General features: G+C 64.7%; 51 protein-coding genes and 1 pseudogene (2 of these 52 cut by a window edge). 29 read left to right on the forward strand and 23 right to left on the reverse strand.

Features of this window, described 5'->3' with window-relative positions; translation table 11 throughout:
• From ABT392_RS11130 to ABT392_RS11145, 4 genes and pseudogenes are all read right to left on the reverse strand, one after another.
• A protein-coding gene (locus ABT392_RS11130; protein ID WP_395386833.1) for a FecR family protein crosses the window boundary here: on the reverse strand, positions 1-699 show its 5' portion. The gene continues 24 nt to the left of window position 1, outside the view; 699 of the gene's 723 nt are visible here — the first part of the coding sequence; its start codon is at positions 697-699; its stop codon lies beyond the left edge, outside the window.
• 162 nt (positions 700-861) lie between these two features.
• A pseudogene (locus ABT392_RS11135) lies at positions 862-1,026 on the reverse strand (DUF4880 domain-containing protein); the annotation flags it as partial.
• A gap of 11 nt (positions 1,027-1,037) precedes the next feature.
• Positions 1,038-1,514, reverse strand: a complete 477-nt coding sequence (locus ABT392_RS11140; RefSeq protein WP_395385759.1) for an RNA polymerase sigma factor — start codon at positions 1,512-1,514, stop codon at positions 1,038-1,040.
• Between the two features lie 18 nt (positions 1,515-1,532).
• A complete protein-coding gene (locus tag ABT392_RS11145) occupies positions 1,533-2,318 on the reverse strand; it encodes a transposase (RefSeq protein WP_395385758.1) in 786 nt (261 codons plus the stop codon).
• A gap of 110 nt (positions 2,319-2,428) precedes the next feature.
• On the opposite strand from ABT392_RS11145, the gene ABT392_RS11150 reads away from it, so the two are divergent.
• The 22 genes from ABT392_RS11150 (at position 2,429) to ABT392_RS11255 (ending at position 29,512) form a co-directional block, all read left to right on the forward strand.
• Positions 2,429-2,686: a helix-turn-helix domain-containing protein gene (locus tag ABT392_RS11150; protein WP_395385757.1), complete on the forward strand. Its 258-nt coding sequence runs from the start codon at positions 2,429-2,431 to the stop codon at positions 2,684-2,686.
• Between the two features lie 1,039 nt (positions 2,687-3,725).
• The gene (locus tag ABT392_RS11155) at positions 3,726-5,117 is read left to right on the forward strand and encodes an SNIPE associated domain-containing protein (protein ID WP_395385756.1); all 1,392 of its coding nucleotides are present in this window, start codon (positions 3,726-3,728) and stop codon (positions 5,115-5,117) included.
• Between the two features lie 270 nt (positions 5,118-5,387).
• Entirely contained in the window at positions 5,388-5,828 is a 441-nt protein-coding gene (locus ABT392_RS11160; protein WP_395385755.1) for a hypothetical protein, read from the forward strand.
• Between the two features lie 71 nt (positions 5,829-5,899).
• The gene (locus ABT392_RS11165; protein WP_334275911.1) at positions 5,900-8,248 is read left to right on the forward strand and encodes an AAA family ATPase; all 2,349 of its coding nucleotides are present in this window, start codon (positions 5,900-5,902) and stop codon (positions 8,246-8,248) included.
• Positions 8,249-8,312: 64 nt separating this feature from the next.
• On the forward strand, positions 8,313-10,802 hold the full coding sequence (locus ABT392_RS11170; protein ID WP_334275912.1) for a DUF4238 domain-containing protein: 2,490 nt from the start codon (positions 8,313-8,315) through the stop codon (positions 10,800-10,802).
• A 480-nt stretch (positions 10,803-11,282) separates the two neighbouring features.
• On the forward strand, positions 11,283-11,855 hold the full coding sequence (locus ABT392_RS11175; RefSeq protein ID WP_334275913.1) for a hypothetical protein: 573 nt from the start codon (positions 11,283-11,285) through the stop codon (positions 11,853-11,855).
• 10 nt (positions 11,856-11,865) lie between these two features.
• Complete coding sequence (locus tag ABT392_RS11180) at positions 11,866-12,375, forward strand: lytic transglycosylase domain-containing protein (protein ID WP_334275914.1); 510 nt, start codon at positions 11,866-11,868, stop codon at positions 12,373-12,375.
• Positions 12,372-12,662, forward strand: a complete 291-nt coding sequence (locus ABT392_RS11185; protein WP_334275915.1) for a TrbC/VirB2 family protein — start codon at positions 12,372-12,374, stop codon at positions 12,660-12,662. Before ABT392_RS11180 ends, ABT392_RS11185 begins: the two co-directional genes overlap by 4 nt.
• 18 nt (positions 12,663-12,680) lie before the next feature.
• Positions 12,681-13,013: a VirB3 family type IV secretion system protein gene (locus ABT392_RS11190; RefSeq protein ID WP_334275916.1), complete on the forward strand. Its 333-nt coding sequence runs from the start codon at positions 12,681-12,683 to the stop codon at positions 13,011-13,013.
• Positions 12,997-15,486 carry a VirB4 family type IV secretion/conjugal transfer ATPase gene (locus tag ABT392_RS11195; RefSeq protein WP_334275917.1) on the forward strand — a complete coding sequence of 830 codons (2,490 nt, stop codon included), beginning with the start codon at positions 12,997-12,999 and terminating at the stop codon, positions 15,484-15,486. The genes ABT392_RS11190 and ABT392_RS11195 overlap by 17 nt, the downstream gene beginning before the upstream one ends.
• Positions 15,483-15,890, forward strand: a complete 408-nt coding sequence (locus tag ABT392_RS11200; protein ID WP_334275918.1) for a hypothetical protein — start codon at positions 15,483-15,485, stop codon at positions 15,888-15,890. The genes ABT392_RS11195 and ABT392_RS11200 overlap by 4 nt, the downstream gene beginning before the upstream one ends.
• Before the next feature lie 9 nt (positions 15,891-15,899).
• Positions 15,900-16,964 carry a TrbL/VirB6 family protein gene (locus tag ABT392_RS11205; protein ID WP_334275919.1) on the forward strand — a complete coding sequence of 355 codons (1,065 nt, stop codon included), beginning with the start codon at positions 15,900-15,902 and terminating at the stop codon, positions 16,962-16,964.
• A 25-nt stretch (positions 16,965-16,989) separates the two neighbouring features.
• Positions 16,990-17,694 (forward strand): TrbJ/VirB5 family protein, encoded by a 705-nt coding sequence (locus tag ABT392_RS11210; RefSeq protein WP_334275920.1) that lies wholly within the window; start codon positions 16,990-16,992, stop codon positions 17,692-17,694.
• A gap of 45 nt (positions 17,695-17,739) precedes the next feature.
• Positions 17,740-18,522 (forward strand): VirB8 family type IV secretion system protein, encoded by a 783-nt coding sequence (locus ABT392_RS11215; RefSeq protein ID WP_334275921.1) that lies wholly within the window; start codon positions 17,740-17,742, stop codon positions 18,520-18,522.
• Positions 18,519-19,481 carry a TrbG/VirB9 family P-type conjugative transfer protein gene (locus ABT392_RS11220; protein WP_334275922.1) on the forward strand — a complete coding sequence of 321 codons (963 nt, stop codon included), beginning with the start codon at positions 18,519-18,521 and terminating at the stop codon, positions 19,479-19,481. Before ABT392_RS11215 ends, ABT392_RS11220 begins: the two co-directional genes overlap by 4 nt.
• Entirely contained in the window at positions 19,478-20,899 is a 1,422-nt protein-coding gene (virB10, locus tag ABT392_RS11225; protein ID WP_334275923.1) for a type IV secretion system protein VirB10, read from the forward strand. The genes ABT392_RS11220 and virB10 overlap by 4 nt, the downstream gene beginning before the upstream one ends.
• Positions 20,900-20,903: 4 nt before the next feature.
• Positions 20,904-21,989, forward strand: coding sequence for a P-type DNA transfer ATPase VirB11 (virB11, locus tag ABT392_RS11230; RefSeq protein ID WP_334275924.1), 1,086 nt, complete (start codon positions 20,904-20,906; stop codon positions 21,987-21,989).
• On the forward strand, positions 21,986-24,013 hold the full coding sequence (locus tag ABT392_RS11235; protein WP_334275925.1) for a type IV secretory system conjugative DNA transfer family protein: 2,028 nt from the start codon (positions 21,986-21,988) through the stop codon (positions 24,011-24,013). Before virB11 ends, ABT392_RS11235 begins: the two co-directional genes overlap by 4 nt.
• A 12-nt stretch (positions 24,014-24,025) precedes the next feature.
• The gene (locus ABT392_RS11240; RefSeq protein WP_334275926.1) at positions 24,026-24,697 is read left to right on the forward strand and encodes an OmpA family protein; all 672 of its coding nucleotides are present in this window, start codon (positions 24,026-24,028) and stop codon (positions 24,695-24,697) included.
• Between the two features lie 23 nt (positions 24,698-24,720).
• On the forward strand, positions 24,721-25,872 hold the full coding sequence (locus tag ABT392_RS11245) for an LPD7 domain-containing protein (RefSeq protein ID WP_334275927.1): 1,152 nt from the start codon (positions 24,721-24,723) through the stop codon (positions 25,870-25,872).
• Positions 25,873-25,880: 8 nt separating this feature from the next.
• Entirely contained in the window at positions 25,881-27,038 is a 1,158-nt protein-coding gene (locus tag ABT392_RS11250; protein WP_334275928.1) for a DUF1173 family protein, read from the forward strand.
• Positions 27,039-27,595: 557 nt separating this feature from the next.
• Positions 27,596-29,512 carry an Lcl domain-containing protein gene (locus tag ABT392_RS11255; RefSeq protein WP_334275929.1) on the forward strand — a complete coding sequence of 639 codons (1,917 nt, stop codon included), beginning with the start codon at positions 27,596-27,598 and terminating at the stop codon, positions 29,510-29,512.
• 610 nt (positions 29,513-30,122) lie between these two features.
• Here the strand turns inward: ABT392_RS11255 and ABT392_RS11260 are convergent.
• From ABT392_RS11260 to ABT392_RS11270, 3 genes are all read right to left on the reverse strand, one after another.
• Positions 30,123-30,422 carry a hypothetical protein gene (locus ABT392_RS11260; RefSeq protein ID WP_334275930.1) on the reverse strand — a complete coding sequence of 100 codons (300 nt, stop codon included), beginning with the start codon at positions 30,420-30,422 and terminating at the stop codon, positions 30,123-30,125.
• 347 nt (positions 30,423-30,769) lie between these two features.
• Entirely contained in the window at positions 30,770-31,744 is a 975-nt protein-coding gene (locus ABT392_RS11265) for a relaxase/mobilization nuclease domain-containing protein (protein ID WP_334275931.1), read from the reverse strand.
• Positions 31,729-32,331: a hypothetical protein gene (locus ABT392_RS11270; protein WP_334275932.1), complete on the reverse strand. Its 603-nt coding sequence runs from the start codon at positions 32,329-32,331 to the stop codon at positions 31,729-31,731. Before ABT392_RS11270 ends, ABT392_RS11265 begins: the two co-directional genes overlap by 16 nt.
• Here ABT392_RS11270 and ABT392_RS11275 point away from each other — a divergent pair.
• From ABT392_RS11275 to ABT392_RS11290, 4 genes are all read left to right on the forward strand, one after another.
• Complete coding sequence (locus tag ABT392_RS11275; RefSeq protein ID WP_334275933.1) at positions 32,330-32,488, forward strand: hypothetical protein; 159 nt, start codon at positions 32,330-32,332, stop codon at positions 32,486-32,488. The two genes, ABT392_RS11270 and ABT392_RS11275, sit on opposite strands and share 2 nt — an antisense overlap.
• Before the next feature lie 162 nt (positions 32,489-32,650).
• Positions 32,651-33,052, forward strand: a complete 402-nt coding sequence (locus ABT392_RS11280) for a hypothetical protein (RefSeq protein WP_334275934.1) — start codon at positions 32,651-32,653, stop codon at positions 33,050-33,052.
• On the forward strand, positions 33,053-33,796 hold the full coding sequence (gene stbB / locus ABT392_RS11285; protein WP_464970977.1) for a StbB family protein: 744 nt from the start codon (positions 33,053-33,055) through the stop codon (positions 33,794-33,796).
• A gap of 11 nt (positions 33,797-33,807) precedes the next feature.
• On the forward strand, positions 33,808-34,266 hold the full coding sequence (locus ABT392_RS11290; RefSeq protein WP_464970978.1) for a hypothetical protein: 459 nt from the start codon (positions 33,808-33,810) through the stop codon (positions 34,264-34,266).
• A gap of 312 nt (positions 34,267-34,578) precedes the next feature.
• Here the strand turns inward: ABT392_RS11290 and ABT392_RS11295 are convergent, their stop codons facing one another.
• The 8 genes from ABT392_RS11295 to merR form a co-directional block, all read right to left on the reverse strand.
• Positions 34,579-35,445, reverse strand: coding sequence for a DUF932 domain-containing protein (locus tag ABT392_RS11295; RefSeq protein WP_334275937.1), 867 nt, complete (start codon positions 35,443-35,445; stop codon positions 34,579-34,581).
• Positions 35,446-35,547: 102 nt separating this feature from the next.
• Positions 35,548-36,021 carry a single-stranded DNA-binding protein gene (locus ABT392_RS11300; protein ID WP_334275938.1) on the reverse strand — a complete coding sequence of 158 codons (474 nt, stop codon included), beginning with the start codon at positions 36,019-36,021 and terminating at the stop codon, positions 35,548-35,550.
• A 677-nt stretch (positions 36,022-36,698) separates the two neighbouring features.
• Positions 36,699-38,786: a ParB/RepB/Spo0J family partition protein gene (locus ABT392_RS11305; protein ID WP_334275939.1), complete on the reverse strand. Its 2,088-nt coding sequence runs from the start codon at positions 38,784-38,786 to the stop codon at positions 36,699-36,701.
• Positions 38,787-39,631: 845 nt separating this feature from the next.
• The gene (locus tag ABT392_RS11310) at positions 39,632-42,781 is read right to left on the reverse strand and encodes an efflux RND transporter permease subunit (RefSeq protein ID WP_334275940.1); all 3,150 of its coding nucleotides are present in this window, start codon (positions 42,779-42,781) and stop codon (positions 39,632-39,634) included.
• Positions 42,778-44,289, reverse strand: coding sequence for an efflux RND transporter periplasmic adaptor subunit (locus ABT392_RS11315; RefSeq protein ID WP_334275941.1), 1,512 nt, complete (start codon positions 44,287-44,289; stop codon positions 42,778-42,780). The genes ABT392_RS11310 and ABT392_RS11315 overlap by 4 nt, the downstream gene beginning before the upstream one ends.
• A gap of 3 nt (positions 44,290-44,292) precedes the next feature.
• The gene (locus tag ABT392_RS11320) at positions 44,293-45,543 is read right to left on the reverse strand and encodes a TolC family protein (protein ID WP_395385751.1); all 1,251 of its coding nucleotides are present in this window, start codon (positions 45,541-45,543) and stop codon (positions 44,293-44,295) included.
• Between the two features lie 68 nt (positions 45,544-45,611).
• Positions 45,612-46,019 carry a hypothetical protein gene (locus ABT392_RS11325; protein WP_334275943.1) on the reverse strand — a complete coding sequence of 136 codons (408 nt, stop codon included), beginning with the start codon at positions 46,017-46,019 and terminating at the stop codon, positions 45,612-45,614.
• Between the two features lie 44 nt (positions 46,020-46,063).
• On the reverse strand, positions 46,064-46,459 hold the full coding sequence (gene merR / locus ABT392_RS11330; protein WP_334275944.1) for an Hg(II)-responsive transcriptional regulator: 396 nt from the start codon (positions 46,457-46,459) through the stop codon (positions 46,064-46,066).
• A 75-nt stretch (positions 46,460-46,534) separates the two neighbouring features.
• Between merR and ABT392_RS11335 the strand changes: the two genes are divergently transcribed.
• Genes ABT392_RS11335 through ABT392_RS11345 form a run of 3 tightly spaced genes read left to right on the forward strand, consistent with a single transcriptional unit; the run spans position 46,535 to position 47,397 of the window.
• Positions 46,535-46,882 (forward strand): mercuric transporter MerT family protein, encoded by a 348-nt coding sequence (locus ABT392_RS11335; protein WP_334275945.1) that lies wholly within the window; start codon positions 46,535-46,537, stop codon positions 46,880-46,882.
• 12 nt (positions 46,883-46,894) lie between these two features.
• Positions 46,895-47,173, forward strand: a complete 279-nt coding sequence (gene merP, locus ABT392_RS11340) for a mercury resistance system periplasmic binding protein MerP (protein ID WP_334275947.1) — start codon at positions 46,895-46,897, stop codon at positions 47,171-47,173.
• Complete coding sequence (locus ABT392_RS11345) at positions 47,170-47,397, forward strand: GDCCVxC domain-containing (seleno)protein (RefSeq protein WP_334275948.1); 228 nt, start codon at positions 47,170-47,172, stop codon at positions 47,395-47,397. The genes merP and ABT392_RS11345 overlap by 4 nt, the downstream gene beginning before the upstream one ends.
• 162 nt (positions 47,398-47,559) lie before the next feature.
• Here the strand turns inward: ABT392_RS11345 and ABT392_RS11350 are convergent, their stop codons facing one another.
• The 8 genes from ABT392_RS11350 to ABT392_RS11385 all read right to left on the reverse strand — a co-directional run.
• On the reverse strand, positions 47,560-47,691 hold the full coding sequence (locus tag ABT392_RS11350) for a hypothetical protein (protein WP_334275949.1): 132 nt from the start codon (positions 47,689-47,691) through the stop codon (positions 47,560-47,562).
• A gap of 15 nt (positions 47,692-47,706) precedes the next feature.
• Entirely contained in the window at positions 47,707-48,771 is a 1,065-nt protein-coding gene (locus ABT392_RS11355; RefSeq protein WP_334275950.1) for a DMT family transporter, read from the reverse strand.
• Between the two features lie 19 nt (positions 48,772-48,790).
• Complete coding sequence (locus tag ABT392_RS11360) at positions 48,791-49,408, reverse strand: class I SAM-dependent methyltransferase (RefSeq protein ID WP_334275951.1); 618 nt, start codon at positions 49,406-49,408, stop codon at positions 48,791-48,793.
• Entirely contained in the window at positions 49,405-52,542 is a 3,138-nt protein-coding gene (locus tag ABT392_RS11365; RefSeq protein ID WP_334275952.1) for an efflux RND transporter permease subunit, read from the reverse strand. The genes ABT392_RS11360 and ABT392_RS11365 overlap by 4 nt, the downstream gene beginning before the upstream one ends.
• Positions 52,543-52,555: 13 nt before the next feature.
• Positions 52,556-54,124, reverse strand: a complete 1,569-nt coding sequence (locus ABT392_RS11370) for an efflux RND transporter periplasmic adaptor subunit (protein ID WP_334275953.1) — start codon at positions 54,122-54,124, stop codon at positions 52,556-52,558.
• Between the two features lie 6 nt (positions 54,125-54,130).
• Entirely contained in the window at positions 54,131-55,441 is a 1,311-nt protein-coding gene (locus ABT392_RS11375; RefSeq protein WP_334275954.1) for a TolC family protein, read from the reverse strand.
• Positions 55,442-55,540: 99 nt separating this feature from the next.
• Entirely contained in the window at positions 55,541-55,909 is a 369-nt protein-coding gene (locus tag ABT392_RS11380; RefSeq protein WP_334275955.1) for a cobalt-zinc-cadmium resistance protein, read from the reverse strand.
• A gap of 34 nt (positions 55,910-55,943) precedes the next feature.
• Positions 55,944-57,180, reverse strand: the 3' portion of a protein-coding gene (locus tag ABT392_RS11385) for a heavy metal translocating P-type ATPase (protein ID WP_395385749.1). It continues 1,028 nt past the right edge of the window; only the last 1,237 of its 2,265 coding nucleotides appear in the window; its start codon lies off the right edge, out of view — the gene reads right to left on this strand; the stop codon is at positions 55,944-55,946.

The raw sequence follows: 57,180 nt of genomic DNA on the forward strand, positions 1-57,180 counted from the left end.
ATCCGAGCGCTCGCGCACGGTCAAACCATGCAGGGTAGCCACAGCTCGCGCGAAGCTCGCGTTGTCGCCAGTCTTGAACACCCCGCTGATCCGCAGGCCGCCAAGCACGGCCGCATCTGCCAGCCTGATCGGCGTTGTGCTGTAGCGATTCATCTCACCCACTGCCTCAGCCAGGGATGCGTCGTCGAAGATCGCCTCGCCGCGCTTCCAGGCCAGCACCTGATCCACGCGGGGTCGGTCGACCTGCGGCTTAAGCACGGTGCCCGCCTGAGCACGAGGCCGGCCAGCGATTCGCACGCGCTGGCCCGGCAACATCTCCATGGTCGGCACAAGGTCTGGGGGAGGTATGCCGTCAGCCGCACCGCGCACCAACACCCTGCCCTCCACAAGCGTGACGTCCACCGCGTTTCGGCTGCCCGCGAAGGCTGGCGTGTAGCGCACCACGAAGGCTGTGCCCGTGGCCGTCACCTCGGAACCTGCGGCACGAACAACGAATGGCCGGCCCGCGTCCTTCGCCACCTCGAACAGCGCCTCGCCAACTTCTACCTCCACCGTGCGTAGCGAAACTCCAAGCACTGCCCTGACCCGCGTCGATGTGTTCAGGGACATCCGCGTCCCGTCCTGCAGCATCACGACGCGCTGCTCGCCGACACCGGTGTCATAGGTGTCCCCGCCCTGCCAAGGTTTGAGCACCAGCACGCTGAGCAGGGCCGCAGCCGTCAGCGCCGCCGCGAACGGCCATGGTCTGAGGCGCCCGGTCCTCGCCGCGCCCCTAGGCCCGTTGGTTACTGCAGCACGAGCAACTACCGCCCGGTCCGCGCCCGCCGCCTCCATCCAAAGGTCCGTCCCGCGCTCAAACGCCAGCCGATGCGCGGCCGAGCGCGCCTGCCACGCCCGACACGCGCGCTCCATGCGATGTGATCGGTTTGGCCCGTGCAGCCGAGCTATCCACACTGCAGCCTCGGCCGCAATCTCCCGCGTCACCAGGGGCTCAGGGCCTTCATTCGCCCTGCCCCGGTCTTCCATCGAAACCACGGCTACCAGCCTTCCATCCAGGTGATGAGCTGCAGCGTGGCCTTGGCGATGTGCTTCTCCACCGTGCTGATACTCAAGCCGTGTTGATCGGCAATCTCGCGGTAGGTCAGCCCGTCCAGGCGGTGGGCCATGAACATGTCGCGCGGCTTCTCGCCAAGGCGGGCCAGGCATTGTTCGAGCCGCACCATGCGTTCACGGCTGAGCACGATTGACTCGACAGGCGGTGAGTCGTCGACCAGGACGACTTCCTCCAGCACCACCTGCTCGCCGTGGACCACGCGCGACCGGTGCGCGTCGATGGACAGATTGATCGCTGTCTTCATCAAGAACGCCTCCGGCTCCAACACCACTTGCTCACGCTCGTAGCTGGCCAGCCGTGCCCAGGCTTCCTGGATGTAGTCGTCGGTGTCCTGGGTCGCACCACGACGCTTCAGCGCCGAACGAATGCGGGAGAAGATGGGAGGCAGATTCTTCTTCATGACGAGCACCCTCCCCGGTCATTGGCTCGGCGGGGCAAGGCCGGCCGCATCAGGACCGACCAAGTGCAACGCGGGCCGAGTCGCCTTCGGCAGCTTGGAGAACTTGAGCCGCAGTTCGTCCCGCGAAATCGTCTGCGCCACAAACGAAACCGCAGCGGCCAGATCAACGAAGGGACCATGACGCCTCACAGCACGGCTCAAGCTGAGACCCAGTTGCTCCAGATACTCGTCGCCCGCACGCACCACGGCACGGCGATGGGGGCGAAGCGCATAGAACGCCCTGAACTGCTCCAGCCACACAAGCCAGTCGGGCGACAACGCCGCCCTGCCCGCCCCAGAATCCGCCAGCAGGCGCTCCAACGAAAGCCGCGCCGGACGAACACCCGAGGCATCGCGGACTACGCGCCGAGCTTCGGCGCGGAGCACACCAACGCCGGAGGCGGCAGGCACAGAAACCTGACCCAGGCCCCACCGAAGCGGCGACAGCACCTTCACCCCTGGACACAAGACTCGAGCATCACGGTCCGCCGCACATACCAGCGAGATCCTATCGACACCTCGGCCGTCGAGATCCTCCCAGACGCTCCGCCAGAACGCCGGGCCGACCGCCGCCCCAGGCCAAGCACCGAGCGATTCCCAGTCGCCGTCTGCTCGCACGCCTAACGCCCAGGTCGCCGTCAGGTCGCTCGGAGTTCCATTGGCCGCAAGCACTTGGACGCGCAGCTCTTCGACATGCGCACTGAAGTAGTGCCAGCACAGCGCCACAGGCACCCTTGAATCCGCCTTGGTCAAGGTTCTGGTCATTGCGAACTCCCGCAGAAGACAGGCATAGCAACAGAGAAATTCCAACTATGGTTGGCGGACAAAATAGTACCAAACCAGCCCAATTTCTCCAACCATAGTTGGAGGAATTCTTGGATCTTGCAATCGCATTTGGAAGTGTTCTGCGCAGCTTGCGCAAGAAGGCCGGCCTGACGCAGGAGCAACTTGGCTTCGAATCCGAGTTGGAGCGCAACTTCATCAGCATGCTTGAGCGCGGCGAGCGACAGCCAACACTGACCACGCTCGTAAAGTTGGCGAAGCCGCTCGGCACCAAAGCATCACGGATCGTTGCTCTCGTCGAACTGGCAGTCGGCTTGTCCAGCGACGTCGGGAGACCGAGAGACCGCTAGCTAGTCCGATGCGCAATTCGCTATAAGCGATCGCATAGACCGCTCTGCCCTATTGCCGGTCAAGGCTGACCCCAGTCTTTCGCGTGGACGCTGAGTGGCAGCAACCACTGAAACCGGTCTCTGAGCGCCGCAGACCCTGACCGGCCGCTTCAGTTTAGGTTTGTCCGACATCTGCCCGTCGCGCAGCGCATGGCCACGCATCACGCCGGCCTGAGGGCAGGTGTTGGACAAACCTCGGGGGAGGAAACCGCGGCGCGTGTGGTGGCGGTTGTCGAAGGCTCGGTCGCTATGGGGATTCGGCGTTGCGAGTCCGCTGGTGCGGTGCCATCGGAGCCCAGTCGATCGCAGGGAACGACGCTGCACTGGCGGCAACGCACGGCCCACGGGCATCGGCACGCGGTGAGCTGCAGTACGCAGCCGTCGCTGAAGGCTGGCCGCACGTCGACGGCACGAGTCCACCCCGCGCCGCCTTGCGATGAGCAAGGCTCGCTGCTTGCTGAGACGTGAACTCGGTGCCCGTGCTCATGAGGGTGGCCGTCATCGGCTGTATGGCCTGAGCGTCGTCATCGACTCGATCAACAGTTCTACCAGACCCGATTCATTCCACCCAAGACGTGCTCTCGAAGATGCATTTGACAGGTCAGACCAGCAGCTGGCGAAATCGATAAACCGCTTGGGGCGGCGATCGTGCCCAACCCCGTCGCGCGAATGGAGCCCGGCTGAGCGGTTCGTATCTGGGTCCGCACCGGCAGGTGCAACAAGACCGGTTGTAGATGTGCAGTCTGTTCTCTGTCGCCCTTGCAGCTTCAGCCGACCGTCAGCCGTGGACAGATCAGAAAGGCAGTCGTCCAGAAATGCAATTCAAGTCTTGACCTGAGACGGAGTCCTTGTAGAGCGGTTTAGTCCTCAGCCTTGGAACCGGCCGCGCGAACGCGGCGAAAGCATCGTCTATGGAGCTGAAGCCGGTTCCGTGGACCCAGACCTCAACTTTGCGCCCTGGATATAGTTCGTCGCAATCGGATCAAAGAGTGGAGGACTGATGGCACTGAGCGACTTCTGGAACGGGTCGAGGCACCGGGCCCAAGCCGAACGACTAGAGCGCGATCTGAAGGCTTCGCAGTCGTCTGCCGACGAGCTTCGGAGGCGCTGCGAGGTACTGGAGGGCCAGCTGCGGCAAAGCGGTCTCCTGAGCCTGGTAGAGATCAAAGACCGAATCGAAGATGAGGAAGGCCGGCTCGCTCAGACCAAGGCACAGGTGGCGGTGGCCCAGGCCGATGTGGACGCCGCCTTTCGAAATTTGAAGGACATCCAGACGGGAATCCTGGTTGCAGAGGACACGGTGGAGCTCGAATCGTTCGCGCTGTACGAGCCCAAGTACCAGTTCACCAACAGTGCCGACTACAAGGAGCGGCTGGATGCAATCCGTGAGGAGCAGAAGGAGTCGGCCCGGCGACTGAGCAAGGAAGTCGACAGCTGGGACCACGAGGGCGTCACGCTGAAGAAGGCGGAGTGGAAGCAGTTGCGCAAGGACGTCCTGAAGCTCTCGCTGCGCGCCTTCAACAGCGAGTGCGAGAACTGCATCGAGAACGTCAAGTTCAACAACGTCGACCGAATGGAGGAACGCATTCGCCGTTCCTTCGACGCCTGCAACAAATTGCTGAAGCGGACGGAGTGCTGGTGGAAGGACGTGATCCTTGAGCGCAAGTTAGCGGAGCTACACCTGGCGCACGAGTTCCAAGTGAAGCGGGCCGGAGAGAAGGAGATGGCGCGCCAGGCTCGCGAGGATCAGCGCGAGCAGGAAAAGCTGGAGCGTGAAATCCGCGAAGCGCGTGCCAAGATCGACAAGGAGCGTCGGCACTTCGCCAGTGCGATGCAGAAACTGCAAATCCGATTGGCAAGCGCCCAGGACGAGCAAGAGCGAGAGGACCTGCAGGCACGCCTCACCGAACTGGAGCAGCAGAAAGGGGCGCTTGACGAAGAGGAGCGCCTCCTGGACTACCGCGAGCAGAACGCTCGGGCCGGCTACGTGTACGTGATATCGAACATCGGCGCGTTCGGCGAAGGGGTCTACAAGATCGGGATGACACGACGCTTGGAGCCGATGGACCGAGTCGACGAACTCGGCGATGCCTCAGTTCCATTCCGGTTCGACGTGCACGCCCTAGTGTTCTCCGACAATGCACCGGCGCTCGAGGCCAAGCTGCACGCGCACTTTGCGGTAGGGCGGATGAACAAAGTCAATGGGCGCAAAGAGTTCTTCCACGCCGACCTCAAGGAGATCGAAGCGGTGATCCGGGCGAACTACGACGCGGTGGTCGAGGTGGTGCACGCGGCGCCGGCGGAGCAATACCGCGAGAGCCTTCGGATGGGGATGCCTGCAGAGTCCATCCAGGCGGCGGAGCTGGCCGCGGTAGCAGGCGCCCTAGATTGAGCATTTTTTGTTCTGCGACCGACTCGGCGATATTACGCAAGTACACCGCATCCAGGCCGCACGGGGCTCTGCTACGCCATGAGACGTGCGCTAGTTCATGGCAAGCATCCTTTCCAGACAATGAACGATGTTGCAGGCAAGGTTGGCATGCTTGAAGTGTCGTTTCGGACTTGCTAGCGACACCGTTCATTGGTCTGCGCCCTGAGTAGGGAGCGCACGAGTACCGAAGAAGAAGACAGCAAGGACTAGCGGGAAATCAGGGGGTAACGGATGTTTGACTGGGTTTCAGCCCTTGGGGCAAAGGACTGGGTTGCAATCTACGGCGCGGCGCTGTCTAGCGCGCTGGGCTTTGTGAAGGTCTTTGAGCTGTGGCGTGATCGGTTCCGCATGGAGGTCAGCCACTCCTTTACAAGCAATCCCGAGGAAGGAAACTGCGTCCTGGTTCGCAACATTTCCGGTAGCCCATTGCTGCTCACCTATTGGGAGCTGTACTACGTAACGGGCTATTGGCCTTTGCGTTCGTTTGAGGTGATTGCGAGTCCGGACTACGACCACTCGGACTCAAAGGTAGAGGCGCATTCCACGACGACCCTGCGATTCACTGGTGCGGACTACTTCGGTTGGAGCGCGAAAGCACTCGATGGCCGACGAATCTTCATCAAGGTTTTTATCGCTGGCCGACGGGATCGCTTGTTCAAGGTCTACGCATGAGCGCCAAAAGGCGTTTTTTCAATGACGCATGAAAGGCGCCCCGGCACGAGACAGAGAACCAGGGAGATCGGATGAGGATTGCACGCCTTGCGAAGGCCCACGGCTATCGCATCTTTCGGGATTTCAGTTGGCCCGCGACGGGCCTTCACGACTTCAGCCGCTACAACGTCATCTACGGATGGAACGGTGCGGGGAAGACCTCGCTGTCCACCATCTTCCGGCACCTCCAGCTCAAGCAGCCACTTTCCGAGGGCCAGGTGCAAGTGCTCGTCGACCAGGCGATCGTCAACGGCGCTGACTTCGGCACCGCGCCCCTGCCCGCGTTGCGCGTCTTCAATCGGGATACGGTCGACCGCAGCGTCTTCGAGTCCGCCGGCCAGCAACTGCCTCCCGTGTTCTTCCTCGGCGAGGACAGCGTCGAGAAGCAAAAGCAGATCGAACAGCTCACGATCCAGCTGAACACGGCGCTGGAACAGGCGGTCAAGCATCGCAGGGACGAGGCCACCGCCAGCACTGCTTTCGAGTCGCTCTGCTCCGAAGAAGCCAAGGGCATCAAGAGCCTGCTGACGGTCGCCGGTGGTGGACCGTACAACAACTACAACGCTGCCAACTTCAAGGCGGACGTCGCGAGCCTCGCCCAGGCCAACCCCGAGCCTGCCAAGCTGTCGGAAGTCGACCGGAAGAAGCACCTCGACGCGAGGAACGCCGCCATCATGGACACCGTCAATGAGCCATCGGAGGGTTTTCCCGATCTTGTTGATATGACCAACAAGACGCGAGCGGCGCTTGAGCGCTCCGTCGTGTCAAAGGTGGTGGATCGGCTGGCAGCCAACCCGAGCCTTGCCACCTGGGTGGCCTCCGGCCTGACCCTACACACCGGGGAGAACGCGACCGACACCTGCGAGTTCTGCGGCGGCCCGTTGAAGCCCGAGCGCGTCCAGCAGCTTGAAGATCACTTCAACGACGAGTTCAAGCGATTCCAGTCAGAGCTTGGCCAGTTGATCGCCGAGGTCCAGAAGGCCCAAGCGTTTCAGAAATCGCTGGAGATCCCGCCCAAGGAGGCGCTTTACGCCAACCTGCGCACCGCCTACGGCGAGGCGCTCAAGTCCCTCAACAGCCAGGCTAGCATGATGACGTCGGCGCTGGATGTCCTGCTTCGAGCCCTGCACGCCAAGCGGGATGAGCCGTTCAAGAGCATGGAGCTGATGCCGTTCATCAGCAGCCACAAGCCTGATGACGCACCGGCCAGCGGGTGGGAAACGCTCTTCCGCGGCCTGTACACCGGCATGGCGGTCGTCGGCGCGGCGCTCGGGCAAACCGCGTTCGCGAAACTCAGCGAGCTGATCACCGAGCACAACCTCCAGACCGCGAACTTCGAGACCATCGTCGCCGACGCGAGAAAGTCGCTGGCCCGCGATGAGCTGCTCCGCGCCCTGCCCGACTGGAGGACGAGATCCGCCGCAGTCTCCACCGCGACTGCCGATCAGAAGACTGCGACGGATACCGCCAACGACCTCAAAAGGCAGATCGCCGCGCTGGAGCAACAGGTGCGCCAGCACCGGCGGCCCGCCGAGGAGCTGAACAAGGAACTGGCCTCGTACCTCGGGCGCGACGAGCTGCGCTTCGATGTGGAGCAGAACGGCTACAAGATCATGCGCGGCGACCAGCCCGCGCTGCACCTGAGCGACGGCGAGCGTACGTCCATCGCGTTCCTGTATTTCCTGAAGTCCCTGAAGGGCACCGACTTCGATCTGGAGAACGGCGTCGTTGTCATCGATGACCCCGTCTCCAGCCTCGATGCGAACTCCCTCTTCAGCGCGTTCGGCTACATGAAGGCCCGGACGGCTGCGGCGGGCCAGCTGTTCGTCCTGACCCACAACTTCACGTTGTTCCGTCAGGTCCGGCTCTGGTTCGACAAGCTGCCGCAGCAGAACAAGAAGGATGCCGCGCTCCACCCCGCGAGGTTCTACATGTTGTCCACGGAGGTGAAGGACGGCACGCGCGGCGCGAAGCTCTCCGAGCTGGATCCCCTGCTCAAGGGCTACGAGTCCGAGTACCACTACCTCTTCAAGCGTCTGCAGGATGAGTCCAAGAAGCCCAGTGCGCCGACGCTGGAGGCGTACTACGCGCTGCCCAACATGGCCCGACGCCTGCTTGAGGCGTTCCTCGCCTTCCGGGTTCCTCACCAGACCGGCGACCTCTACAAGCAGCTCGACGCCATCGACCACGACAACGCCGCCAAGACGCGCATCCTGCGGTTCCTGCACGCCTTCTCGCACTTGGACCAGATCGCGGATCCGGAGCACAACCCGTCGATGCTGGCCGAGACGCCGTCGGTGCTCAGGGATCTGTTTGCCCTGATCGAGCACAGTGACGCGGCTCACTTCAAGAGCATGAACGACCTCGTTGCAAGCGTATGAGGCGCGCACGGTGGTCGGACGCACCCAAGGGACAATCAGGATTCCGAACGACCCAAGTGAGCGGATGACCGACCAGCAGACCCGGAACAACCACTACGTCCCGCAGTGGTACCAACGAGGCTTCCTCGCCCCGGGCCAGTCTCGTCTCTTCCACCTCAACCTCGATCCGGACCGCAAGACGCTGCTTGATGGCCGCCAGGTCCCGCGCAAGGCGCTCCACGAATGGGGCCCTGTGAATTGCTTCGTGGAGTACGACCTGTACACCACGCACTTCGGCTCGATCGTTAGCGACGACATCGAGAAGCACCTGTTCGGCGCCATCGATGACCAGGGTGCCAAGGCGGTGCTCGCTTTCGTGAAGGGCGATCACGCCGATGTCCATGACTTGTTCGAGGACTTCTTCGAGCACATGGCCGCGCAGAAGCTACGCACGCCCAAGGGGCTGGACTGGATCCGATCGTGCTACGGCAAGCTGGACCAGATCGACCTGATGGTGGAAATGCAGGCCCTGCGGACCATGCACTGCACGATGTGGGCCGAGGGCGTTCGGGAGGTCGTGTCGGCGGCTGACTCGGACGTGAAGTTCATCGTGACGGACCACCCGGTGACGGTCTACAACCCGCAGATCGATCCCACGAAGCAGGACTGCGCCTATCCGTTGGACCCGATGGTGGCGTCGCTTGGCACGCAGACCGTGTTCGTGCTGGACGCCAACACCTGCCTGATCTTTACGCACCTCGAATATGCCAAGGCGCCCGACCGGCAAGACCTGACGCGCCTTCGCACGAACGCCCGGCACCAGGGCATGGGCTTGGTGCGCACGGACGCGTTCATCCGCGACCGTCGCCTGACCCGCGACGAGGTGATCGCGATCAACCACCTGCTCAAGTTGCGCGCGAAGCGCTGCATCGCGGCGGCTCACAAGGACTGGCTCTACCCTGAGCGGCACTACCGCGGCACATGGGCCGAGATCGCCCAGGTGCTGCTGCCGAAGTCCGACCTCTGGCAGTTCGGGGGCGAGATCTTTGTCGGCTACAAGGATGGCAGCTCCGGGTACTGGGACGAACACGGCCGCACGTCCAAGGCCCACGAATTCCTGACCCGCAAGTCGCCGTGCAAGAGCATCGCGGCCAACGACTACTGCGGCTGCGGCAGTGCGTACGCCTTCAAGGACTGCTGCCAGCGCCTGCCCCTCGCCGAGCGCCCGCCGTGGGAGGTCTACGGCCTGCGCGAGCGCAACCTGATGTTCTGCAATGTCGTCACTGGCATCCTCGGCTTGCAGGACGGTGCGACCTGGGATGACGTGCGCCGCACCCTGAGCGACGACCAAGTCCAGCGCATCAACGGCGCCTTCTCGTCCCTCTGGCCTGACGACACCGACCTCGCCACGCTGCTGCCGCGTCCCCATCCCAAAAAGCTGCGCTCGGTCTTCCTCGGTCTGGCCGATCCACGCACGGTAGAAGCGGCGGTGCTGGGCTGGCTGCCATATGTCAATGAGATCGTGCTCGTGAACCCGTTCTTCGTGGCGCGGAACTTGAAGCCCGAGTTCAGCCCAATCGACTCGCCCGCCGGCCACAAGATGCAGACGCTCAAAAACGTCATGCTGCTGTTAAAGCTGGAGCCGTACATCCGTGCCGGCCTCGTCCATTTCGTGCCGGATCCCGGCGAGGTCTGCGCCCCTCTCGGCCAGCACGTAAGGCAGGTGTTGACCCGCCGCACCGCTGGGTGGAAACCGCCCAAGGGCGGCCTTCACCAACGGCTCAAGCTCGCCGAGGACGAGGGTCGCCGGATGATCCGGATGCTGCCGCAAGACTCCCTGCGCCGCCACATTGCCAACCAGGCCCCCGACGCAGGCGACGCGATGGTGGATCAGATGGTCGCGTACTTCCGGCGCCAGGCCGAGGCCGACCCATACCTACTTCTGCAGCCGCTGCCCGTGAGAGAAGCCGGTGCGCAGCACCAGATCTACAAAGGGCTGAACCTGGAGTCCGCGCTCTACCTGGCCACTTTGACCGGATCGGTGATCCACGTGGATACAGACGCTCACTGGGAACAGCTGCTGATGGACGCACAGCCCGCAGGCGCGGCGTCACAGCACGGCTGGGCGCGCGTTCGACAGGCCCTGGCCGCGATCACCTTCCCGGTGGACCTGAATCCGGTCCGCGTGGCTGAGCGGTTGAACGAGGGCGAGCTACCGCCCATCAATGCGCTGCTGCGACGCCTGGCTGATTCGGTCGCGTCCCCGGAAAAAGGCGCCAAACCCCAAGCCCTGGCCACGCAGCTGCGGCAGGCCCGCGGCAAGGCTGAGCGCAAGGATCCCGCTATCGACGACAACAACCTGCTCACCGCGCGGTTGGAGTTGCATGTGCCGCCGGAGGGCTTCTTCCGCCACGAGGTGCAGCGGCTGCTGGTGATGTTCGCGGGCGCGACCCGGCCCCGTTCTGTGCCGTATGCGCTGCGCCTCGTGTTCGATGAAGCCGACGACGCAGATGCTCCGGAGCCGGCCAGTGGCTCTGGCGGAATCCCCGCCCCGCACGCAGCGTTGCGCCGATAAAGTCGAGACCGCAGCCCGCATTGAATTGTGTGTGTACTGTCATTTCTACGGCGCGCATCAGCGCGAGCTAATCTCTGAGCGGCAGGTTATAGGCGTCCAGTCCAAGCAACCCGAGGGCTGAAATGGGTCGGCACCGTGAGTTCGCATGACGACGAAGCAGGCGTTCAAGCCGTACGGCCGATCAGTCGCTGGCCATGGTCCGCTGTACGTCGAACTTCGGCCATCCATCCCAATGCGGATCGCCGCATCGGATGTCGGCCTATCGATACCTAGCGTGGGCAGGCTTGGCGGTCGTGACTGGCTCTTGACGCTGCGCAACAGCCGCTCGCGACCAGCACAGCTTGTGGAAACCGTCCCCGCTGATTCTTCGTCAAAAGCCATCACACGAGCTAGCCGTTTTGGCACCTAGAGTTTCCATACAGGACGCAGCAACGCGCCCTGATGCGAAACCCCTCGGTCCCAACTACTGCCAGCTCCGCCATGACTACCTGCCTGACCTCCGCACCACTCAGCCCATCCAGAAGGGATGCCGCTGCGACGCCCATCCGCCGGATCCGCGGCGGCGCTGCCACGCTGACGACCTTCGCCGTGCTGCTGGGCACGAGCACGCCCGCAGCAGCGGTCGACGGGTGCCAGGTCTTGCTCTGCCTTGCCGCCCCGAGCTGGCGCTCCATTCCCCAATGCGTGCCCACGATCACTCAGCTGCTGCGGGACCTGGCTCGGGGTAAGACCTTCCCCAACTGCGCGATGGTCGGGAGCGACAACACCGCTAGCCACGCCTGGGCCAGTGCGCCCGGCTTCTGCCCGCCTCAGTACACACGGCTCCCCGCTGGCTCCAAGGGCCCGCGCTACTACTGCGACTACGCCGGCGCCGTGTCCGTCACGGTCAACGGCACACCCTTCGCTCGCACCTGGTGGAGCATGGACGGCAGCACGGTGACCGAGTTCAGTCCGGCCGCCAAGGCTCAACTCGGCAGTTGGGACACGCGGTTCGACGACGACTACGCCGCCTGGCTCGCCAACCAGCCGCCGCCGGCTGGCACTGCCAACTGAGGGCGTGAGCATGGATGCCTCCGCCTTCGTCGCTTTGGCTTTGGCCTGCGCCCCGCAGCTGCATGCCGACACGGCACGCGCGCTGGTCAGCGTCGAGAGCGCCTTCAACCCATGGGCGATCGGCGTGGTCGGCGGCCAGCTGGCGCGCCAGCCCCGCAACCGCCCTGAAGCCTTGGCCACGGCCCAGGCCCTGCACGCCACCGGATGGAATTTCAGCGTAGGGCTTGGCCAGATCAACCTGGGCAACTTCGAGCGCCTGGGCTTGACGGTGGACACGGCCTTTGAGCCCTGCACCAACCTGAGCGCCATGCAGGCGGTGCTGACCGAATGCATGGCCCGGGTCCCAGCGCCCCAAAACCTGCCGAGTACGGAGCAGACCGCGCTGCGACAGGCGCTGTCCTGCTACTACAGCGGCGACTTCGTCACCGGCTTCAAACACGGCTATGTGCGCAAAGTCGCCGCTGCGGCTGGCGACCTGGCCCGCCCATCCACCACTGCGCAACCAAAGGAAAAGCCATGAAGATCATCACGACGATTCGCCGGGCCGCGAGCGCATTGCTGCCGTTGCTACTGGGGACACTGACTCAGGCCGCCCTCGCCCAGGGATTCGAGAAGATCAACACCACGGTCATGAACGTCAACGCCATCCTGGTGGTGGTGTCGATCGCGGTGGTCACCATCGCCATCATCTGGGCGGGGTTCAAGATGATCTTTCAGGCGGCGCGCCTGGTCGATGTGGCGAACATCCTGATCGGCGGCACGCTGATTGGCGGCGCCGGTGCGTTTGCAGCGTTCATCGTGAGCTGACCCAGGGCGGTGACTGCGATGCAACGCGAAACCATCTACAAGGGCGCGACGCGGCCGGCCATGACGCTGGGCGTCCCGCTCACTCCCCTGGTGGTGCTGCTGGGCGCCGGCATGCTGTTAATCCTGTGGGGCGGCATCCTGATCAGTTGGTGGGTCGCCCTGTGCGTCGTCGCAGCCGTTGGCCCCACATGGCTCTGGATGCGACTCGTGAGCACCAAGGACGATCAGCGCTTCAGGCAAGTTTTCGTCGCGCTGAAGCTGCGCTTGCATGACCGCAACCACCGGTTCTGGGGCGCGCGCAGCTACTCACCCAGCCACTACAGAGGAGCCCGCGATGTTTGGCACAACTAGCACTCCCGAGGCGGCGCGCCGCTTGCCATGGCGCCGCAAGGCCCAGCCGCGGCACTGGGAGCGAGCACGTGCGGAGAACCCCCTCGCCGCTTTCGTCCCCTTCTCGTCGATGCTCAGTCCGCACGACGTCATCACGCGCGGCGGAGACTTTCTGCGGGTCTGGCGCCTGGAGGGCATCGCCTTCGAATGTGCCGACGAGCACCAGATCGCGGAGCGACATGAGGCGCTTTGCAGCCTGCTGCGCAACCTGGCCGGAGGCCAATGGGCAGTCTGGACCCATCGCCTGCACCGCCATGTCACCGATCAGCTGCATGAGCCGCCGGAGTCAGGCTTTGCTCGCGACCTGTCCCGAGCCTACCAGGCAAGAATCAGCACGCATCCGATGATGAGCAATGAGCTCTACCTGACGCTGGTCTATCGACCGGCCGCTGCCTCCCGCCTCAGCCGCACGCTGCGGGCCAGGCCGCGTTCGCGGGTTGCCATTGCCGAGGCCCAGGCCGACGCGATGCGCGTGATGGAAGAGCGGTCTGCGCTGGTGGCGCGCGTGCTCCGGGGCTTCGGTCCTCGGCTGCTGGGCGCCCGGCATCGGGGCGGACGCAGCTACTCCGAGGTCGCAGAGTTCTTCGGCTATCTGGTCAACGGTCGTTCGAGTCCTGTGCCGATGGCGGCCGGTCCGCTGTACCGAACCTTGCCCACGGTGCGTCTGTCCTTCGGCGGAGACAAGCTCGAACTGCGGCATGGCGACACGCGGCGCTACGCCGCCCTGGTCGACATCAAGGAGTACGCGGATGCGGTCGAGCCCGGCATCCTGAACGCCCTGCTCTATGAAAACAGCGAGTTCATCGAGACGCAGAGCTTCTCCATCCTGCCTCGCCGCGACGCCATGCGGGCACTGGAACTGCAGCGCGACCAATTGATCGCCAGCGAGGACGTGGTGGCGAGTCAGATCGCCGAGATGGACACGGCGCTGAACGACCTCGGAGATGGCCAGTTCTGCATGGGCGAGTATCACTACAGCCTGGTCGTCTTCGGCCAGGACCTGGCCGACGCCGGCCGGCGTGCCGCGCAGGCCATTGGCGCCGTCGGCGAAGCGTCGAGTCTGCAGATGTCGCCTGTGGACCTGGTGGCGGATGCCGCCTGGTTTGCCCAGATGCCCGGCAATTGGCAATGGCGGCCACGGGATGCCAAGCTGTCATCGCGCGCCTTTGCGGCGCTGGCCAGCGCGCACAATTTCGCCAGCGGCAAGCGCGATGGCAATCCCTGGGGCGAGGCGCTGGCCTTGCTGCGCACGCCCTCCGGTCAACCGTTCTACCTGAATCTGCACAGCAGCCCGGAAGGCGAAGACTCGGCCGACAAGAAGCTGCCGGGCAACACGCTGATCATCGGCTCGACCGGCGTGGGCAAGACCACGCTGGAGATGTTCCTGCTGACGCTCACACAAAAATGGTCCCCCGCGCCACGTCTGGTGCTCTTCGATCTGGACCGTGGCTGTGAGATCGCCATCCGCGCGCTGGGAGGCCGCTACTTCACGCTGGAAGCAGGCAAACCCACGGGCTGCAACCCTCTGCAGCGCGAACCCACGCCGGCGCGAATCCAGTTCTGGGAGCAGCTGGTACGCACCTGCATCGGTACCGTCGCCCTGCCCTTGCTCCCCGCCGACGAACGCGCCATCGCGGATGCCGTCCGGGCCGTGGCGATGATGCCGGCACCGTTGCGCCGGTTCTCGACCGTACGGCAGAACCTACCCAAGTCTGGCGAGAACAGCCTGTTCGAGCGCTTGGGCCGCTGGTGCCAGGGTGGCGCGCTGGGTTGGGTTTTCGACGAAGCCGACGACCGGCTGCTCGACCTGCAGGCCGCGGCAGTCATCGGTTTCGACACTACCGAGTTCCTTGGCCTGCCCGAGGTCCGCACGCCGGTGATGATGTACCTGCTGCAGGTGATGGAAGAACTCGTCAATGGTGAGCGGCTCATCTACGTGATCTCCGAGTTCTGGAAGGCGCTCGACCACGAGGTCTTCAGCGACTTCGCCAAGCAAAAGCAGAAGACGATCCGCAAGCAGAACGGCCTGGGCATCTTTGACACGCAAAGCCCGTCCGACGTGCTGCGCCACCCCATCGGCCGCACGATGATCGAGCAGAGTGTGACCAAGATCTTCCTGGCCAATCCCGAGGCTGTTCGAGAGGAGTATGTCGAAGGCTTCGGGCTCACCCAGGCCGAGTTCGACATCGTGCGGGGCCTCAGCGCGCAAGGCGGCCGGAGATTCCTGGTGAAGCAGGGGCACACCAGCGCAATCTGCGAATTGGACCTGACCGGCCTGGATGACTTCATCGCCGTGCTGTCGGGCACCACCGACAACGTAGCCATGCTCGATACGGTGCGTGAACGCCATGGCAACGATCCGTTTCAGTGGCTTCCCGTTTTCCTGCGGGAGGTTCAGGATCGAAGGCTTCGCAATATCGGGAGAGCAGCATGAACGCAGTTCAGCATCTCGCAGCGTTGAGTGCGCTGGCACTGGCAGCCACAGGCGCTTGCGCGCAATTCGTGACGGGCAATGAGGCGGTCAGCCGGCATGCCGACGGCACGACCAGGGTCGAGACGCCGCCGTTGCCCAAGGCCACTCTTGGCAAGCCGTGCCCTGCCACCAGCCCCGCATGCACCGCTGGCGGCTGGCTGATGATTGAGACGAATGGAGGGCTTCAGGAGTGCACCGAGCTCTATGCACGGCCGGGCACCTGCCGTGCCTCGTCGTTCGGCGCTGAGAAGCGGCCGAGACTTTGGGTCGTGAAGTCCAAGGGGCAGTGGCTGCAGTGCGAACGGCCAAGCCTAGATGGCAAGTGCGTCACCACAAAGACGCTGCCCAACACCATCGTTCAGTGAGAAATCATCATGTTCGCCTGGGTCGGCTCGCAGTTCGACGGTGTGTTGAACACCTACGTGGTCGGCGTGATTGCGGCGCTGATGACTTCGATCACGCCGGTCGCCTTGTCAGCTATGACGATCTGGGTCGCGCTGTTCGGCTGGGCTGTTCTGCGCAACGAGGTGTCGGACAACGTTCCGGCTTTCGTCTGGAAGGTTTTCAAGATCGGCATGGTGCTCGCGTTCGCCCTCCAGTCGGGTGTCTACATCAAACAAGTGGCAGAAACGGCAAACGCGCTGGCGACCGGTGTCGCCGCGACCTTCCTTCCGTCAACCGCGAATCCCGCAACGACCACAACGCCCTACGCAATTCTTGACGCATTCAATGAACGAGCCAGCCAGCTCGTCGTCGACCTTCTAAAAGACGCTGGCATCACGCGGCTGGACCTGGTGTTCGCAGCCGTCGTCACAGCGCTCGGCAACGTCATCTTCCTCTGTCTGGCGCTGTTCGTCGTGACGCTGGCGAAAGTGTTCCTCACATTCAGCTTGGCGGTCGGCCCGCTCTTCATCCTATGTCTAGCCTGGCGCCCGACTGCTCGCTTCTTCGACAGTTGGTTGTCCATGGTCCTCAATGCTGTGGTACTCGCCTGGTTCGCGTTTTTCTCGTTGGGGCTCAGCGCTGCCATGGGAGAAAGGCTTGTGCAAGTCATTCAAGATCAAGGCGGCTTCCTCGGCCCTAGTTTCAACGTCGTCGCTGAATCACTGAAGTACAGCATCGTGATGATCCTGCTGGCGATCCTTTGCTTCCAGGCGCCGAGCCTCGCTGCGGCGCTGACCGGCGGGGCTGCCGTACAGCAAGGCGTCCAGATGATCCAGAACGTCATGATGGTCTCGGGCCTGCGCTCAGCGTCGTTCGCAAGAGGGGCGGCCGGCGGTGCTCAGGGAGGCGTTGTTCGGGCCGGCACCGGGGCGCCGTACGCGATGGGTCAAGCCGTCGGCGCGGCAGCCTCTAGTACAAGGGCTGCGGCTAGCCGCGGATACGGTGCGGCACGGGCTGCCGCCTACAAGCTCGCCGCGACGCGCGGCCGGACGTAACTCCATCCAGCACAGGAGCACTGCCATGCGCAAACGACTTCATCTGGCCGCCGCCGTCTGCATTCTCGCGGGCACCTTCGGCCCCCACCGAGCGCAGGCGCAAGGCATCCCAGTGATAGACGTCGCCAACCTGATCCAGACTGTCCAGCAGGTGATGAACGACATCACCGCGATCAACAACCAGGTGCAACAGATCGTCCAGTTGGAGGACCAGCTCCGCAGCATCAGCGGCATTCGCAACCTCGGAGAGGTGTTCAACAATCCGACGTTGCGGAACTATGTGCCGGCCGAGGCCTATACCCTGTTCAACGCGGTCAACGCCTCCGGCTACGCGGGTCTCAACATCACCGCGAAAGCATTGCGTGATCGGCACATGGTCTACAACTGCCTCGACCGCAGCGGCGACGATCAAACCCGATGTCAGGCGGCGCTGGCACAGCCATACCAGCAGAAGGGCATGCTGCAGGACGCCATGAAGTCCGCAGCGGGCCGGCTCAACCAGATCCAGTCCTTGATGCGCCAGATCAACGCCACGGTCGATCAGAAGGCCGTTCTGGAAATCCAGGCACGCATCGGCGCAGAGAACGCGCTGCTGAACCACGAGATGTCCCAAATTCAGATGCTGCAGGGCATGTCGGACAGTGAGGAACGCATCGCGCGGTCGCGTGATCGAGAGCGTCAGTACCAGATGCTGACCCGTACAGGGAAGGTCGCCGACTACCTGCCCTGAACCCAGCCCCAACCGCGCGACCGCGCGGCCCTATGAGGAACAGCCATGAGTGCACTCCTGATGCCAGGACGAGCCGCTGCATTGCCCGGTCCCATTGATCAAGACAACACTGATCGCAGTGACACCGAAGCGACGACGTCGATCAGCGCCAACGCCGCCTGGGAGATTGACCGGGCGCTGATGCTCGAATACTCAGAGCGCCGCGCTTGGTGGGTCGCTGGCGCCAGCATGCTCATCGGGCTGACCGGGATCGCCGCAGTCTTTGTTCAAGGTCCGCTGCGGCAGGTGGTCGAGATCCCGATTGTGGTGGATCGACTCACGGGCGAGACCACCATCCAGCAGCGGCTCAGCGTCGAGACCGTGCCCCCGCTGGAGGCTCTCGACAAACACAATCTGGCCGCCTTCGTCCGCGCACGGGAGGGCTACAGCTGGATGTTCCTGCAGCGCGACTTCGACCAGGTCGCTCGCATGGCCGTGCCAGCCGTGTTTGCAGACTACAACCGCCAGTTCGAGGGCGACAGCGCCCTGCAGAAAAAGGTCGGTGCGACCGAAGACTGGCGCATCGGCATCGTCAGCATCCGGCTGTCCGCATCGGGGCGCAGTGGTAACAGGGGCGAGGCCACGGTCACCTACGACAAGGTGGCGCGGGTCGCGGACCGCAATCTGCCCGAGGTGACCACACGCCATATCGCCAGTGTCGTGTTCCAGTACCAACCTCGCGTCTTTGCCAAGGAGCGGGATCGACTTGAGAACCCCTTCGGCTTCGTCGTTCTGGCGTATCGATCCGACCCCGAGATCGCCACCGCCACCGTAGGGGGCCGGCCATGAAGACTGAATTGCATCTTGCGACGGCCTGCAGCCTGCTGGTCGTCTGCGCAGGAGCGATGGCCCAGCGAGCCACGGCCCATGGAACCGATGCTCACCTTCGCGAAGTCCACTACGACCCCCATGCCGTGGTCGCGGTGCCGGTCAAGCGTGGCGTCGTGACCCTGGTGGTGCTCGATGCGGACGAGGCCATCAGCGAGGTGGGCGCCGGTCTCGGCGGCGACTGCGCCAAATTGGAGTCAGCCTGGTGCATTGCGGCCCAGCCTGGGGGGCGGACGCTGTTCATCAAGCCCAAGCGCATCGCTGCCTCACCCAACAATCTCGCGGTCGTCACCAACCGGCGCATTCACAACTTCCGGCTCGTTGTCCTCGCCGACGAAGATCCCCGGCCGTCGCTCCACCGACTCGTCGTCAAAGCCCCACCCCTCGCGGCGCCAGCCCTTGCCCCTCTGGCAAGAGCCCAGGCAATGCAGTCCGCACCAGCGCTGAACGCCTCACTGGCGCCGCTGCCTCCACGCCCGTCGGCGGAGCAGCTGGTGTCGGAGCGGCTGCAAGCGAAGCCAGTCGTGCTCAACACTCAGTACGCCTTGGCCGAAGGCGCCTACTCGCAGGACATCGTGCCGACCCTGGTCTTCGATGACGGCCGTTTCACCTACCTGCGCTTCCTCGGAAACCGTGAAATACCAGCAGTGTTCCACGTCCTGCCGGACGGCAGCGAGACGCTTGTCAATGCGCGCATTGAAGACGATCTGCTGGTGGTTGACCGGGTGAGCCGCCGACTCGTGCTGCGCGCCGGCGCGGCTGTCGTGGGGCTTTGGAACGAGGCTTTCGACCTCGACGGCGTGCCACCCGAAGAGGCAACGACCGTCCCTGGCCTTCGGCGCACGCTGAGGGCGACTGAGCAACCAGGACGGCCCGCACAAGCAGTCCTTCGATCTGATCGCCCGGGAGGTGCCCCATGACCGCAGAACCACCGCGCATCGAGGGCGCCGCTGGCACCGCTGAGCCTCCGGGCGCGGGTGATGGCTCGTTCTCCCCCTTGCCTGGCGAAATGGGCCTGCCCGATGTTGCGGCACAGCAGCGGCAGCCCGTCTCCAAGAAGGGGGTGGTGGCAGTCGTACTGCTCGTCAGCAGCTTGGTGGTCGCCTCAGCCCTCGCGATTCAGCGCTTCACAGTCAGGACCACGACGACCCATGCAGAGGACGGCAAGATGCTCCGCGACAAGCCGGCTGCGGCGACCGGCGAGCCACGCAGGCTTGAGCTTGGGACGATCGCAACAGCGGCAGCCCCAAGGTCGTCCACACCAGGGCCAAGAGTCCCTGCGTTGGTGCCAACCGAAGAGGAGTTGGCGGAGCCAATCGGCGTTCGCCGGACGGGATCAAGTCCATCGAGCGCCACAGGCATCAAACCGCTGCAGCCCGAAGACGCGCCGGTGCTCCTGGTCAGCACCCGACCCGGCCAGGGTCCGGTCACGGGCCCTGGGCTTCGTGCCGCCGAGACGCACGGGCCTGTCGATGCCAGCGACGCCGACACCGGCTCCCATGACCCGTTGAATGCGACGTCACGCAATCTGCAGACCTACCAGCGACAACTCCAGGGCCTGCTGGAGAACCTGAACCGAACGGCCGACCTGGCCCGCAGCGCCAGCGCCTTGCCGGCGATGGCCCCGACGGGCATGCCCGCGCCAAACGCGTACGGCAGCCCCTCACACGCCGGATTGCTCGGCGGCCAGCTCCTCGGATCCTCTACGCCGAAGGTCGCAGCATCCATGATTGGCAACCGCAGCCTCACCTTGCCAAAGGGAACCGCCTTCACCTGCGCCCTCAAGACACGGATCGTCACGGCAAGCTTAGGCATGGTCGGCTGCTTGGTCCAGCGCAATGTGTACGGCGATGACGGGCGCGTGCTGCTGATCGAGCGCGGCTCGCATCTGGATGGCGAGTACCGCGTCACCACGGCTCGTCCCGGCATGGTGCGCATCCCCGTGCTGTGGACGCGCGTACGCACCCCGCTGGGAGTGACCGTCGACCTCGACTCGCCAGCGACCGGGCAACTCGGCGAATCCGGGATCGATGGCCATGTCGACAACCGCTGGAGCGAGCGGATCGGCGCTGCGATGCTGCTCTCGCTCATCGACGACTCGGTGAAGCTCGTCATTCAACACCAGTCCAACGACCGCCAGGGCGACACCATCGTGCTGCCCTCCACCACGGCCAACGGCAGCAAGCTGGCCGAGAAGGTGCTGGACAGCACCATCAACATTCCACCGCTGATCTATCAGAACCAGGGCGGCATCGTCGGCATCTACGTCGTGCGCGATGTCGATTTCTCGAGCGTGTACGCGCTGGTGCCCACCGCCGGGGGGCCGGCTCGGCCCTGACGCCATGTCCATTCACCTGCCTGACCGCGCCGATGGCGAGACCGCATGGCACGGGGAAGCCACCTCGGTCGTCGAGTTCCTGAGGCCCATGCGCGAGCAATTGGATGCGCCGAACGTGCAGGAGGTCTGCATGAACCGCCCCGGCGAACTGCTCGTGGAGAGTGCGGAAGGCTGGCGGGCGGTAGCCGCGCCGGACATGACGGCAGAACGGTGTCTTTCACTGGCGACTGCCGTCGCGACGTTCTGCGACCAACAGATCAACCAGGAACGGCCGCTGTTGTCGGCCACGCTGCCATCTGGAGAACGCGTGCAGTTCGCCATTCCACCGGCTGTGCCCCGTGGCATGGTGTCCATCACCTTGCGCAAGCCCGCCACGCTGATCAAGGACCTGCGCGCATTCGAGCAGGAGGGCTTGTTCGAGCGCACAGCCTGCGCGGCGACAGTCGGCGATGATGTTCCGTCCTTTGAAGCCAAGCTGCTTCAGCTCCAGGAGGCGCGCCACTACGCCGACTTCCTGCGGCTGGCCGTGCGCCAGCGCCAAACGATTGTCGTCAGCGGACGGACCGGTTCGGGCAAGACGACCTTCATGAAAGGCCTGATCGAGGAGGTCCCCAGGCATGAGCGCCTGATCACGATCCAGGACGCGGCCGAGCTCACCTTGCCCCATCACCCAAACGTTGTTCACCTGTTCTACAGCAAGGACGGCCAAGGCACGGCGCGCGTCACGGCCAAGTCGCTATTGGAGGCCTGCCTGCGCATGAAGCCTGATCGGATCTTCCTCGCGGAAGTCCGTGGCGAAGAGTGCTTTCAATTCATTCGACTGGCCGCCTCGGGCCACCCCGGCAGCATCACCAGCGTCCATGCCGGCAGCTGCGCACTGGCCGTCGAACAGATGGCGTTGATGATCCGCGAGTCAGGCGCTGGCGGTGCCATGACCATGGACGAGATCAAGCGGCTGCTTCACTTGGTCATCGACATCATCGTGCAGTTCGACCGGGACGAGCGGGGACGCTTCATCTCCGAGATCTACTACGAACCCCGCGCACGCCGCCTGGCGCAGTACGGCGGCAGACCGGACGCATCGCCATGAGCGGCCCAGGTGCCCTGCCGTCTGCGGCCTGGTCGACCGGCAGAAAACTTGCAGCCGGGATCTTCGCGCTCGCCGGGTATGCGGTGCTGACCTGTGCGGCGACCTACCTGTCGGGCGCGCTGTTCCTGCTGCTGAACAAGGCGAACCCTGCGCAGGCGAGGCTCACCAGCATTGCCCAGTACTGGCGGCTTTACGCCGACGATCCGCCGCTGCGCAAGAAGCTCTGGGCCGCCATCGGCGTGTCGGCAGGCGGCCTGCTCGTCGTCCTGCCAGTGGCGCTCGTCGCGGCAAGCCAGCGACGGCGAGCGCTTCATGGCAGCGCCCGATTTGCCACGGCGACCGAGATTCGGCTCGCAGGCCTGAACGACACGGGTAGGCCGGGCATCCTCGTCGGGCGGCATCGTGGCAAGTTCCTCTCCCTGCAGGGGCAGCTGTCGGTGATGCTGTCTGCACCGACACGCAGCGGCAAGGGCGTGGGCGTCGTCATACCGAATCTGCTGAACTGGCCCGACTCGGTTGTCGTGCTCGACATCAAGGGCGAGAACTACGAGGTCACAGCCGGCTATCGCCACGCCTGCGGACAGACGGTCTATGCGTTCTCGCCGTTCGACGATGGGGCCCGAAGCCATCGCTGGAATCCCTTGACAGCCGTGCGCTCAAGCGAGTTGCACCGGGTCGGCGACTTGCTGAACATCGGGCAAGTGTTCTTTCCGAACGACGGCAGCGGCAGCTCGTCCGAAGCCTTCTTCAACGACCAGGCTCGCAACCTGTTTCTGGGCCTGGGCCTGCTGCTGCTGGAATCCCCAGAACTGCCTCGCAGCATCGGCGAGATGTTGCGGCAATCATCGGGCAAGGGGCAAGCGCTGCGAGGGCACCTGGCGGGGGTGATTGCAAAACGCCATGAACAGCGGAAGCCGCTGTCGGACGAATGCACCGATGCCCTTCAGCGCCTGCTGTCCAACTCCGACAACACCATGTCGAGCATCGTGGCCACCTTCGTGGCACCGCTGACCATCTTTGCGGACGCCATCGTCGACGCCGCCACCAGTGCCGACGACTTCAGCTTGGCAGACCCACGCCGCACGCGAATGTCGATCTACGTGCGCATTCCTCCGCATCGGCTCGCCAGCGCGCGGCCTCTGCTGAATCTCTTCTTCTCGCAGTTGGTGAGTCTCAACACGCAGCAGCTGCCAGAGCACGACCCGACGTTGCGCTACCAATGTCTGCTGGTGAACGACGAGTTCACGGCCATGGGGCGCGTGTCCGTGATCACGAACTCGGCCGCCTTTCTCGCGGGCTACAACCTGCGCCTGCTGACGGTGGTCCAAGCGATGTCCCAGCTCGATGCGTTGTACGGCGACAAAGAGGCACGGACCTTCGCAACGAACCACGGGCTGCAGATTCTGTTCGCGCCACGTGAGCAGCGTGATGCGAACGAATACAGCGCCATGCTCGGCAATTTCACCGAGCAGGCCACCTCGCGTGGCCGCAGCCGGTCCACCAGCGGACAGGGCCACACGACCATCAGCCGCAACGACAGCGAGCAGCGGCGCGCCTTGCTGTTGCCGCAGGAGTTCAAGGAACTCGGCAGCGAACGCCTGGTGGTGATCATGGAGGGCTGCAAGCCCATCCTCGGCGAAAAGATCCGCTACTACTGCGATGAGGCGTTCAGGAAGCGGCTGCTGCCGGCGCCGGTTGTGGCTCCGATGGATATGGATCGCCACCTCGCCCATGTCCAGCAGCGCTGGCGTTTTGTTGACGATGAGTTGGCGCCTGGCGAGGGCATTGATATCAGTGCGCTGGCCTACGACATGTCGCAGTTGCCAGACAACTTCGACCTGCCGCCCGAGCAGTTGGCGGCCGCCCTGATCGAGTTCTTCAACCCATCAGCGCCCGCGGCCTTTGCCGCAGGAGGCACGGTCGAGCCCATGGCCGACGGCGACGGTGTCCTGATGACAAGCCGCGCGCCCCACGCGGACGCAACTGCCACTGCAGACCGAAGCACAGATCTCACCCACTCCTGACTGGAGAAAACCATGCGACCAGCGATCCTGCTCACGCCCTTGGTGCCCTGGCTTGCGCTCTTGGCCTCCTGCAGTGCACCGCCAAAACCGCCATCGGTCGATGAATCGCGAAAGCGCCCCGCAAACACGGCAATGGCCGTTGAGCTGCAGGTCTGCAAGAACGATCTTCAGAACACCCGGCTGCGAGCCATCGAATCCGGGCGCGCCGCCGAGACCAGCGCAGTCACCCAGGCAAACATCGCCGCGCTTCAGCAGGCCCTGACCGGCCTGCAGGCGCAGGCTCTGATGCCCGCAGCGGCCGTGCGGCCCAACAGCATTTTCACCGTTCGCTTTGACTACGGCAGCACCCGGTTCAACATCCCAACGGACGTGGCGCTGGACCTGACTAGAGAGGCGAAGGCCGCGCCGCTGATCCTGTTGCGTGGCCGCACCGATGGGATCGGTGATGCGCCCATAGAGAGCCACATCGCGCGGGCCCGCGCCAGAGCGGTGAGCGACTACCTGTTGGCTGCCGGCGTGAACCCGTCGCAAATCAGGGCAACCTATCAAGGCACTGGCGACCACGCTGCCGACAACCAAACTGCCCGTGGTCGCGCGCTCAACCGGCGCGTCGAAATCGAAATCTACCGCGCCATTCCCTTGGCAATGAATGCTGTGGCACAGAACGGCAGATCGACGGACTGAGCAGCCGCATGAGAGGCGACATCATGGACGAAGACCATTCCTTGCACCATCGCTCCGCGCCGATTCGCGGCGGCAGCGTCGAGCCAGCCAACCGCGCTGCCATTGCCAAGGAGCGCTTCCAGACACCGCACCCAGAGCGCGGTGAGCACTTCGAGTTTCGCGATCCGTTCTTTGACGTCACCTACCGTGCGAAGACGTTCGACGAGATGACCGCCAAGGCGGAACAGATGGGAGCGAGCCGCTTCACCGCCATCGATGCGAAAGGTGCGCGCACGCAGATCCAGAAGGTCAACGGCGACTGGCAGCGCGGCGAACCGCTGCCCGCCCTGACCCAGCGGCCTTCGGAACCGATGACCACGCGGGACGATGTGCCAGACGCCTCCGCGAACCCGATGACCGGCTCCGCCGCCGCCCAGCGCAGTCCGCTGGACAAGGCGATGGCCATGGCCACAGCCAAGGTCGTAGCGAGGATCGACGCGAAAGCCGAGCGCGCCGCCATGGTCGCTCGCATTGAAAGCTCACTGTCGGAACGTTACGTGATCAAACGCGCACCGGTGATGGTCGGCGATATGAAGATTGGGAGCACGGAGTACCGTTTCCGCGGTGACAGTTCCCGGGTCGCGTTCACCGAATCGACCTTCCGGCTGGCTACCGACACGAACAGCCCATCAGTGGCTCGCTCGATGGTGGACCTGGCGCAGGCTCGTGACTGGAAGGGCCTGCGAGTTTCCGGCGCCGAGGACTTTCGGCGCATGGTCTGGCTGGAGTCGACGCTGCGCGGCGTGAAAGCTGTCGGCTACGAGCCAAACCTCGCCGATATGGAGGTGCTCAAGCGCGAGCGCGAGGCCAGGCAGACCAACCGCATAGAGCCGGCGCGCGATGCCGGCACTGCCAACGCCACGACTGCAAATGAGAAGTCGTCGGTCCGAGGCGGTGGCCGCAAGGCCATGATCGCCGCCATCGACGCGGTGCTGATCGCGAAGAAAGTGCCGGAGGCCAAGCGCCAGGCGGTTCTGACTGCCGCGTCGGAGCAGCTGACGCAACGGTCCCGCAGCACCGCGCTGCCGAAGATCAAGGTCTACGACCGCACCGCCCAACGGCAATTGCCGATCACCCCGCCCGCACCTGACTTGAACCGCGCGCAAGACAGAGCAGCCCTGTCCCGCAGCCGCTGAGCGCCACCATGAATGCCAGCACCCTGGAATGCGGCCAGCGCGTGTCCACCTTGGACATCGAAGGCATGCCGCTCGCACCTTCCTCACCAGGTTTCGCAGAAGCGATCGCGCAGGCCTACAGCAGGCGGCGAAGGCCCCGATGCCTCTGTTGTCCTGATGGCATTGAGATGTATGTCGCCCGGCTCGGTGGTGGCTACATCGTCAAACGGATGCCCGAGACGGGATGCCGACATGCACCGGATTGCGCCTCCTTCGAGCCGCCGACCGAGCTCTCCGGCCTACGGCACCTGATGGGCAGCGCGATCAAAGAGGATCCGAACACCGGCATCACGACGTTGAGGCTCGGCTTCTCACTGTCCAAGCGCCCGGGACGAGCCGCCCCGTCCAAGCCCAACTCATTAGCCAGCACTGCTTCGAGCACAGTCACCAAGCTCTCGCTGCGCGGGCTGCTGCATTACCTCTGGGACCAGGCAGAGCTGACACGCTGGCACCCTGGCTTCGAAGGTCGGCGATCCTGGGGCACCGTGCGCCGGCAGTTGCGGCAGGCCGCCGAACAGGTGGTCACCTGCGGTGAATCGCTTACGACCAGGCTCTATGTGCCGGAGCCATTTCATGTAAACCAGCGCGACGCGATCATCGAGCGTCGAAGGGACATCTGGACCTGTTTCGGCGGGCCAAGCGGTGGTCATCAGCGGCTGCTCTTGCTGATCGCCGAGGTCAAGGAGATCGTTCCGGCCAGACAAGGCCACAAGGCCGTCATCAAGCATGTGCCAGAAGTCGGACTCGCCATGGACGATTCGCTCTACCGCCAGCTGGCACAGCGCTTCGAACAGGAACTGGAGCTCTGGAGTGCATCAGACAGCATCCGCATGCTCATGATCGCGACGCTGACAATCAGTGCCGCCGGCCTGCCACATATCGCTGAACTGAGCCTGATGACTGCCACAGCGCAATGGCTGCCGGTTGAGACGATGGCTGAGCAGCGGCTCGTTGAAGCATCGGTGCGGAACCAGCGCGCATTCTTGAAGCTGCTCCGCTACGACCTTCGTTCGGATGCAAGGCTTGCGAGTCTCGCTTTGACGGACCGAGGAACACCAGCCCCTTTGATTTTCGCTGCCGACTGCGGGTGGATAGTGCCAGGCGAGGCAGGCCTCGCCAGGACATGAACGGCTACTTCCACCCATTGGCGCCATCCCCAGCCTTCAATTCGGTGCTCCGAAGCTGCCGGTCAGAGCGAAACGACACACGCGAAGGCAATCCCTCGGCGGAGGGCGCATATCAATCGGCGGCCGTTAGGGCGACATAAGCCCAGCGCCTGACCTGAGACCGTACGGCCTCACAGCCTCGGGACCCTATCCCGCAAGCGAGAACGTCGAGCAGTTCGGCCAGGCACACGCTCTCGACAGGGCTTCGCATCCATTTCAACATCCCAACTTCTCTAGCGCCTGTTCGACGATTACCCGGAGCACTGACCGAACTGCGGCTGCGCGCGAAGATCATCGCTACGTTGCCGAAGCAGCAGATGACCGAAAAGATCCTCACGAACCCAATTCTGCAAACCACTCCGACTTGTTTTGCATCACCGCCAAGCCCAGCCTTTGACTGTCCACGCTGTCGGATGTGTTTACTACGATCCAAGCGCCTGTACTGCTCTGGAAAACTCTCTGGCAGTCCGGGCCAGATGGCTCGCTATCATGTTTCGCGTCAAGGGGGTAAGCGAAGCATGAGTGGACGTGGCGTTGTGACAGCGGCCCTATGCCGGGTCTGGGCCGGGTTGCTGGTCCTGGGACTGGCCTGCAGTGCTGGAGTCGGGGCCCAGACCCAATACAGTCCGAAACAGCAGACTGGGCCCTTCGTCCCCGTCAAAGACGGCGCTCTGATCTGGGATGCCTCGACTGGGCTAGTTTGGATGCGTTGTGCAGTGGGCCAGACATGGGACGGGTCGGCCTGTGTCCGTGAATCCAGTAGCTTCAACCTGTTCAGTCTTCAGCAGGCGCGCAGCCTGCCCGATCGGTTCAATGCTGGCGGCTGGCAGGGTCATGCCGACTGGAGGCTGCCGACAATTGGCGACCTGGAAAGCTTGGTGCAATGCCGCGACGATACAAAGCGAATACTTAGGGGCGATGGCTTCATCTGCTACTCGCATGACAAGCCGACAATCGATGTAACTTACTTCCCCAACATCCTCAAGGAGGGGAATGCAAGCCTGTTCAGAACGTCGTCCAGTTTAGTCATCGACTTCGCCGATGGTGGCAAGATGAATGCCTACGCTGCTGATCACAGGCCCTACTTCGTGCGCTTAGTGCGGAGCAAGTTGATGGTGGACGACGCCGCCGTTTCAGAAATCATCCCGGACTGGATCAAGTATCAGCAAGAGGTCGGCACTGGCCATTATTTAGTGCAGTGGGTATCGAAGATCGACAAGCAGGCGAGCAAGCGCGCGGACGTCGATAATCATCTGATCCTGAAGTTGGTCACGGCCCGATACGCCGCGCTGGAAGCCCAGGAGTTGGCGAGTGCCTTGTCGTCCGCCCTCTTGCCACTGGCTCCCGTTTTTTCTTCCCCGACCGTGGCACCCAAGGGCGAATTCGAGACCACGGCCCAGTACGAAGCCCGTCGGGCCGCCAGCCTGAAAGCCGCCGAAGACAGCTTTTCAGCCAACACCCAGCGCTACCAGACCGCCCAGGCCCAGCGCACTCAAGCCGAAGCCCGAGTAAAGGCCCGGCTCGCTGAGCCCTCGACCCGGCAACTTTTGATGGCCAAGGCCTGGCAGCAGGCGTTGCCGGACTACCTGGGCAGCCCAGTCCTGACCCAGATTCGCTACGACGCTGATCGTCAGGTCTTCAATGCCGTGCTGACCAGCAGCAAGACATCCTGGCAGCAGGAAGTGACCGTGCCGGCGCCTCTCAACCAGGCGCAGGCACTGAAGATGGACTTGGAGAGCGGGAAGATCGCACCGATCGTGACCTTCGCCGTACCGCAGTTGAAGGCGGAGTGGAGTCTGGTCGAGAACGCTGCGCTGCGAGCGAGTCGATTCGCGAGTGCCAGGGCTTCGATTCCGGAGCTGGACGCCTTCATCGCCGAGTATCCAAACAGTCCGGAGGCGCCGCTAGCCCGTGCGCGAATTCTTGAGTTGTCGAGAAACTCCATCCAAAGCCTGGAGCGATTCGTTGCCAACTACCCCAACAGTCCGGACGTCCCCGCAGCCCGCAAGCGCCTGTTCGACCTGGTCACGAGCAGCCAGGAACTAGTTGATCGGATCCAGAAGCACGCTACGTGGCCTGAGGTCGTGGCGGCCCGAGCCAAGTTGGCTGCAGTACAGAAGACCGAATTCGACAAAGCGCGCAGCTCCGACAGTGCCGCGGCGTGGCAGTCATTCATCGACAAGCTGGCCGGTCCCGACACACAGAAGCTGATCGCCGAGGCTCAAAAGCGACTGGCCGTCGCCCGTTCTCGGGAGTCGGCCGAAGAGCGCGAACGCGTGGCGCAGTGGGAACGCGACCGGCCACGTCGTGAAGCGCGGCAACTGTGCGAGGCGCAGAAGGCGACCTGCTTGGCCAGCTGTCCTATGGACCGGGTCCTAACAACGCTGCTGGACTCGACCTGTAAGAACCGGTGCGAATCGGTCTCTTGCTACTGACGACCAGCCTGCCGCAGTGCCACCAGCGACGCCTACACGATGTTGGCCGCGTCGACCGCGGAGTTGGCGCCAAAACGTGCCTGAGGCCGTTGGAGCTTGGCGCCGAACCGCGTCGAGGCAGCCACTTTCGCGGCGCCTCCACGCCGGACCCGAATGACGATGCTGCAAGCCATAGTGACCTAGGCCATCCGCCCCGCGCCGACAATGCCGCGCTGCAGACTGCAGCCCAAAACACTGATTGGCCTCGATGCAGCGCATGCGTCGGCAGCGCTTTTCCAGCGTGCCGGTAACCAGTCGCTCCCGACGGTCCGTTTCTGGCCGGCAGCGTGAGTCCGCAGCCACACCGGGAAGCTGTCGTTTGAGGTCGAATCGGTCGAGGGCGAGTCGCCGACGTGCAGGTGTGAAGCTCAGCAGCCCACTCAGCAGGCCAGACCGCTTTCGCTCAGGCAACGGGGCTCATCGAACCATCCGAACTCGCGGACATGACACTTGCCCCAGTGCGGCAGCCTCGATGTACCGCAGGAGGAGTTCATCGGACGACCAGGAGCCACCTCGGGCGACAAAGCGACTCGGCGCATCGACGACAGCCCCATCGCATCCGCCGTTCGGGTTAGCCGGGGACCGGCGGGCGGTCGCGCAGGTCCCAGAAGCTGCCCTGCCAGTTCGAAATGCGCCCCTCGGTGTGGCACATCGGGCAACGCCACACTATGGCGTCGTCGTTGGCCCGGACTGCTTCGATCGCACGCTTCTTGCACTTGAAGCATCTCGGCGCCGGCGAGACCATCGGCCTCACGTCTGAGGCATACGCGACCACGTCAACATTGAATTGCGCAATGGCGCGCGCTGGACCTTTGACAGGGCCGATCACGCCAGTCTTGTCAAGAAAGTGTGTGAGGTCGGTGACGTACATTGGGTGTTGGTCAGGTGTAGTACTCGGCGTCTGCGTTTGGCGTCAATCGTGTTTGCGCACGAGCCCAACAACTCCAGCATATATGACCGGCACTCGAGATGTTCGGTGCTTCCAGGTGCTCCTCTGCGGCAGCGAAGCGCTTACCCATTGTCAGTCCACCAACTGCCAGCCGTGAACCAACAGGTAGGCTTGGATGAGAGCACGCGCTGCGGGTCCGCGCGATGAAATCAGACAACCCCACAGTCGCAGCGCCCCAGCTTGAAGCTTCGCGCTGCACCGTCCTCAGCATCCCTGGATGCCTCGACGATCTAGGTGTCGCTGATGTCAACTCAGACACCCTCGCTCCATCAGCGAGAACGTTCCTTCTCCCACGCTCGATCGACCTGAAGTCCGCCAGCCCCTTGCTGCAGTTCAACCCGCCCAGGTGCTGCGAACGCCTCTTGGACAAACCTCGCCACGGCGCTCGCCAGACGGAGATCAGCTGGATCTGCAGATGACGCCAGGGCTCGCCCAAGGCGTTTCCAAGCCTCGATTGCTTGTGCCCTCGAGGCCTGCGCCCCCACCCCGGTCCTGGCGCTCGGCTGCTCGAAGCGAAGGCGTCCTTCCTCACGGGCCTTCCTCCGCCACAGTGCGTCGTAGTTGCGATTCCTACCGCGCGCAAACTGTCGGGTCGCCTCTGCGTCGACGCCCTGCTCTCGCAGCCTCTGTGCAAACGTCTCACGCCATCGCTGAAGGTCAGCCTTCCTCGGATTGAGCCGCTTCCCATCCCGTGCTTCAGCCCGAACGCTGATGTGCACATGCGGGTTCGCCTGGTGGTCGTGCAGCACCATCACGTACTTGTGGTCGGCAAGCTCGGCCTGCGCAAACGCTCGAGCAGCACGCTGGACCACCAGTGCATCCGTGCCGCGCGGCATCGACAGCATGATGTTGAGTGCCTCGCGCCGCGAGCCAGCATCGGCGTCCTCAGGTATCAGGCTCCCCCCGAAGCGCCAGTCTTCAGCAAGATCGCACACGGCATGCCGCCCTTGAAGAGCCTCGCCACGGTCATCTTCGATCTCAAGTCGGCCGTTCTTGCTGATGTAGCGGAAGTGAGCCGTGATCGCGCCCATACCTCGCCCACCGCCAGTCACCTTCACCATGACCTGCGGTGCCTGACGAACCACCGTGGCGGCGATGCGATCACGAATGGTTGCCGCGCACTGCCGCACTCCCGCAGCGCTCAGCTTCGGCGTCGGACTGGGTCTGACCATCCGATTGCCCGGATAGAAGAGCCGATCCCCCCAGGTGATCAGAACGCCGTCGATGTTCACGCCTTGTGCCATGGCTCGCTCCGCGGTTGTGACGCCTGCGACTTCGGGGAGCGTGCTCGGCCGAAGATGTTCAGTTTGGCCAGGCCGGTTGCGGCGACCGTCAAGTGGCGGCCCACATCGCCCGCAAGGGTGTCGAGCATGGCTCGATATCCCTGCGCCTGCTGGACATTGCCGACGCGCAGCAGCGCCACAAGCCGGTGAACGTTCCGATTCAAGGTTGAAAGCTCCGCGCAGGACGACACCAGCGCTGCGATGAGCTCACGGCGCACCCCACCCTCATTGAGTACGGGCACGCCGTCTGCCAACCCCACCAGATACGCGCCGCGCGACAAGCCGGCGGCCTTGGCACCGGCGTCGATGCGCCGCGACTCTTCGCACCTGACCCTCACGGAGAGCTTGACCCATGCCGCTTGATCGCTCGGAGCGTCGGCGCCCACCAGTGGCGGAACGACTTCAGGGTAGGCACGCCCAAGCACAGCCGCGACGGCGTCTCGGACCACAACGGACACGGTCACCCGTTTTGCCTTCGCATGCGCCACCAGCAGGGCTTTCAAGCCGCGCATGTCGACAGTGACGAAGTCGTGTGTTGAAGAGTCCATGAGCCGATCAAAGAAGGCCGGCGAAGCGTTTGTGAAATCAGCGGCACGCCGCCTATCTCTGCACTCACCCATGATCCAAGTATTGGCTCAAATCCACGCAGATCCGGCGATGGATTTGAGTTCAATTTCAGCATCGCCGGCGGCCAAAACAGGCTGAAGATCTGCCGATGAAGCCCGGCAGAAGAGCCTCTTCCGACCGAACTGAAATGAGAGCAGAACGAGACTGAAAATCCTGAAAATAACTGAAAAACATCCGACCAGAAGCCGATCAACGACGACCCATACCCGACCAAATCCCTGGCTTTGACCACCCGTCACCATGACGCATCTGATCCCCGCCACCTCACCCGGCCGCGTCACACGCAAGGCGCGCAAATATGCAGCTGATATCGCGCGCTTGCGGCTGCTGGGCTACACGCTGGACGCGATTCGACAGGCCCTCGCCGACGCGGGGGTACAGGTGAGCATCTGCACGGTATGGCGAGAGGCGAAGCGTGTTGACGCGCGGGCGGTGGCCGCGCCGCAGGCAGTGCGCCTTCCATCCCAAAGTTACCTTGCCGGCCAACAAACGCTTGCATCTGCGACCGTTCGCCCTCCGCCACAAGCCGCATCGCCGGTCGATGCAGCCCCACCCGCCCTTGCCCAGTGTTCAGGCAAGGATCTCGCGGAGGCCTTTGTGAACATGCAAATCACCAATCCGTTCTTTCGTCGAAAGGGGTAGATGATGAAAATCGCGGTCATCAATTTCTCTGGGAACGTCGGTAAGTCCACCATCGCGCGTCATCTGCTGCTGCCGCGAATTCCTGGCGCTGAGCTGCTGTCTGTCGAAAGCCTGAACGCGGGCAACGAGGACGCTCAGGTGATTCGGGGCCGGCAGTTCGGCGAGCTGCAGGAGTACTTGCAAACGATCGACAACGCCGTCGTCGACATCGGCGCCAGCAACGTCGAGGACCTGCTGGCCTTGATGCACCGCTACCGCGGCAGCCACGAGGACTTCGATGCCTTCGTCATTCCGACCGTGGCGCCAATCAAGCAGCAGCAGGACACCATCGCCACACTAGTTGACCTTGCAGGACTTGGCGTGCCGGCAAGGCGGATGAAGATCGTGTTCAACATGATCGAACACGGCGATGAGGTGGAGGCGGTCTTCTTCCCACTCTTGGCATTTCTGCGGGAACATCAGATCGCACCTATGAGTCTGGATTGCAGGCTGCCATTCAATGAGATCTATAGGCAGTCACCAGGACAGAAGGTCGATATCTTCAAGCTGGCCGAGGACAACACCGACTACAAGGCCTTGATCGTGAAAGCCACGGACTCCATCGACAAGCTCCAGTTGGCGCGCAAACTGGCCGCACGAAGATTGGCGATTGGCGCGATCCCTCTGCTGGACGCATGCTTTGCAGCCCTCGGTCTGGCGGAACTTGTCGAACCGGGTGACGAACTTGCAGTGAACGCCTCATGAAAGATCCTGGCATGGCTCGCGAAGCCCTGATCGTCGAGGTGCTCGGCGATATGGCGGCATTGCTAGACCGTATCGAGAAGCTTGGGCCGGCCTTGGCTTCGACCGCAGGTGCAATCACTCTGGCAAGCACAAAGCTCGAAGCTCAAGCGGCCTCGATGGAGGCCCGCATGACCACGCTCGCCGCGCTTACCCAGGAGCAGGTCGTCAAACACATAGCACGCCGAACGACTGAACTTGTGCGCAGCGCGGCCGAAGCCGAATCCCGGTCGATGGCGGCCTTCGCGCGCGCATTGCTCCACGCGGAGCTGAACCCAGCACTGCGAAGCCTCATTCAGTCGGCCCAAGCCTGCGCTGCGAACAACGGCAACCGCGCCGGCAGTGGCCGCACGCTGTGGTGGGCTTGTGCCGCCACAGCGGCAGGATCGTCGATCCTGACCTGGGCGCTGGCAACCCTTGCACTGACCCGGTAGTCAGTGCGGCATGCAGCGGATGAAGACACCCTCAAGTTGAGGAAGCACGGCGCAGACGACACACGAGTCGGGTGCGAAGGCAACACCGGCTCGGTGGCGGCGCGAGCACGGCGGGCAGGCGTTCAGCCGCCGCCGCGCCCGCGCGGCGCCTGGGCCGGCGTACGTTTCGCTCGCCAGCTCAGCAATGTGCCCCCAACGTCTCCGCGTCTCCCAGTCTCTGGTTCTGTGGATGGGCGGACAGGCTTGATGCCAGGCCATCAGGACCCAGCGACACGCTGGATCCGGAGCCGAATCCAGCGTGCCGCAGCTGCATCAAGCCTTCAGCTTGCGCATTTCCTCGGCCAGCATCCACAAGCCGCGATTGAGGCTGACGCCGCGATCAATGCTCCCGACCGGCCGGGTCTGGATGCGCTTGCCCTGCGCATTGCGCCCAGTCTGCCCGCCTCGCATGACGTTCTCCTGCACCCGCTGGAACGTCGTCCACAGGCTGCGGCCAGTATCCTCGGCACGGCGTGGCTGGGTCAGTTGCTCGGCCGTCACCGGCGCCTGCAGTTGCTCACCCGTCGTTTCGCTCAGCCGCTCGCCGAAGCGCAGTGCCAGTGCGGCCTGAGCAAACGCAAGCTCTTCGCGCTGCCCGAGCTGCAATGACTTCATCGCATCGCTGTGTTCCTCGACTTCCTCGAACTCGTCCAGCACCCGGAAAGCGCCCTCGATGACCTCGCCCTGGATGTTGCCCTTGTGCGGGATGCGGATGTCCTCGACCACGTCGCCAACGACAAGACCGTTACAGCAGACGAAGCGGAACATACCCGCCAGCATCTGGTAGGAGCTGGCACCGTCGTGGCTGTTGATGAGAATGATCTCGTTGGCCTCGGGCTTGGTCTGGACTTGGCCCGCATGGCGCATGCGGATCAGGTGTTTCGTGAACTCGGCCTTGCCTTCGATGCGGCTGGAGCCCTGCGCAACCATGAAAGGCTCGAAGCCCTCCTTGCGCAGGCCGCGCAGCACCTCGATGGTTGGGATATAGGTGTAGCGCTCTGAGCGGCTCACGTGCTTTCCTTGCGCAAAGATCGACGGGGCGGCAGCGCGCATCTGATCTTCACACAGCGGCTGATCGCCGCGCAGGACGCGGGCACCGCGCGAGAAACGGGTGGCCAGGGTTGGGGTGGTGGCGTACATGATGGATTCCTTCAAACGTTGAGGTCGGTTGGGATGCGTGTCGATGGACTGAGAAGAGAAGGCAAAAGGACGCGCACCGTTGCCGATGCCCGCCCTGTTCGCTCAGGCCTCGGACTTTGCGGGCTCGCGGGCCGGGCGACGCGTGCCACTGCCGGTCTTGCGGGTGCTGCCCTCGGATGCAGGGCGTTCAGAGTGGCGGTCTTCGGAGGGGCGTTCCGCCGTACGACGGGCATCGGACTCGGCGCGGCTGTCCAGATAGTCCAGCTCCTCGATGGTGAAGGCCCAGCCATAGACCGTGGCGCCGTCCTTCTCGTAGTTGTTGTTCTGCAGCCGGCCGACGATGTTCACGTGCGAACCCCGCTGCAGATACTCTGCGGCGTTCTCGGCCTGGGTGCCCCACAGCGTCCATTGGATGGCGGTCGCCTTCTGCTCGCGCGCATCGCCGGAGCCGCGCACGGTGTTGCTGATGGCGGTCACCGTGCCCTTGGCGATCTTGCCTTCCCGACCGGGGACGAACTCGATGCGAACCGGGCCCGCCAGATGGGCGTTGCGCTGGATGATTTGAACGTTGGCCATGATGATCTCCTTGCATGAGAGCCCAGCCGGGCTTCGTGCTGAAGGCCCTGCAAACTGATCCTCTCGCTTGGACTCCTCGCTCCCGCCCACGGGCGGGCGGGGGGTGGGCATGGCCCCTTCCCTCACGGGAAGGGGTGGGGGATGGGTGGGGTTCTTCCGCTGCCGAAGCAGCGAGCCGGTTTCCCGGCCCACCGTATTGAGATCCCCCCACAAGTCCCCCTCACCTGCGGATGGGGGCGCCGTGGGGGGAGCGCGGTGGGGCGACCGGCGCACAGGCAGCCCCACACGGGCGACGCAGCAACGCGGCCGATGTGCCAGCTCGCCTGGCGCAGCGGTTGCCGCGAAGTCGCCTTCAGCGACTTGAGCAGCGGCGGCCCTGCGGCCGGCGTGACACCAAGGGAGCCGCAGGCGAGCGACTGGCGCGACGGTCGAGCCGCTGCGAGCACTTCACAGCGGCCCGGCTCCGGGCATGGCGGGTGACCGGGGTGGCGATCTGGCCGGCAAGGCGCGCAGCGCAGCTCATCAGGGCCGGCCTGTTCGCCAAGCGGGCCCGTCGCGCGCAGCGCGAGGGAATAGGCCCGCGGACACGGGCACGGGAAAGGGCCGCTGCACCTTAGGCTCCGCAGGAGACGAAAACAACGTGCTGCCGGGGCGGGTCCGTCCCCGCCCCGGCGTACTCAGGCTTGCAGCCGAAGCGCAGCCGGCAGCCAGCGCTTGCCCGACAGCAAGGCTTCGGCCTTGCTGACCGCCTCGCCCTTCTTGAGCTTTGCCAGCGTCGCAGCGGCTGCCCCCTCGCCGGCTTCCGTCAGCGCCTCGGCGATCAGCGACTTCGGCACGCGGCCGAGATAGCTCTCGCCGCTCACCACCCACCAATCAGCCATGTCCAGCTCGACCGCCGCAGCGAGCGTCTGTGCCGGCTTTGCCTGCGGCGAGCCGTGCAATGCACTGGCGGTGAGTGCCGCGCACAGCGTCAGCAGCTCGACCAGTTCGCCCACCGGCTGCTCCAGCAGGTAGGACAGCAGCCCCGAGGGCTCGGACGGCACCTTGTTGCGCCATGCCTGCACCAGCTCGGTCAACTGCTGATGCGCCAGGTCATTCACCAACGTCGGCTCGATCTGCGCCAGCGACCAATTGCAGCTCTGCACGCTGACGCCGAGCGCTGTCGGGGACTCGTAGCGTGAAGCAGCGCCGTCGTAGAGCAAGGGGGTCGCCATCGCGTGCGCCAGCGCAGCCAGCGCCACACCGGGCTTGCGCACCAGCGCGACCTGCAACGCCTCCGTCTTGTGGGCCGTCAACTGCCTGCGCAGCATTTCGGAGAGGCCGCAGCCCTTGGCAGTTTCGCTGTCCTCTGCGTGCTCACCGGCCCGTGAGCCGGCATGGACGTCGACCGGCCCGCCCACCGCCCGCGCGGCAGCATCGCGTGCCTTGCGATGGTCCTCCTGGCGGATCAGATGGCGGGTCAGCACCGGTTCACCCGCATGGCTCAGCGACAGCAACGCGCCAGCCATCGCAGCGACCTCGGGGGCGCAACAGGCCAGCGACGACTCGATGTCGTTGATCCGGGCCTGCAAAGCCTCGGACTGCGCTTCCAATGCCTCGATCTGCGCCCCTTCCTCACTTTGGTCGCTTTGGTCTTCTGCATCGTCGTCCTTGTCGTACAAGGCTTCGACCTGCTGATCAATCTCGTCCTGAGCGCGCTGCAGCTCATCGAGCGCGTGGGCCTGCTCGGCGGAAGGCTCGCGCCGGCTCGTCGGCGCCTTCTGGTATCGCTGCCGAACCGTGTGGTCATAGTCGAAAGCCACATCAACCCAGGGCCAGCCGTCCTTCTCGCACAGTTCGGCCGCTTGGGTCTTCAGCTTGTCCAGCGCCATGCGCTGCATCAGCTCGGGGTCGCCAATATGGGCTGCGCTGCCCTCCTCGTCGGCGAACAGATCGCGGACCACATGTCCACCGGCCGCCTCGTAGGCCTGGATGCCGACAAAGCGCACCAGATGGCCACGCACGCCCTCGCCCAAGATCACCTGCCGCAGCGCGGCGGGACTGCGGTTGAAGACCGGCAGGCATTCCCAGACGCTCTCCTGTTTCTCATGGGTGTCTGCCAGCGACAGCGCCATCAATTGATCCATGGTCACGTCGCCCGCACGGAACAGTGCAAACAGCTTGGGAGTCACGGTGGCGAGCTTCAAGCGCCGCTTGACGGTCAGCGGCGTGAGTCCGAAGCACAGGGCAATGTCATCGATACCGGCGCCGGCGGTCACCATGTCCGCGAAGGCCTGCACCGTGTCAGCAATGCTCATCGGCTTCTGGCCCTGGTTCTCGGCCATGCTGACCGCGATGGCCCGGTCGGCCGGCACCACGGCGCACAGCACTTGCTCATCCAGGGTGATGTGCCCGCGCTTGACCAGGAGGTGCAAGGCCCGCAGCCGCCGCCCGCCCGCGATCACCCCATGCGTGTAGATACGGTGTTTGTCCTTGCCCTTGCCCCGCCGGGCACTGTCGTACGCCAGCACGGTCAGGTTTTGCAGCAGGCCCTGGGCGGCAATCAAGTCGGCCAGTTCCTCGATCTCCGCCTCGGTCGGCGAATCCTTTCGCACATTGCGCTCATCGATGCGCAGGCCGCGCAGCGGCAGATAGGCCAATACGGCCTCCTGCTCCCCCGCCCGCAGGGCAATGCCTGCTCGCCGGTGAGTCTCGGGAGGTGCGGAGGGAACGTCCGCCTCCAGGCTGTTGCTGCTGCGGTTCGTTGGGGTTGCTGTCTTGCTCATGGCACGCCTTTCTGCGTTGGTGGTGGGGAAATCTGCTCACTGGAGCCGTCTCGAACGGGTCTTGAGCGCAGAGGCGTGCCAAAGGCAATGGCGGGCCCGCAGGCCGCAGCCCGCAGTGCGGCGAAGCCAAACGAAGGGACCGGGTGAGGAGCTCGGGCGCAGCCGCACGGTTGCCGCCGGCACGCCGCTGCGCTACCGGTCGGGACAAGGACGGCTCCGGAGCAGATCGACAGAACTCCGCCACCGCGAAGGCGAGCAAGGACAGCGCTCAAACCCCCGGCGAAGCGCAGCACGCCGCCGCCTCAGCGACGGCACCTCCACCGCGCAGCGGTGCTGATCCATTCAGAACAAGATCGGGCGCCCGTAACCGGACAACATCTGCCTATCCGCACCCGCTGGGACGGCTTAGGGCATGTCCTTGGAAGGCTAGAAAATGCCTTGCTACCCAATACGCGCAGCGCTTTGAGCTGGGCCTGCAGCGCGACCACGCAAGCGAACGCCAGCGTTGATCGGGCTGCCAATTTGAACTACTGGTCCACTCATGCAACTCTTCCATCCAGAACTCAACACGGCGTCAACTGCACAGCCTGCATTGCTTCCATGAACGGCGCGGCACCGCCATGCGCAGCTATGCAGCGGCGGGATGACTGCCCTGGCCTCGCGACCACGGAACAGTAGAAAGGGGCGTTGCGGCGTGAGGGCGTCGTGAAGAACGCGTGAAGACGAGGCGAATATCGCCCCTTCAATGGCTCTCGATCAGGCTCGCCCCTGAGTCGCCGAGATTCGCCACTACCGTCCGGTCCGAAGCGATTGACAAACCCGCGCCTCGGGCATCGGCTTTGCTGTCAACCCGCCAAAGGACTGATCCTGACCCGGTGCTTTGCACCACGCCTCAACAAGAACACCGCCGGAATCAGGAACAAGGACAACAACGGCGCGCTGACCATGCCGCCGAGCATCGGCGCCGCAATCCGGCTCATCACTTCGATGCCCGTGCCACTCCCCCAGACGATGGGCACCAGGCCGGCGAGGATGACGGCCACCGTCATGGCCTTGGGGCGCACGCGCAGGACCGCACCGTCGCGTATGGCCTCCAGCAGCAGCTCGCGCGTCATAGGCCGGCCGGCCGCTAGCCGCGCCTCGAGCGCGTGGCGCAGGTAGATCAGCATCACGACGCCGAACTCGGCCGAGACACCGGCCAGGGCAATGAAGCCCACGCCGGTGGCGATCGACAGGTTCATCCCCATCGCGTAGAGGAACCAGATGCCTCCGGTCAGCGCGAAGGGCAAGGTCGCCATGATGAGGACAGCCTCGTCCAGGCGCTGGAAGGTCAGGTAGAGCAGCACGAAAATGATGAGCAAGGTGGCCGGTACGACCACTTTCAGCCGGGCATTGGCGCGCTCGAGATACTCGAACTGACCGGAGTACGCAACGCTGACGCCGGGTTCCAGCCGCACCGACTGCGCCACGGCAGCGCGCAGATCCTTGGCCACCGCGGCGAGGTCGCGGCCGCGCACGTCGACATAGACCCATCCCGAGGGCCGTGCGTTCTCGCTCTTGAGCATTGGCGGCCCGTCCGTCAGATTGACCTGCGCCACCGTGCCGAGCGTGATCTGTTGCCCCATCGGCGTCAGGATGGGCAGCGTGGCAAGGCGTTCCGGCGAGTCGCGCCATTCGCGCGGGTAGCGCAGATTGATCGGGTACCTGGCCAGACCCTCGACCGTCTCGCCGATGTTCTCGCCACCGACGGCGCCCGACACGATGGCCTGCACATCGGCCACGCTGAGGCCGTAGCGCCCTGCTGCGGCGCGGTCGATGCGCACGTCGATGTAGCGGCCACCGGTCAAGCGCTCGGCCAGGGCGGAAGACACGCCCGGCACGGTCTTGGAGACCTGCTCGATGGCAGTGGCGATGCGGTCGATGGCAGCCAGGTCGGTGCCGGAGACTTTGACCCCGATCGGACTCTTGATGCCGGTGGCCAGCATGTCGACCCGGTTGCGTATCGGCGGAATCCAGATGTTGGCCAGCCCCGGGATGCGCACCGCCCGGTCCAGTTCCTCGACCAGTTTCTCAGGCGTCATTCCGGGGCGCCACTGCGCGCGGGCCTTCAGCTTGATCGTGGTCTCGAACATCTCAAGCGGTGCGGGATCCGTGGCCGTCTCCGCGCGGCCGGCCTTGCCGAACACGCGCTCCACTTCGGGCACCGTGCGAATCATCCGGTTGCTGATCTGCAGCAGCTCGGACGCTCGCTGAGCCGACAGTCCCGGCAGCGCCGAGGGCATGTACAGCAGGTCGCCTTCGTCGATGCTGGGCAGGAACTCGCCGCCCAGATGCATCAGGGGCCATGCCGTTGTCAGGAGAACGGCCGCGGCCAGTGCCAGCGTTGCCTTGGGCCATCGAAGCACCCATTCGAGCGCCGGGCGATAGACGGCAATGAGTGCTCTCGTGATCGGGTTCTTCTGTTCGTCAGGGATGCGGCCACGTATCCAGTAGCCCATCAGCACCGGAATCAGTGTGACCGAGAGTCCCGCTGCTGCTGCCATCGAATAGGTCTTGGTGAAGGCCAGCGGCCCGAAAAGCCGCCCTTCCTGCGCTTCCAGCGTGAAGACCGGGATGAAGGACAAGGTGATGATGAGCAGCGAGAAGAACAAGGCCGGGCCGACTTCTTCGGCGGCCTCGGTGATGACGCGCCAGCGCTCAGGCCCCACCAGCTCTTGGCCGGGGTGGGCATGCTGCCAGGCCTCCAGCTTCTTGTGGGCGTTCTCGATCATCACGACGGCGGCATCGACCATCGCGCCGATGGCGATGGCAATGCCGCCCAGCGACATCATGTTGGCGTTGATGCCTTGGTAGCGCATCACGATGAAGGCCGCCAGCACGCCCAGCGGCAGCGAGATGATGGCCACCAGGGCCGAGCGCAGGTGCCAGAGGAACACCGCGCAGACCAGGGCCACGACGATGAACTCTTCGCCGAGCTTGTAGGTCAGGTTGTCGATCGCCCGCTCGATCAGAGCGCTGCGGTCGTAGGTGGTGACGATCTCGACCCCCTTGGGCAGGCTGGCCTGCAGCTCGGTGAGCTTCTTCTTCACCGCTGCGATGGTCTCCTGCGCGTTCTTGCCCGAACGCAGGATGACCACGCCGCCGGCCACCTCGCCCTCACCGTCCAGCTCGGCGATGCCGCGGCGCATCTCCGGCCCGACCTGGACGGTGGCCACGTCGCCGAGCCGAATCGGCACGCCGCCCCGAGCGGTTAGCGTGACAGCGCGGAAGTCATCCAGAGTCTTCAGATAGCCGCTTGCTCGCACCATGTACTCGGCACCGGCCAGCTCCAGCACGGAGCCGCCGGCCTCCTGGTTGCCCGCGACCAGCGCCTCGCGTACCTGGGCCTGTGTGATGCCGAAAGCGGCCAGCTTCGTCGGATCGAGGACGACCTGGTACTGCTTGACCATGCCGCCAATGCTGGCCACTTCGGCCACATTCGGCAGGCTCTTCAGCTCGAATTTCAGGAACCAGTCCTGCAGCGAGCGCAACTGGGCCAGGTCGGTCTTGCCCGTACGATCAACCAGTGCGTACTGGAAGATCCAGCCGACCCCGGTGGCGTCAGGCCCGAGCGCGGACCTGGCCGTGGCCGGCAGCCGCCCCTGCACCTGGTTCAGGTACTCCAGCACGCGGGAGCGGGCCCAGTACAGGTCCGTGCCGTCCTCGAAGAGCACGTAGACGAAGGAGTCGCCGAAGAACGAGAAACCGCGCACCGTCTTGGCCCCGGGCACGGACAGCATCGTCGTCGTCAGCGGATAGGTGACCTGGTTCTCGACGATCTGCGGCGCCTGGCCGGGATAGCTGGTGCGGATGATGACCTGCACGTCGGAGAGGTCGGGCAAGGCGTCGATCGGCGTGCTGCGCACGGCCCAGATGCCCCAGGCCAGCAACATGGCCGTGGCCAGCAGCACGAGGAATCGGTTGCCCACCGACCAGCGGATCAGGCGCGCGATCATGGCTTTCCTCCTGACGCGGCTGTGCCGACTGCGACCCGTTGGATGGAAACGATCACATAGTCACCATCTCGCTTGGAGAAGCCGAACTGCACGAGTTGACCGGTCTTCAACCCGGCTGCCAAGGTCGGCTTGTCGAGTTTGAATCCCATCGTCATGGCCGGCCAGCGTAGTGCAGCAATTGGCTCGTGCGAGAGCATCAATTGCTGGTCGCCAATTTCGGTGATGGATCCCCTTGCGCTATAGACCTCGACCGGACCTTGATGCTGCGCTGCGCTCGATGCGCCCGGAGCTTCAGGCAGAACTGCCGCGGCTGCCGGCGTCACGCCTCGCATGCTGGCTTCCGAATCGATCAGGAACTGCGCCGATGCAACGACTTCCTGCCCGACATCAAGCCCGCTGCGAAGCACTAGCCAGTCGTCGATTTCGCGCTCCACCTGAACCTCGACAGGCCGGAATCGCCCGGGAGCATCGACCACATAGACCAGCGCGCGCTTGCCGGTGCGGATCACCGCCTCGCTGGGCACGACCATTTGCATGCGGCTGGCACCCAGCAGACTGGCCTGACCGGACATGCCGGCTTTCAGGCGCTGCCGGGGGTTGGGCAGTTCCAGCCTGACCTTCAGGGTGCGGGTGTCCGGGTTGGCCTCGGGCAAGACACTGACGACCCGTGCTTTCAGGATTTCGGCACCGAATGCCGCCAGACGCAGTTCGGCCGTCTGACCCACGCGGACCGATCCCGCCTGCGCCTCTGGCACGGCCACGTCGAACCAGACCGTCGACAGTCCGTTCAGTCGCGCCAGGCTCATGCCGGCCGACACCGTCATGCCTTGCCGCACCATCAGTTCAGCGATCAAACCACCCTGCGGCACAACAACGGTGTGCCGCGCCTGAACCTGGCCGCTGCGTTCCACCGCCGCGATCACATCTTCCGCCATGCCCAGCAGCGTCAGCCGCTGCCGGGCAGCATCGGCCAGCGCTGCATCTCCGAGTGCCCGGACCGACAGGTACTCGCGTTGCGCCGCCACCCAGTCGGGCAGCAGCAGGTCGACCAGGGGCGCGCCGGAGGCAATCACGTCGCCGGGAGCCCGCGCATAGACTTTCTCGACAAAACCGCTGGAGCGCGCCTGCACGACGCTCACCTCGCGCTCATTGAGCTGCACGGTACCCACGGCTTCGACATGGCTGCTCAACTGGCGCTGCTCGACCTTGGCTGTGCGCACGCCCAGCGATTGGACGGCCTCGGCGCTCACGGTCACTCCAGGTGCGTCCCCTCCGGCCTCGTCGGCGTACCTGGGCTGCAACTGCATGTCCATGAAGGGCGACTTGCCGGGCTTGTCGAACTTCTGCGTCGGCACCATGGGGTCATACCAATACAGCACCTTGCGTTCGGATGGCGCGGAGCCATCGGGAGCAACATCGGGCACCGGTGTCCAGCGCGCAATCGTCCACCCCAGCCCTGCGCCGGAGGCCACCAGGATCAGCGCGACCATCACTTGTCTTGTTCTCATGGCTTACTCCTCGCTCAACGAATTCAGGCGGACTTGCAGCAGGCTGCGCTGTGTCTGCAGTTCGATCAGGCGCATGCGCTGCTCCAGCAGCTGCGAGCGCGCCGCAAGAACGGCCCCCAGGTCGGACTTGCCCGACTGGTAGCCGCTCATGCTCAGGGCCAGCCGGTCTTGCGCCAGCCGCAGCCCGTCCGACTCGATGCGAGCGATCTGACGATCGAGCGCCTGCAGGTCCGCCAGCTCTTCGTCCAGTTCCTGGCGGTGCCGGCGCTCGGCCTCCTCGCGCTCGGCGTCGATCCGTTCGGCATCGCGCAACTTGGCCGCAATCGCCGGCTGCTGGCGACGGTCCTTCTGCCAGGGCAGGTCAAAGCTGAGCTGGAACGACACCATGTCGCCCCACTGGCGTCCGCGGCGGCTGTAGGCCACTTCCCAGGCCCAGTCGCCACGAGACTCCGATTGAGCCTCGCGCAACTCCGCCCTTGCCATGGCTTGCATCGCCGGATAGGGGGCCAGTTCAGCATGCTGGTGGAGGCGTGCGCGCAAGGCCTCGGGCTGCAGGGTGGGCGCGGGTACATCACCATCCAGTGGCTCGTCACCCTGCGGCCCAACCAGGCGGCGCAAGGCCGCGCGCGCCTTGTCGGCGTCGCGCTTCAGTTCATCCGCGCGGTCGGCCAAGGTCAATGCTTCCTGCCTCGCCATCAACAGGTCGGTGGCGGACGCGCTGCCGTCGGCAATGCGCGCGGGCAGCGTCTGCTGCAAGCGCTGGTTTTCAGCCAGCAACTCGTCGAGGACGGTACGCCTGCGTTCAGCAGCCTGCACACCGATCCAGGCCGTGCCAAGCGCAAGTCGCAGTTGCAGGCGCTGCACCACCAGCATCGCCCGCTCGCGCTCGGCGCGTGCCAGGCCGACATCGACGCGAGCATCTCGCTTGGCGCGGTTGGGCACTTCCTGCATCAGGCCGATGCGCTGCATCGTCATGAAGTCGCGCGTCAGGCTCCAGCGGTCCATGCCGCCGGTTGGCAGGTTCTCGACGCCCACGGTGAGCCGGGGATCGGGCAACGCGCCTGCCGCGCCTTGGGCGGCGATGGCGCTGTCCACGGACGACTGTTGCGCGCGCAGCGCGGGGTTCTGACGCTCGGCTAGGCTCAGAGCCTCGGCATAGTTCAGGGCAAAGGCTGGGGCTGCCAGCTGGAGGCTGGTAGCCAGGAGCAGCAAGGGGCGCAGGCGGCGCGCCCTGCGCAAAGCAGGAGATGACATGGCAGTCCTCGGAAGGGAAGCTGGAACGGAAGCGCCTCACGCAGGAAGCGTGGACGCGGTCGTTCAGCTCAATTCCGCAGGACGAGCAATGCGAGGTAGAGAGGCGGCGCCCCTGGGGGGCGTCGCAGCCCGGCCGCGAGACCGGCCGCGACACCGGCCGGAAGCAGCGGCGGCACCGGTTCGATGATGCCCATCAGCAGCGTGACGGCGGCGGGGTTGGGCTGCAGGTCAGGCACAACCGCCGAGGCCGTGCCCTGCGCATCCCTGTCGCAATGCGCCTTGCAGAGCTGCGGTTGGTCGTCGTCCATCTGCGCAGGCATGCCTTCGCAGCCTGGCATGGCCGCCATCATCTGGCCGTCCTGCAGCGCCCTCTGCAACTGCGGACAGGCGTAGGCCGCCGTGGCGAGCTGCATGAACAGCATCGCCATCAGCAGGCCGCCGGAGATCCAGCGACGAAGACGTCTGGTGCCGAGCATGGGTCGAAGCATAGCGTCCGAACGTCGAGCCTGGTTGTGCCAGGTCAATCTTTCGTCAGCGCCTGGATGATCGGGCAGTATCCCGTCTTCGATCCTGAGTCGCACTGATGCAGCAATGAAGTCAGAGCCCTGCGCATGGCCTTCAGATCGGCCAGCTTGCTTTCGATGATCTTGAGCTTGTGTTGCGCCAGCTCGCGCGTGTCACCGCAGGCATGAGCGGCGTCAAGCCTCAGGAGAGCACCGATCTCCTCCAGGCTGAAACCCAAGGCTTGCGCCCGCTTGATGAACCTGACGCGGCCGACTGCGCTGGCCGGATAGGCCCGCTGGCCACCAGCCGGCCGTGTCGGTTCGCTCATGAGACCGCGGCGCTGGTAATAGCGAATCGTTTCGACGTTCACACCGGCCTCGGCGGCCAGCCGCCCAATTGACAGCTCGCTCATTCGCCCCCTTGACTCCGTACCATGGTACGGACTTTAGACTGTCTTCCATCGAAGCATCGCGGAGCGCGCCAGCCTATGTCGACAGTCAAGATCAAGGGCTCACTTGTTGCCGGAACATTGGCAGCCATCGGTGCCTCGGCGTGCTGTGTTGGCCCGCTGGTGTTGCTTGCCCTTGGCATCAGCGGTACGTGGATTGCCCGGCTGACCGAATTTGAGCCCCTCAGGCCCTGGCTGACTGGCGCCACCATCTTGTTCCTTGGTCTGGCGTTTCAGCGCCTCTACTTGCGACCGCGAAGCTGCGAGCCCGGTTCGACATGTGCGACGCCCGCCGTGCTCAGGCGGCAGCGGCTGTTGTTTTGGTTCACGGCGCTGAGCTTGCTGGCGCTCTTGTCGGTGCCTTGGGTGGCGCCTTACCTGCTCTGAAGGATTCATCCCATGCAAAAAATTATTGCCAGCCTTGTTCTTTCACTCGCGGCAGTGGCCGCACAGGCCGAGAAGCCTCAGTCGGTGACGCTGAACATCCAGAACATGACGTGCAGCATGTGCCCGATCACGGTCAAGAAGGCGCTCGACCAGATGCCCGGTGTCAGCCGGACGAGCATCGACTTCGAAAAGAAGACGGCAACGGTCGCCTTTGACGCGGACAAAACTTCAGCGGCAGCGCTCACCAAGGCAACGACCGACGCGGGCTATCCGTCGACGGTGCGCAAATGACGGCTGTGGCCCCCGTCTTGGACTCCGTGCTGACCTGCCCCCACTGCGGGCACACAAGGCAGGAGTTCATGCCCACCGATGCGTGTCAGTTCTTTTACGAATGCATGCACTGCAAGACCGTACTTCGCCCCAAGCCCGGCGACTGTTGCGTGTTCTGCTCCTTTGGCTCCGTCAAGTGCCCCCCCGTGCAGATGGCACGGGGCTGCGCAAGCTGCGGGAGTTGACGGCAATCGTTTCGAGCGCGCGCGCTGGAGGTGGCTGGACCTACTTCGCCAATACGCGCTTCATGCGCTTGCGGCTGTAGACCTGGAACGCCTGGCCCGGTGGCGCCAGTTCAAAGGTCTAGATAAACTCGTCGTCAGCGATGAACTGGCAGCAGTGCCGCTTTATTCACCGATGAAGCGCTGCAGCGGCATCCAGTGCTCGGCGACTTTGTCGGCAGCGACAGCGGAGCTCATCATCCATCCGGACAGGGCAAGAGCAAGCACGGCCCGGGTAGCGGCTCGCAGCCGGCCCATGGTGCGCTCCTTTTTTCAATGCGCATGGCGGTGGTGAGCGTCCGGATAGTGCGCGTGACTGTGCGTCAGGGGCTCATGCCGGTGCGGGTGTGAATGGCGCGTGCCGGCCGGGACAGGCGGCACATGCTCATGGTCATGATGCGGGTCACCCGCTCCATGGACATGCTCGTGCTCATGCTCTTGCAATTCGTGCTGATGCTCATGCGCATGCCGTTCGGTCAGGTGCAGAGCGACGCCGACAGCCATCAGCAGGCCTGCCAGCAGCAAGGGCCAGGTGATGGGCTCACCCAGCCACACGATGGAGAGCAGCGCCCCGACGAAAGGCGCTGCCGAGAAGTAGGCCCCGGTGCGGGCCGTGCCCAGATGCCGCAGGCCGATCACGAACAGGACCAGGCTGGCGCCGTAGCTGGCAAACCCCAGCAGGCCGGCTGCCAGCACCGTCCCCGTCGCCGGCCAGGCCGCCCCGAGCCACAGGGCCAGCGCCAGGTTGGTGGCGCCGGCTGCCAACCCCTTGCTCATGGCGATAAAGCTGGCGTCATTCAGCGAGACCTTGCGGGTCAGGTTGTTGTCCACACCCCAGGCCAGGCAGGCACCCAGCACGGCAAGCGCCGGCCACCAGGCTTCGCTGCTCTGCATGGCGCCTTGCCTTCCTGGCCAGGAAAGCACGGCGCTGCCTGCCACGATGGCCAGCATGCCCAGCGCGATCTGGCGGTCGAAGTTTTCCTTGAAGGCAAACCAGGCGAGCAGCGCCGTCATCACGCCCTCTGCGTTCAGCAACAAGGACACATGGGTAGCGGGCAGCCGGGACAGACCCAGCATCAGCAAGACCGGCCCGACCACGCCCCCGGCCAGGATGGCACCCAACAGCCAGCCACGCTCCGCAGCAGCCAGGCGCACGGCTGGCGCGCGCCGAAGTACCCGCACCGCCCACAAGCCCAGGCCGGAGCCCAGGTAGAGCAAGCCGGCGAGCAGCCAAGGCCCGGTCTCGGCCAGCAGTGGTTTGGCCATGGGTGTGCCGGCGCCGAACAGGACAGCGGCGGCCAGCGCGGCAGCGATGCCAGGTTGAATCGTCGGTTTCACGACAAAGGCCCCATCGCTGTCACTGCATGACGCAGTGACAGTAGACGAATTGCTGGATGGCGCCCGAAGGCGTGCGATGAGCTTCGGTCAGTTGCTCCAGCAACTCGAACGCACCGCCAAACTGCGCATGCAGTTCGTCCGGTGCATAGCGCATGACGGGCAGGCCGCTGCACTGGGTCGGCCCGTCGGGGCCGAATGCGGCAACGATGACATGCCCGCCCGGCCGCACCGCGCGCCGCACCTGCGCCACATAGGCAGCACGCTGCGCCGGCTCGGTCAGGAAGTGAAACACGGCGCGGTCGTGCCAGATGTCGTAGGCCTGCTCGGCCAAGGGCACCTGGGTGATGTCGCCGACGATCCACTGCACGGCCTTCGCCTGTCGGCCGAGCCGCTGCCGGGCCACATCCAGGGCAGCAGCCGAGATGTCGAGAACGGAGAGCTCAAAGTTCGGCTGTGCAAGGAGGTCGTCGACCAGCGTCGAAGCGCCACCGCCCACGTCGATGACGCGGCTGCCGTTGACGCCTGCAATGCGTTGGACAAGGTCCAGGGACTGCTGCGCATGCGGCTGAAACCAGCTGACCGTATCGGCCGGTTTGCTTCGGTAGACGGTCTCCCAGTGGGTCTTGGCGTTTGTCATGTCACGGTCTCCAGCTTGCGGTCACGTCGATGGGCCCAACGATAAAGCACGGGCAGCACCAACAAGGTCAGCGCCGTGGACGAGAGGATGCCACCGATCACCACCGTCGCCAGCGGACGCTGCACTTCCGCGCCGGTGCCATTGGCGATGGCCATCGGCACGAAGCCCAGCGACGCGACCAGGGCCGTCATCAACACCGGCCGCAGCCGGGTCAAGGCACCCTCCCGAACGGCAGCGTCCAGCGGCAGGCCGTCGTCGCGCAGCGAGCGGATGTAGGCAATCATCACCAAGCCGTTGAGCACCGCTACGCCGGACAGGGCGATGAACCCCACGCCGGCCGAGATCGACAGCGGGATGTCGCGCAGCCACAGCGCCACGATGCCGCCGGTCAGCGCAAACGGCACGCCGGTAAACACCAGCAGACCGTCCTTGACGTTGCTGAACATCGCGAACAGGAGCAGGAACACCATCAGCAGGGCCACCGGCACGACGATCTGCAGGCGCTGGGCTGCCGACTGCAGTTGTTCAAACGTGCCGCCCCAGATCGTCCAATAGCCGCTCGGCACCTTCACCTTGGCCTGCATCTGCGCCTGTGCATCCGCCACGAAGGACCCGATGTCACGGCCGCGTACATTGGCGGTGACGACCACGAAGCGCTTGCCGTTCTCGCGGTTGACCTGGTTGGGCCCCGGCGTCATGTCGAACGTGGCGACGTCGCCGAGCTGCACATAGGCTGCCTTGCCATGGTCCAGCGGCAGGCGGATGGGCAAGCGCATCATGGCGTCGGGGTCATTGCGCAGCGCGTCCGGCAGGCGCACCCGAATGTCGAAGCGTCGGTCGCCCTGGAACAGCGAGCCGGCCTCCTGGCCGCCGATGGCCATGGACACGGTGTCCTGGACCTCGGCCACGCTAAGGCCCAGGCGCGCGAGCTGCTTGCGGTCCAGCTGCAGGGTCAGCATCGGCAGGCCCGAGGTCTGCTCGACCTTCACGTCCTCCGCACCCGGAACGCCCTCCAGCACCTTGGCGGCTTGCTCACCGATGGCGGCCATGGTTGCCGCGTCGTCGCCAAAGATCTTCAGCGCCACATCACTGCGCACGCCCGAGATCAGCTCGTTGAAGCGCATCTGAATCGGCTGCGTGAACTCGTAGTTGTTGCCCGGAACCTTGGCGACGGCCTGCTGCATGGCGCTGACCAGGGAGTCCTTGCTGCGCCGGGGATCCGGCCATTCCGAGCGGGGCTTGAGCATCACCAGGTTGTCGGCCACGTTGGGCGGCATGGGGTCAGTCGCGACCTCGGCCGTGCCCAGCTTGGCGAAGACCTTGTCCACCTCTGGAAATGCCTTGATCGTGCGTTCCAGCTCGGTCTGCATGGCGATGGCCTGCGTCAGACTGGTGCCGGGAATGCGCAAGGCGTGCAGCGCAATGTCGTGTTCGTCCAGGCTGGGGATGAATTCGCTGCCCATGCGCGTGGCCAGCAGGCCGCTCAGCGCCACCGACACCGCCGCCACCGTCATGACCAGCGGCTTGTTCAGCAGCGCCCAGTCCAGCAGCGGCGCATAGCCCCGCTTGGCCCAGGCCATCAGGCGGTTCTCCTTCTCGCCGACGTTCTGGCCGATCAGCATCGCCACTGCCGCCGGAATGAAGGTCACCGAGAGCAGCATCGCGCCGAGCAGCGCGGCCACCACCGTGAAGGCCATCGGGTGGAACATCTTGCCCTCCACGCCGGTGAGCGCAAAGATGGGCAGGTAGACCACCATGATGATGAGCTGCCCGTAGAGCAAGGGCCGGCGCGCTTCACGTGCGGCCGTGAAGACTTCGTGAAAGCGTTCGGTGCGGTTCAGCGGCCGCCCCGCCAGCGTCTGGGCATGGGCCAGCCGTCGCACACAGTTCTCGACGATGACCACAGCGCCGTCAACGATGATGCCGAAGTCCAGTGCACCCAGGCTCATCAGGTTGGCGCTGACCTTGTTCGTCAGCATGCCGGTGAAGGTGAACAGCATGGCCAGCGGAATCACCGCTGCCGTGATGAGGGCCGCGCGGATGTTGCCCAAGAAGACGAACAGCACGGCAATCACCAGCAAGGCGCCCTCGAGCAGATTGGTCTTGACCGTGGCGATGGCCTTGTCGATCAGCACAGTTCGGTCGTAGACCGTGTTGGCGACGACGCCGGCCGGCAGGCTGCGGTTGATTTCTTCCAGCTTCTTGTCCACGGCCTTCGACACGGTGCGGCTGTTCTCGCCCATCAGCAGGAACACCGTACCGAGAACGACCTCGTGGCCATCCCGGGTCGCGGCGCCCGTGCGCATCTCGCGGCCCAGCGACACTTCGGCTACATCGCGAACCCGCACCGGCGTTCCCTGCACGTTGCCGACCACGATGTCCGCGATGTCCTCGATGGTGCTGACCTGGCCGGGCGCACGTATCAACACCTGCTCGCCGCGGTGCTCGATGTAGCCTGCGCCGACGTTGGCGTTGTTGCGCTCCAGCGCCAGCACCAGGTCGCCGAAACTCAAGCCCCGTGCCACCAGCTTGTCGGGCGACGGCGCGACCAGGTATTCCTTCGCGTAGCCGCCGATCGTGTTGATCTCGGTCACCCCAGGGACGGTGCGCAACTGCGGCTTGATGATCCAGTCCTGGATCTCACGCAAGTCCATCGGCGTGTAGGGGCTGCCGTCGGGCTTGAGCGCGCCCGGCTTGGCGTCCACCGTCCACAGATAGATCTCACCCAGTCCGGTGGCGATCGGACCCATCGACGGGATGATGCCGGCGGGCAGCTTGGCCTTGGCCTCCTGGATGCGCTCGTTGACCAGTTGCCGCGCGAAGTAGATGTTGGTGCCCTCCTTGAAGACCACGGTGACCTGGGAGAGGCCGTACCGAGAGAGCGAGCGCGTCTGCTCCAGGCTCGGCAGGCCTGCCATGGCCGTTTCGATGGGAAAGGTGATGCGCTGTTCGGATTCGAGCGGCGAGTAGCCGGCCGCCGGCGTGTTGATCTGCACCTGGACATTGGTGATGTCCGGCACGGCGTCGATGGGCAGGCGCTGGTAGCTGAAGATGCCCAGCGCGGCCATGGCCAGCACGCTGACCAGGACGAACCAGCGCTGCTCGATAGCGAAGCGGATGAGTTTTTCAAACATGGTGATGCCGCCCTCAGTGGTCATGGCTGGCGCCGGCCTTGCCGATGTCCGCCTTGACCAGGAAGCTGTTCTTGGCGGCATAGCGTTCACCGGCCGTGAGGCCCTTGAGCACTTCCACGTAACGGCCGTCGCTGCGCCCGGTCTCCACCGGTCGCGCCTCGAAGAGCTGGCCGTAGCGACCAAACACCACCGGACCGCCGCCCAGTGATTGCACCCCTTCGGCGAGAACGGCCACAGGCACCGCGACTTCGTCCGAAGTCAGGTCCACCGTGACCGGGAGCCCCGGACGCCACAAGCCCTTGGGATTGGGCAGCAGCAGACGCGCCGTGGCGTTGCGACTCTGCTCACCAACCAGCGCTCCCACATAGCTCAACCTGGCCGTGGCCTGGGCCACGAAGGCCGAGGACTGAACCGTGGCGGCATCGCCCACCTTCAGCGCATTCACGTCCTTGGCCGGTACCGTCAGCTCGACCCAGACGGAGGACAGGTCGGCAACCTGGAAAATGGGTGCATCTTCCTTCAGCACTTCGCCGATGCTGATCTTCTTGTCGGTAACGACGCCGTCAATCGGTGAGCGGATCTCGTAGCGGGTCAGGCCTTGCGTCGATTCGCCAGGGGCAACACCGAGGCTGCCCAGCTTCTGGCGCGCGCTTTCGACGGCGATTTCGAGCTCCTGATAGGCCTGCCTGGCAAGCAGGTAGTCCTGCTCGGCGGAGATCTTCTCCTCCCACAGCCGCTTCTCACGCTCGAAGGTGGTCTTGGCCAGAGCCAGGCGCTTCTGCGCTGCCAACACTTCGCTGCGCTGGTCGGCCAGCGCTTGACTGGAGATGACGGCCAGGACCTGGCCCTTGCGCACGCGGTCGCCCGCGTTGGCACGCACGGCCTCGACGATGCCGGCCAGGCGCGGCGTGACGAATACCGTGGCGTCTTGATTCAGCCTGATCTCGCCGAGCAGTTGCAGGCTGCTGCGAATGCGCGCCGGGCCGGCGATGGCGATGTCGACCCCGTTGCGCTTGAGCTGCTCCTCGCTGATCTGCACACGGCCCTCGGCCTGCTCGAACTTGAACTCGAGTGCCTGGCCGGCGATGCTCGCCTCGATGGTGCCAAAGAAGGAATGCGGCTCCTCGACGGTGGCCGAACCCTTGAGGTAGTCCTTTTCGGCGGCGAAGTCGAACAGCTCTGGCGACCGTCCCAGTCGCTCCACGCGGACCTTGACCTTGGCCTGTTCAGGTGGCACAGGCCTGCCTTCATGGTAGAGGTAGATACGGAACTCGGGTGGCACGTCCGTCTCGAAGATGCTGAGTTCCAGCCCGAAGCCCGCCTGCGTGAACAACTTGCCGCCATGGGGGCCTCTGGTGGCCGGTGCGGCCTGTGCGTGGTGGTCGCTGTCGCTGTGACCTTCCTTGTCATGTCCCTTGTCGCCGTGCCCTTCTTCGGCATGGCCTGCCTCCGCATGGCCATGGTCCTCGCCCGCCGGCTGGACCTTGTCGGTGCGCAGAATCGCCGCGCCCAGCACCAGGCCCACGACCAGAACAGCGGCAATTGCCAGGGCTGACTTCTTGTTCTTGATGTCCGTTGTCATCACTGTTTACTCCAGGGGTTGACCATTGCTGGCGGCGGAGCTGCCCAGCAGACGGTCGAGTTCGGTGGCGGCGCGATAGGCGTCGGCGGTGTTGCGCAGGATTTGCTGCCGCAGCTGAAACAGCGTGCGTTGGGCATCGAGCACATCGATGAAGGCGAACTTGCCCAACTCGAAACCCTTCACGGCTGCGTCATAGGCGGTTTGAGCGGTGGGCAGCGCCTCTCTGCGCAGCATCTGCGCCTGCTCGCGCGTCAGTCGCAATTTCTCGAGCGCCTGAGTCACCTCCGCCTGCAGGCGCAAGGTCACCGCCGTCAGTGCTTCGCGCGCCTGGTCTTCGCGGCGCAGCGCTTCGAGCAGATTGCCCTGATTGCTGTCCAGCAACGGCAGCGGCATGGACAGCCCGATCACCGCCTGGGTACGGCCCAGCTCTGCATCGCGCTTGGCGCCCACAGTGAGAGTCAGGTCGGGCACACGTTTGGCTCGCTCGCCTTCGCTCAAGGCTTGACGGCGGGCAATGTCCAGCCGCGCCAGCCGGATCGCCGGCGCCTCGACGATCATTTCGCCCAGGCGCTGCGCGCCTGGCAAGTCAGGCAGCAGGTCTGCGTTGCCGGCGGCCTGCCCGAATTCGACAGCGCCGGGGCCCCACAGCGCGCGCAGCCGCTGTCGGGCCAACAGCTGGTCGCTCTGGGACTGTGCCAGGTCCGCCCGGGCGGCGGCCTCGGCGACCAAGGCCTTGGCCTGCTCCAGCGGTGGCACTTTGCCCGCTTGCAGTCGCTTCGTGGCAATGCCGAAGGCGGTTCGCGCCAGCTCCAGCGAACCCAGACTCAGGCGCACTTGCTCCTGGGCCCCCAGCAGCTCGAAGAAGGCACTGGTGACCGCCGCGCGCAACTCGGCTTGCTTGGCCTCGAGCGCCACGCCAGCCTGCTCACGCGCACGCGCCGCTGCGGCCAGGCGCGCCGAACGCTTGCCGCCCAGCTCAAGGGGCTGGGCCCATTGCACGGTGGTCGTCCGCGTGGCGTTGCGGGTGTCCTCGACCAGCACGCCCAACTCGGGGTTGGGTCGCGCACCGGCCTGGGTCTCGGCGCCGGCCATCGCCTGCAGCTCCAGCCGGGCGATGGCCAGGTCGGGGTTGTGCGTCAGGGCAAGGCGAAGTGCCTCGCTCAGGGTCAGGCCTGCATCAACAGGCGAGCTGGACGGGGTGGCGTCAACGGCGGGCTTGGCAGCAGACTCGCCCGTGGCCGCCCGTGCAGGGAAAAAGGATATACACAGCACCGCCAATGTCAGCGGTGACAACAAGCCTCGAAAATGGCTTCGCATCGAACTCTCCGGGTTGTGGAAACAACGGGGGATGGGTTCGGCGCTACGTCGGCTCGCTGGACGAGCCTGGCAATGAAAGCTGGAAGACGACGCGCCGAATCAGGCGCGCAGCCAGTTGGGGCGGTCCAGCCCCTCCGGTACAAAGGACTCCCCCACGCATGGGAGGTCGGTCGGTGGGGCGGACCGCTCTTGCGGCGGGAGCAGCAGCCCCTCGCCGTAGGCGAGAGCCAGCTGGTTCAGGTGGCAATGCCCATGATCGAGATCGGCCGCCTGCAGCACACTCTTTGCGCTCGATTTGCCGGCGGACTCGCCGGTGTTCACATCGCCTTCATGCGAATGGGCATGGTGACCGAAGTGCGTGCGGTGCTTTGGAGCGCTGTCCTCATGCCCGCAATAGCTGGCCGCCGTCGCCCAGGAGAACTGGAGCAGCACCAACAGGGCAAAGAGGAAGACGATGCAACGACGCATGGCGGAAAGTATATAGACGGACCGTGTGGCGGGATCAGCGGCTGACGTCCGCCTTCAACAGGCGCAGCCCATTGAACACCACCAGCAGGCTGGCCCCCATGTCGGCGAAAACAGCCATCCACATGCTGGCATCCCCGAGCACCGCCGCCACCAGGAAGCCAGCCTTGATGCCAAGCGCAAGTGTGATGTTCTGCCACAGCACGGCATGGGTGCGGCGGGACAGGCGGATGGTCTCGGGCAAGCGCTGCAAGTCGTCGTTCATGACCAGCACATCGGCCGCTTCCATGGCCGTGTGCGTCCCTGCGGCACCCATTGCGAAACCGATATCGGCCTGCGCCAGGGCTGGCGCATCGTTGATGCCGTCACCGGTCATGCCCGTAGGGCCCAGCCGGCGTTGCAGGTCTTGAATGGCCGCCAGCTTGTCCTCTGGCAGCAGATTGCCGCGAACCTCGGCAATGCCCGCCTGAGCGGCAATGGCCTCAGCCGTCGCCTGGTTGTCGCCGGTGAGCATCACCGGCGTGACGCCCAGCGCTTTCAGGGCGGCCACGGCCTGCTGCGACGAGGGCTTGATCGTGTCGGCCACGGCGCAGAGGGCCAGCGCACCTTGCTCGCTGGCCAGCAGGGTCACAGTTCGGCCGTTCTTCTCATGCTCGCGCAACTGGCCTTCGATGGCCGGCGAGCATTGGCCGCGTTCCTCGATCCAGCGATGGTTGGCCAGCACATAGCCGGCGCCCGCCATCTGGCCTTGGACGCCTCGACCCGCCACGGCGGCAAAGTCATCGACGTTCAGCATGGCTGCTTGAAAGTTGCCAGCGCGCAGGCCTTGCGCGATGGCGCTCGATACCGGGTGATCGGAGCGGCTCGCCAAGCTCAGGGCGAGCGTGGCCAGAGCGTTGCTGTCCGCCGATTCGTCGAGCACCTGGAACGCGACCAAGGTCGGCTTGCCCGCCGTGATCGTGCCCGTCTTGTCCAGCGCCACGGCCTTGAGCTTGCGCGCCTGCTCCAGGTAGACACCGCCCTTGATGAGGACGCCACGCCGAGCGGCTGCGGCCAGCGCGCTCACGACAGTCACCGGCGTCGAGATCACCAGCGCACAGGGGCAGGCGATGACCAGCAGGACCAGCGCCTTGTAGAGCGCAAGCATCCAGCTCCATCCTGCGAGCCAGGGCGTGAGCAGTGCGACGGCGATGGCAAGCAGGAACACCGCAGGTGTGTAGATCGCGGCGAAGCGGTCGACAAAACGCTGCGTCGGCGCGCGCGCGCCCTGCGCC

This window comes from Paucibacter sp. JuS9 (genome assembly GCF_044043925.2).
In the GTDB taxonomy this organism is placed as follows: Bacteria; Pseudomonadota; Gammaproteobacteria; order Burkholderiales; family Burkholderiaceae_C; genus JAUASW01.

Bases quoted from the DNA above. Each gene is read 5' to 3' on its own strand.
- ABT392_RS11165 (WP_334275911.1), top strand. From the start codon at position 5,900: ATGAGGATTGCACGCCTTGCGAAGGCCCACGGCTATCGCATCTTTCGG.
- ABT392_RS11145 (WP_395385758.1), bottom strand. From the start codon at position 2,318: ATGACCAGAACCTTGACCAAGGCGGATTCAAGGGTGCCTGTGGCGCTG.
- ABT392_RS11215 (WP_334275921.1), top strand. From the start codon at position 17,740: ATGAGTGCACTCCTGATGCCAGGACGAGCCGCTGCATTGCCCGGTCCC.
- ABT392_RS11255 (WP_334275929.1), top strand. From the start codon at position 27,596: ATGAGTGGACGTGGCGTTGTGACAGCGGCCCTATGCCGGGTCTGGGCC.
- ABT392_RS11220 (WP_334275922.1), top strand. From the start codon at position 18,519: ATGAAGACTGAATTGCATCTTGCGACGGCCTGCAGCCTGCTGGTCGTC.
- ABT392_RS11190 (WP_334275916.1), top strand. From the start codon at position 12,681: ATGCAACGCGAAACCATCTACAAGGGCGCGACGCGGCCGGCCATGACG.
- ABT392_RS11175 (WP_334275913.1), top strand. From the start codon at position 11,283: ATGACTACCTGCCTGACCTCCGCACCACTCAGCCCATCCAGAAGGGAT.
- ABT392_RS11265 (WP_334275931.1), bottom strand. From the start codon at position 31,744: ATGGCACAAGGCGTGAACATCGACGGCGTTCTGATCACCTGGGGGGAT.
- ABT392_RS11200 (WP_334275918.1), top strand. From the start codon at position 15,483: ATGAACGCAGTTCAGCATCTCGCAGCGTTGAGTGCGCTGGCACTGGCA.
- ABT392_RS11195 (WP_334275917.1), top strand. From the start codon at position 12,997: ATGTTTGGCACAACTAGCACTCCCGAGGCGGCGCGCCGCTTGCCATGG.
- ABT392_RS11375 (WP_334275954.1), bottom strand. From the start codon at position 55,441: ATGCGAAGCCATTTTCGAGGCTTGTTGTCACCGCTGACATTGGCGGTG.
- ABT392_RS11315 (WP_334275941.1), bottom strand. From the start codon at position 44,289: ATGAGAACAAGACAAGTGATGGTCGCGCTGATCCTGGTGGCCTCCGGC.
- ABT392_RS11365 (WP_334275952.1), bottom strand. From the start codon at position 52,542: ATGTTTGAAAAACTCATCCGCTTCGCTATCGAGCAGCGCTGGTTCGTC.
- ABT392_RS11320 (WP_395385751.1), bottom strand. From the start codon at position 45,543: ATGTCATCTCCTGCTTTGCGCAGGGCGCGCCGCCTGCGCCCCTTGCTG.
- virB11 (WP_334275924.1), top strand. From the start codon at position 20,904: ATGTCCATTCACCTGCCTGACCGCGCCGATGGCGAGACCGCATGGCAC.
- virB10 (WP_334275923.1), top strand. From the start codon at position 19,478: ATGACCGCAGAACCACCGCGCATCGAGGGCGCCGCTGGCACCGCTGAG.
- ABT392_RS11275 (WP_334275933.1), top strand. From the start codon at position 32,330: ATGAGCCGATCAAAGAAGGCCGGCGAAGCGTTTGTGAAATCAGCGGCA.
- ABT392_RS11240 (WP_334275926.1), top strand. From the start codon at position 24,026: ATGCGACCAGCGATCCTGCTCACGCCCTTGGTGCCCTGGCTTGCGCTC.
- ABT392_RS11300 (WP_334275938.1), bottom strand. From the start codon at position 36,021: ATGGCCAACGTTCAAATCATCCAGCGCAACGCCCATCTGGCGGGCCCG.
- ABT392_RS11170 (WP_334275912.1), top strand. From the start codon at position 8,313: ATGACCGACCAGCAGACCCGGAACAACCACTACGTCCCGCAGTGGTAC.
- ABT392_RS11350 (WP_334275949.1), bottom strand. From the start codon at position 47,691: ATGGGCCGGCTGCGAGCCGCTACCCGGGCCGTGCTTGCTCTTGCCCTG.
- ABT392_RS11380 (WP_334275955.1), bottom strand. From the start codon at position 55,909: ATGCGTCGTTGCATCGTCTTCCTCTTTGCCCTGTTGGTGCTGCTCCAG.
- merR (WP_334275944.1), bottom strand. From the start codon at position 46,459: ATGAGCGAGCTGTCAATTGGGCGGCTGGCCGCCGAGGCCGGTGTGAAC.
- ABT392_RS11325 (WP_334275943.1), bottom strand. From the start codon at position 46,019: ATGCTCGGCACCAGACGTCTTCGTCGCTGGATCTCCGGCGGCCTGCTG.
- ABT392_RS11205 (WP_334275919.1), top strand. From the start codon at position 15,900: ATGTTCGCCTGGGTCGGCTCGCAGTTCGACGGTGTGTTGAACACCTAC.
- merP (WP_334275947.1), top strand. From the start codon at position 46,895: ATGCAAAAAATTATTGCCAGCCTTGTTCTTTCACTCGCGGCAGTGGCC.
- ABT392_RS11335 (WP_334275945.1), top strand. From the start codon at position 46,535: ATGTCGACAGTCAAGATCAAGGGCTCACTTGTTGCCGGAACATTGGCA.
- ABT392_RS11140 (WP_395385759.1), bottom strand. From the start codon at position 1,514: ATGAAGAAGAATCTGCCTCCCATCTTCTCCCGCATTCGTTCGGCGCTG.
- ABT392_RS11280 (WP_334275934.1), top strand. From the start codon at position 32,651: ATGACGCATCTGATCCCCGCCACCTCACCCGGCCGCGTCACACGCAAG.
- ABT392_RS11360 (WP_334275951.1), bottom strand. From the start codon at position 49,408: ATGACAAACGCCAAGACCCACTGGGAGACCGTCTACCGAAGCAAACCG.
- ABT392_RS11160 (WP_395385755.1), top strand. From the start codon at position 5,388: ATGTTTGACTGGGTTTCAGCCCTTGGGGCAAAGGACTGGGTTGCAATC.
- ABT392_RS11270 (WP_334275932.1), bottom strand. From the start codon at position 32,331: ATGGACTCTTCAACACACGACTTCGTCACTGTCGACATGCGCGGCTTG.
- ABT392_RS11180 (WP_334275914.1), top strand. From the start codon at position 11,866: ATGGATGCCTCCGCCTTCGTCGCTTTGGCTTTGGCCTGCGCCCCGCAG.
- ABT392_RS11260 (WP_334275930.1), bottom strand. From the start codon at position 30,422: ATGTACGTCACCGACCTCACACACTTTCTTGACAAGACTGGCGTGATC.
- ABT392_RS11305 (WP_334275939.1), bottom strand. From the start codon at position 38,786: ATGAGCAAGACAGCAACCCCAACGAACCGCAGCAGCAACAGCCTGGAG.
- ABT392_RS11155 (WP_395385756.1), top strand. From the start codon at position 3,726: ATGGCACTGAGCGACTTCTGGAACGGGTCGAGGCACCGGGCCCAAGCC.
- ABT392_RS11310 (WP_334275940.1), bottom strand. From the start codon at position 42,781: ATGATCGCGCGCCTGATCCGCTGGTCGGTGGGCAACCGATTCCTCGTG.
- ABT392_RS11235 (WP_334275925.1), top strand. From the start codon at position 21,986: ATGAGCGGCCCAGGTGCCCTGCCGTCTGCGGCCTGGTCGACCGGCAGA.
- ABT392_RS11250 (WP_334275928.1), top strand. From the start codon at position 25,881: ATGAATGCCAGCACCCTGGAATGCGGCCAGCGCGTGTCCACCTTGGAC.
- stbB (WP_464970977.1), top strand. From the start codon at position 33,053: ATGATGAAAATCGCGGTCATCAATTTCTCTGGGAACGTCGGTAAGTCC.
- ABT392_RS11185 (WP_334275915.1), top strand. From the start codon at position 12,372: ATGAAGATCATCACGACGATTCGCCGGGCCGCGAGCGCATTGCTGCCG.
- ABT392_RS11210 (WP_334275920.1), top strand. From the start codon at position 16,990: ATGCGCAAACGACTTCATCTGGCCGCCGCCGTCTGCATTCTCGCGGGC.
- ABT392_RS11345 (WP_334275948.1), top strand. From the start codon at position 47,170: ATGACGGCTGTGGCCCCCGTCTTGGACTCCGTGCTGACCTGCCCCCAC.
- ABT392_RS11245 (WP_334275927.1), top strand. From the start codon at position 24,721: ATGGACGAAGACCATTCCTTGCACCATCGCTCCGCGCCGATTCGCGGC.
- ABT392_RS11290 (WP_464970978.1), top strand. From the start codon at position 33,808: ATGGCTCGCGAAGCCCTGATCGTCGAGGTGCTCGGCGATATGGCGGCA.
- ABT392_RS11295 (WP_334275937.1), bottom strand. From the start codon at position 35,445: ATGTACGCCACCACCCCAACCCTGGCCACCCGTTTCTCGCGCGGTGCC.
- ABT392_RS11370 (WP_334275953.1), bottom strand. From the start codon at position 54,124: ATGACAACGGACATCAAGAACAAGAAGTCAGCCCTGGCAATTGCCGCT.